Here is a 57,671-nt window from a genome sequence, read left to right on the forward strand (position 1 = left end):
CTTAGTTCTGAAAGAACTTTGTCTATTGTAATGTTTGTGGGCTTTGATAAATATGGTTTTTGCTTCTTTTTAAAAAAGATAAGAAACTATAAATCAGATAAGAGTCATGGTTTATGGCTCGGAATAGCTTAAAGTGTCTGGTTAATAAATATTGTGTAAAATAGTATTGAGGAAATTTCTTTGAATCGGCTATGTCATATTATGCTTGAAATATACAATATGAATAAATTCATAAGATGTAATTTGCTACTGGATTGACTTGAATTAATTTTCTTATTTTTATCGACAATGTTAAAAACGATGTATTATATGATTAAAATTGACGTAAAATAACAATATGAAATAAAAAAGCTATACATTTGTAGCGAGTATTAAGTATTGAGTTCTTTCAGAACTAAGATCAAAGATCGATAAACGTCAAAATCTAAAGAACCTTTACTAACACTAGTATTATCATCAATAACATCATTTATTATGTTGAAACACTTCAAACAAGTCAGCTTACTCCTTGCCGCAGGAGCTATGGCACTACCAGCCAGCGTATACGCTGATTTAGCGCCAGAGAAGCTAGAAACCGCCATTTCCCAACAAAACGGAAAAGTGACGGGTGTTGTAGAAGATGATTTCGGCCCTGTTGCCGGAGCATCAGTTGTTATTAAAGGAACCACCAATGGTAATATTACCGACATGGATGGTAACTTCATCTTGGAAGGAGTCAAAAACGGAGACGTTATCCAGATTTCCTTTATCGGATATGCGACCCAGGAAATCGCTTACACAGGTCAAGCCTCTTTGAATATTAAATTAGTTGAAGACACCCAAAAACTGGACGAAGTAGTTGTAACAGCTATGGGTATCAAGAAAGATGCAAAAAAACTGGGTTACGCTGTAAGTACAATTGAGGCAGGAGAACTCGTAAAAACCGGTACTCCTGATTTCGCCACTTCATTGTATGGTAAAGCGTCCGGTGTACGTATCAATGCAGCTCCCGGTGGAGGTACATCGTCTGTATCTATCTCTGTCCGCGGCTTATCATCTATTTCCGGTTCTACACAGCCGTTAATCGTAATGGATGGTGTTCCCATTCACAACGGGGATGCCAACAATAAAGACTACTGGAGCCAACAGCGTGTCGAATCAAATGGTTTAGTAGACATCAACCCTGCCGATATTGAAAATATCTCTATCCTGAAAGGTGCAGCAGCTTCTGCTTTGTATGGTTCTGAGGCCGCTAATGGAGTTGTTATGATTACAACTAAAAGCGGTAAAGGAGCTTCCGGCTTAGGAGTAGATTTCAGTGCAAACGTTAGTTTTGACAAAGTAGCCTATATGCCCAATATTCAGAAAGAATTCGGACCGGGTTATGACAACTCTCTGCTTGACACAAGAGGTAATGATTTTGAAAAGGCTACCGGTTTCCAAAACACGCGTACTGACAGAAACGGCAACCCGGTTACCAGCTTACGTAATACATATTATTCATGGGGACCCAAGTACGACAATACCTCCCAATTATATAACTGGGATGGAACAATACGAACTTATTCTCCCATCGATCATAACCAATGGAACGATCTTTTCCAGACAGGTATCAATCAAACATATAACCTCGCTGTTACAAACGGTACGGAAAAAGGCAATATGCGTTTTTCTTATACCTATACAGATGTTACACCGACTCAGTTAAACTCTCATAACAACAAACACAATTTCTCATTGACAGGTTCTCAGAATATCCTGAAAGGAATAAAACTTGATTATTCTGCTAATTATATGCGTCAATACGTAAAGAACCGTACCTATCGTATCGACCAGTTGATGAGTAGTTATAACGGTATGTTTACCGGCTATGACGATATCGCATCTTTGAAAAACAGGATCGTAACCAGCCAGGGCTACATGAACAGAGCATACACCTCTGAATATGCTGCTACATTCCTGGATGAAGCATGGGAATATGACCCATCTTTCAGTTACATAGGCGACCGTTATTTATGGAACATCTACGGCAAGGAACAATATGAAAACAACAATCGTTTTATTGCCAGTGTTTCTCCCAGTTGGGAAATCATACCTGGATTGACAGCCCGGGGACGTTTGTCTACCGACTTAACATTTGACGAAGAAGAGAATAAGAACCACACAGAATATCCGAATGCATTGGCAACGGCAGGTAACTATACAGGTAGTTATTCTCTGAAAAACGACAAGTATGAAATTTACTACGGTGATATCATGTTGATGTTTGACCGTACATTCGCAGAGAAGTACAATATTACAGCCAACGTCGGCTGGTCAGGCCGCCAGGAACGTCAGATGATGACCTCTGTCACTACCCGTGGTGGATTAAGCGTGGAAAACTGGTTCCATTTGAATGCTTCCGCTTTATCTCCCGCTACCCCCAGTATGACAAAAATGTCATTGCTGAAAACAGCATATTTCGCTACCGCTTCGTTTGGTTACGATAGTTGGGCTTATCTGGAAGGAACTATACGTCAGGAAAAAACATCCACCTTGGCTCCAGGCAACAACTCTTTCTTCTATCCTTCTGTCAATGGTAGTGTAATCTATACTTCATTATTGAAAGATAAGAACCCAAGTTGGTATGACTATGGTAAAATTCGTGTAAGCTACGGTATCGTAGGTAATGCTCCAATTGTCTATAAAGCAACAACCGGATATAAACAAGATGCTGCAGACAGCTATATTTATAATCAGATTTCATTAAGCGAACTGGGAAACAACGAGTTACAGCCGGAAAAGAAATACGAATTCGAACTGGGATGGGAAAACAAGTTTCTACAAAACCGCTTAGGATTTGAATTGTCTTTCTATCATAACAAAATAAAAGACCAAATTCTGAATACCTCAACAGCTGCTTCTTCGGGAGGTACTTCCATCTGGATGAACGTGGGTGAGTTGAAGAACCAAGGTTTGGAAATGTCTATTTACGGTACGCCGATCCAGACTAAAGACTGGACCTGGGATATCCGCGCCAACTGGGCCTGGAACCGTAATAAGGTCGTGAAGTTAACAGATGGCGTTGACAGACTTGAACACACAACCATCGACAACGGAGCAGCTGTACTGGAATCACATGTCGGAGAAGCAATGGGCGACTGGTATGTATATAAAACTGTAACAGATGAAAACGGCAATAAAATCGTTGATGAAAACGGTTTATACAAAGTCGATTACACACAACGCGTAAAAGCAGGTAATGCCATGCCGAAACTGGTCGGCGGTCTGAGCACATCCGTCAGCTACAAGAACTGGTATCTGGATGCTTCTATCGACTTCCGTATTGGTGGTGACGTAATGAACAAGCCCTATCAATACATGTCTGAAATCGGAACATTGGAACATACACTGCAAGGTCGTGACGCCTCTCATGGCGGCTTGAGCTGGTATGCCGATGGCAACGTATTATCCGATCCTTCCATACGCCACCTGACAGACCAGGCAGCCGGTTCTACCGTAAACGGCTGTACAGTATATGACAATGGTGTAATCCTACCCGGTGTAAAAGAGGACGGAACTCCGAACGATATCATCGCGACAGCAGGTGAAACATTTTACAACCAATACGGCTGGGGATACTCAGGTAATGTCACCTACGAAAACGCTATTCAGGAAAACACCTATTTCAAACTGCGCGAATTAAGCATAGGTTACAGCCTGCCGAAAGAACTGGTTGCCAAATTTGGTTGTAAAAATCTAATGGTTTCTGTTTACGGACGTAACTTATTCTACTTCTACAAGAGTTTGAAAGAAATGGACCCGGAATCAACGGATGGTACAAACTGGGTGAACCAATCTTATATCAGCGGATCTACAGCAACAACCCGCTCCTTTGGTTTCTCACTACGTGCTAGTTTTTAATTGATTGTAAAGAAATATATAAAGAATGCAGAAAATGAAACAAATATATTCACTTGTATTGGGATGTGCGGCACTATTATCCACCTTCTCATGCAGCGACGATAAATTTTCGGATCAATATCAAAATCCGGAACAGGCACAGTCTGTGACATGTCCTGGCGTAATGGTAGGACTTTGGCAGGCTTGTAATACCTGGATGAATCCAGTATATTACAGATATTATGTATCTTCGACTACTTCCGGCCGCTTTTCCGGGGTAATCGGACACACCAACGACAAAGGTCGTTTCACCGGTGCGGGAACAACTTATTTCAACGAAAGATGGAAAAATTTCTATACAACACTTGCCCAATACAGGTTACTGGAACAGACTTACAATAATCTGACGGATAAAGAAAAAGAAGATAACGAAATTTTCCTTCATTTGGGACGCACTGTTCTGGAAGAACAACTATATGAAGTATTGTCTTTATGGGGAAGCCTGCCTTTCTCGGAAGCCGGATACCTATGGAGTACCGGGGATATTGTTTCGTCCAAACCTAAATACGATTCTGAAACGGAACTGTATAGCATGATCTTAAAAGATCTGGATGAAACAAATACATACCTGAACAATCATCCGTCATTAAGCTCTTCCGCAGCCACCTACATGACAGCAGAAGACTATGTAAACAAAGGAGATGTATCCATGTGGCAGAGATATGTCAATTCTCTGCGTCTTCGCGTCGCCACTCATTTGGCTTCAAACGGTGACCTGACATCAGAAGCACGCAGTGCTATCCAAACCATGCTTAGTAATCCTTCTACTTACCCGATGGTAGACACGAATGTAGAAAACACAACGGTAGCACAAAGCGATGATGCTTTCAATTTCGATAAAGATCTGCAAGACGCTATTGAAAACTCGACATATAACCGTATGTCCGGTTTCATGCAACGGGCATTAAATGCAAATACCGATAATCCGGATCCACGTCTGGAAGTATTATATGATGCAAACTGGGATAATCAGTATATCGGTCTGGACCCTACGGAAAGCGCAGCAGATCAGGAAGCAAATATGGCTATCAGTACACATGGTACAGCTAAATATTATGCTGCGTTGGATACCTCAACTTTCACACGTAACCCGGGTTTCCCAGGTATCTGGATGACAGCTGCCGAAGTAGCCTTTATGAAAGCGGAAGCCTATGCCAACAACTGGGCCAGCGGTGATGCCAAAGCGGCCTATATAGACGGTGTTAAATTATCTACTGAGTTTTATTTCAACCTGAATTCAACCGGTACATACCGTACAGCACTGCCGGCACCAGATGACGCTACAGTCGAAGCCTATGCTGAATCACAGTGGGATGCCAGTAATCCGTTAAAATCAATCCTGACACAACGATGGATTCATCACGGAGCTATTCAGGAACTGGAAGCCTGGAATGTTGTACGCCGTACAGGATATCCGGAACTCTATTTCAAGAGAGATCCTCAGACTGCAGATACCCCACTTCCTCTGAACCGCCTGGAATATACTTCTGACGAAAAAGATTACAATCAGGAAAGTTTGAATGCATTCCTGAATGGTAAAGAAGACTCCTGGTACACAACGCTATTCTGGATGAAGAGTGATTGGTATAAAGTCATTGAATAATTTTGACAAACAAAAATATCTCCACATAAATTATAAACATAATTGATGGTAAATGTGGAACCTGAAACCGCCCCGAAGTGATTCGCGGCGGTTTTATTTATTCTTAACGTTGTTCATCATACACCCCGAACTCAGCAATTGAAGCCTGTCCGTTGATGCTGTCGATCTCTATTTTTATTTTGTTTCCCCAGAGACGGTCGAAACGATGTACTTTCACTTTGTCAGACTTATCGCCTGAACAAATTTCTTTCCAGACACCATCCGTTTCATATAATAAACGATAACTCTTTATACTTTCCTGCAGGTCGGTTATCGTTATCATATTGAATGAATGACATTTGTCCAGATCGATTTCCAACCAGGGTTTTGCCACCTGTTTATTGGATCTCCAACTTGTTGTAAAATCATTGTCATTGGCAAAATCCATAATCCACATATCATCACTCCAACTGGAATTGGCAGGTTTATGCTTTGCTATATTTGTTGCAGTTATCGGGGCATCATACGCCGGTAATTCCGGAACCGCAGTATTGTCTTTCCAGATAGCCCCAATCTTCTTCAATCCTTCTACAGCATTCGGATCAATCAACCCATCCCGGTTAGGAGCCACATTCAGTATGAAATTGCAATAAGCCTGGTTAAACGGTTCCAGATTCTCTTTTACAATCACTGTCGGATCTTTCACCGGCGAGGTTGGAAACTCTTCTTTCCAAAACCAGTTTTTATTGATAGGCAGACAGGAGAGAGCCGGCAACTGATTGGATTCTTTTGAAATATGCTGCCCGGCATTCTGTTCGTACGATTTAATATCGGTATAGAACAAAGCTTCTTTCGGATATTTGGCCGCATTCAAATCCATGACCAGACAATCAGGCTGAAGCCGTTTGATCAGCCGGTAAATTTCCTGAAAAGGAACATCTTCATAGGATATCCTTGACCAGGGAGCATCCCAACCATCTATAATGATTGCGGTTATTTCACCATAGTTGGTTAGAAGTTCCGTCAACTGTGCTTTCACCATGTTGATATGTGCTTTCGTGATAAAACCGGGACGTAATTTATGATGCGTGTCCAGGATAGAATAATAAAGCATGGTTTTAAGTCCCTGCTTCCGGAAGGCCTCCACATATTCTTTTACCACATCCCGTTTGAGCGGACCGTTCATGACGTTATAACCGGTTGTTTTCGTATCCCATATACAAAAACCACTATGATGCTTGGTTGTCAGACAGCCATAGCGCATCCTGGCCGCTTTAGCTGCTTCAGCCCACTGATTACAATCCAGCTTCACCGGATTAAAGATAGCCGGACTGGCATCGGGATCAGCCCAATCGTCACTCATAAAAGTCGGAATATTGAAATGAATGAACATCCCGAATTTCAGATCGACAAATTGCTGTTGCAAAGTCCTCAGATCCGGGGTTCCTTCTGCTGGTTGTGCCTTCAATCCCTGTATTGCCAGGCTACATAAAAAGGCGAGACATAAAAGAATAGATACATTTTTTCTCATAACTGTTCCTTATTAAAATATTTGCCGGTTCCTCCGAAAAATCAACCGGCAAATATACCTTTTTTTCTACTTAAATAACCGTTCTTTTAATAACCGTCATTCTGTTTCAGGTTCTTATTGTTCTTGATCTCGTTCGTCGGAATCGGGAACAGTAATTCCCGTTCACTCAATGTCGGGCCATACGTGAACTTATGACCAACATAATTATCGAATTTACTGGTTGTCAGGTTCAAAGCCTTACGGGTACGTGCCATATCGAACCAGATCTTATTCTCGAAAGCCAGTTCATGGTAACGTTCTTTCCAAACCGCATAACGGAAATCTTCCTGCGACAATCCGCTCAGACCTTTCAGGTTCGCACGTTGTCTGATCTGGTTGACACAAGCATAAGCAGTAGCCGAAGGCCCACCTTCAGCTTCATTCTGGGCTTCCGCATACATCAACAGTACATCGGCATAACGAAGCAACGGATAATTGAGACTACTCTTAGCCGTATTCAAATGGGCATCCATATCGAAGAACTTATAAATATAATAGCCGCCGAATTTCACCATTTCTTCACGGTTGGCATTCGATGTGAACTGAGTATAATAAAACTCGCCTTCTTCGGTACGCTTATCTCCCTCTTCATAAGTACTGATAAATTCATCCAGTGCATATACAGAGCCTGTTTCCGTCGAATAATAAGAAACGTCCATATTGTAAGGTAAAAGTAAGCTTTGGAACGGATTCTCTACAATACCGGACTGATATTGTATCATGAACAGATGTTCCCCTTTATTTTCCATTTCAATATTATGCAGGTCGCTGTAAGAAGAAAAGAGTTTATAACTGCCATTGTCGATCACCTCCTTTGCTTTTGACGCAGCCAGCGCATAATATTCCCTCCCTTTTTCCATCGGATATCCCGCCATTGTCAGATAAACACTCGCCAGCAAAGATTTCACTGTAGCCTTCGTCACACGTCCGGTTTCATCCGTCCAGCCCAGATCAGATTCTTCCGCCTGTTTCAGGTCCGAAAGAATCGAGTTATACACTTCTTCCGTAGAAGCCTGTTGCGGATACAGTTCGGGAGAGGAAGCATCCACGGGCACCAATACCAACGGAATAGATCCGAACAAGCGTACCAGGTTGAAATAATTATAGGCACGAAGGAAATAGGCTTCGCCCAAACATTTACTTTTGGTCGATTTATCCATCTCGATTCCCGGTATATAAGTGATTGCCAGGTTGGCGTTAGCAATGGCACGGTATGCATAGTTCCACCAACTCTTACTGTACTCGTTGTCCGAGTTATTCACTACCAGACGGATATTATTGATGTTGACATTCTGGCTTACTTTCGTTCCAGCCAGTCCTGTCAGGAAATCGGTCATAAAATAGGGGTTTCCACCATAGTCACCGTTTGCCGAATACCGCAGATCTGCATAGATAGAATTAACCACACTGCGCGCATGCTCCGCCGTCTTAAAATAGTTTTGCTGAGTAAAGTTAGACGGATTCGATTCGTCCAGAAAGTCAGTACAACTACAACCGAGCACCAGTGATAATATCAATAAAGCATATTTTGTCTTCATATTTAATAATCGTATTAAAAGTTAAAAACTAACATTCAGACCAATTGTGAACGTACGCGGTTTCGGATAACCGAATACGGTGATACCTTGAGCAAACGTCTGTGTCGCATCCGACACTTCCGGGTCATAACCATTATATTTGGTGATCAGGAAGAAGTTCTGAACACTACCGTATACTCTCAGATACTTGATCGAGATCTTCTTTGTCAATTCAGACGGAAAAGTATATCCCAACACCAGGTTCTTACCACGCAGGAAGGAGCCGTCTTCCACGAAATGAGAATCGATGTTCGTCGTATATCCCGCTCCGGTCGGTCTGATCTGTGCGATCATTGTATTCTGGTTTTCAGGAGTCCATGCATCCAGAACGGTCTTATAACTATTTGCTATACCGGTACGGTCTTCTGCCGAGTGTTTGGAAATATCCAGTACATCATTACCGAACATATACTGTAGGTCGACAACCAGGTCGAAGTTTTTATAACGGAATGAGTTGGAAAATGTTCCGTAACCGTCAGGAATACCTTTTCCGATAATCAGACGGTCCATATCATTGATCTGTCCGTCGTTGTTACGGTCCCAAAGTTTCAGGTCACCCGGACGCAGGTTATATTTGGCAGCTTCCTCCGCTTCGTCTGTACCCCAGGTTCCCAAACGTTTGTAGCCGTAGAAAGAGCCGACAGGTTCACCTACACGGATGATGTTATTGCTTGAAGACAAAATATCCGGTCCCGGATAAATATCATCATCCCCTTCGCTCAATGCCAGCACCTTGTTCTTATTGAACGAGATATTGAATGTCGTTTCCCATGAAAAATTCTCATTGGTAATATTTACCGTATTGATAGAAAACTCAAAACCTTTATTGCTCATACTTCCGACATTCTTCGTAATTGAAGTGAAACCGCTGGAAGCAGGTACCGGAGCACTCAGCAACATGTCTGTCGTTTTCTTATAATATACATCCATTTCTAGGTTTACGCGATTGTTGAACAGACCGATATCCAATCCTGCATTTATCTGGGAAGTCTTTTCCCATTTCAGATCGGGATTTGCTAAAGAAGAAACACCGATACCGGATGCTTTCGAACTGCCGAAAACAGTTGTATAATTACCCAAACTGCCCTGCGAAGCATAAGCACCGGTTTCCGAGTTACCTGTCAAGCCGTAGCTGGCTCTCAGCTTCAAGTTGGAGATGGCAGTAGCCGGTTTCATAAAGTTCTCTTCCGAGATACGCCATGCAGCACCAACAGACGGGAAGAATGCATATCTGTTTGACTGTCCGAATTTAGACGATCCGTCCAAACGCGCTGTTGCCGTCAATAAATATTTGCTTTTATAACCATAATTGACACGGGCAAAATAAGAATTCAGACCATACGCATTGGCACTCGATGCTGCTGTAGGAGAAGTTCCGATCCCCAGGTTGTTATACTGGAAGAAATCATCTTCGAAACCTGTAGCCGATGCTGTGGACGAAGAGTTATCCACATGCTGCCAAGATAAACCAACCATACCGGTAAACGAATGTGCCCGGGCAAAATCTTTATGATAAGTCACATAATTTTCAAACTGCCAGGAGTTATTTCGGTTATTATCGATGGATGCACTACCGTTCGGTGAAGAGATCCAGATCAGCTGACGGCCTCCGTAATAATTCGATTTCTGATTGATGATATTGGCACCTAATACGGAACGGAATTCCAGACCCGGAAGTATAGTGATATTTGCATATACGTTTCCTAACATAGTCTGTGTTTCCAATGTATAGTTACGGTCTTTAGCAACCTGAACAGGACTGTTACCGCCTTCCATTCCCGGATAATCGTTGTTTCCGGCAAAAGTTCCATCCTCGTAACGGACAGGCAGAAAAGGTAATGCCTCCACGATCTGACGACCAACAGTGATACCACCGTCGCCCATTGAATCGGTCTGGCGTTCTTTCTGGTAAGCATAACTCAGGCTACCTCCCACTTTCAACCATTTAGTCAGTTCGCTGTCCATAAAGAAACGTGCGGAATAACGTTTCAGGTAAGATTCGATGATCAAACCATCCTCGCCTCTGAATCCGACAGACAAGCCATAGCTATCGCCGCCTTTCGTATTGGAGACGGATATCTGGTGTGTCTGAGAGAAAGCATTACGGATAGTTTCATCCTGCCAGTCTGTATCATACAATGGTTGGCCATTAGAATCGAACAACCGTGAGTCTGTTCTTTTCAGTTTCGGATCTTTATAGTTTCCGTTCTGCCATCCTTCAGGATCGAACTTTTGGGCATTCGCATAGGCCAGATCTTCCAGTTTCAGAAACTCGGCAGCATTCAGTACATCCAGTTTCTTCGGAAGAACACCTATACCGAAGTCGGTATCATAACGAATGGTCGTTCCCATCCCTTCACCTTTTTTCGTAGTGACCAGGATAACGCCATTCGCACCACGGGCACCGTAGATAGCTGTTGCCGACGCGTCTTTCAGGACTTCCACCGACTTGATATCGTTCGGGTTCAGATAGTCGATCGGAGATGTCCCGTTGGTCAATGTACTTACATTCAGGATCACACCATCCACCACATAAAGAGGGTCGTTCGTTACACTGATAGAAGAGTTACCACGAATACGGATGGAAGCACGTCCGCCCGGACGTCCAGAGTTTGTGGAGATATTCACACCGGAAACACGTCCCGACAAAGCTTGTCCGAAAGAAGTCACTGTCCGCTGTGCCAATGCTTCTTCCTTCACAGAACCGGAAGCACCGGTCAAGTCACTTTTCTTCATTGTACCGTAACCCACAATCACGACTTCATCCAGATTCTGAGTATCTTCATGTAAAATAATCTTCAGGATCGATTTATTCTTTGTGCTGACTTCCTGCGATAAATAGCCGATATAAGAAACCTCCAGTACTGCATTATCCGGCACTTCAAAAGAGAATTTTCCATCTACATCTGTTATATTTCCGGTCGTCGTTCCTTTCACCAGCACATTGGCACCAATAACCGGCTCGCCATTATCATCTACGACAACCCCGGAGATCTGGCGCCTCAACTGCTGCAATATTTCCTGTTTATTTTCTTTGGAGGACAAAACAATATGATTCCCCTGGATCATATACTCAATATTCGTATCACGGAACAGTTCATCTAATACCTGGGCAACTTGTTTCTCCTTTACATTAACAGAAACTTTTCGATTCACATCTATCTGATTGTTATACACAAACAGATACTCTGTCTGTTTCTCTATTTCAGAGAAAATTTTGTTTAACTGCGTGCTTGATTTACTTATGCTTACCCGCATATTTTGTGAATGGGAAGTAGAGGCAAACGAACAAAAGATACAGACCAATAACAAGAATGTAGTTATTCGCATAATTCTAAAGAGTTGTTTAAGGTCGGGACTTTTTAGGCAATAATGTCCCTGTAAAGTATTTTTTTTCATACATTTGTGTGTTTCAAAATAATACAATTTAATTAATTGTGATTGAGATTCCTGCCGGTTGATGCGTCACCATCAACCGGCATTTTCGTTAACAAAAATATTTCTTACTATACCATAGGCTATCAGATTTAAAAGGTTATTATTTCATTCAATTAATATACACCACATGATTTTCGCGGTCGCGTTGATAGGTAAAGTGGATATTTTTCTGCAGCAGACTGAGCGCATAATCAATACCATCTGTTTGCTTAAATTTTCCTGTGTACAAATATTTTGTAACCTTCTGGTTATTCACAACGATCTTCAATCCATAGAATTTTTCAAAGTCTTCCATAACCAGTCTAAACGGTTCATCCTGGAAACAGATCAATCCTTCTTTCCAGCGGTATCTTTCGTAATTATCTATTTTCTGTGTCAACAATTTCCCATTCGAACGATACACTTTATTATTGGGTTTTAGCGAAACTGTTTCCGAAGGATGAGTATGCATGGAAACCTTGACGCTTCCTTCCATCAGTACCGTTTCAAATTTATCCCGGCTGGAATAGGCATCCACATTGAATTTCGTGCCTAATACTTCCACACTGCAATCTTTTGTGTTGACGATAAAAGGCCGTTTCTTATCTTTCGCCACTTCAAAATAAGCTTCTCCATCCAGTTTGATCTTACGTTCATGCTTGTTGAAGGAGACCGGATATTGTATAGTTGTCTGTGCATTCAGCCAGATACTACTGCCATCAGGTAAAGTGAGATTGACACATTGACCGGCAGGAACAGCGATGGTCTGCATAGGAACCGGTCCATCATCGTCTCTATCCTGCGCAAAATACCCCAATCCGAAAGCGATGGCGATCATTGCCGCTATCCGCAGAAACTTCATGACCCCGGAACGCATCCAATGTTGTTTTTTATTTGCTGCAGCCAAAACATTACCCGGTTCACTGTTCAACAGCACCGCATTATACCACTTCCTTTCTTTCAGAAAAACAGCTTTATTATTCGGAGAGACTTCCATCCACCTCATAATACATTCTTTTTCTTCCAGCGTAGCAGTTCCTGCAAAAAACTTATATAACAATTCTTTCTCCATATTTCTATCTTCTGTATATATAGAAATCGGAAGAAGCAAGTGCCTAGTTTAAAAAAGTTAAAAATTTCAGATTATAAAATAAAAAAGGAAGGATCGTATAATAGTCTTTCAAATTAACACGAAGGACAGACAAGGCTTTAGCAATGTGGTACTCTACTCCTTTCGGAGTCATATCCAATTCGTCGGCTATCTCTTTACGGGTTTTATTCTCGAAGCGGCTCATCAGGAAAACGCGCCGCGTCTGCTCTGGTAATTGTTGTAAAGTACGATTCACTATTGCTTTTATTTCCGCTGTGAAAAGTTCTGTTGGTTCGCAGACTTCCAAAGACGAGATTTGCAGGTTCAATTCCCATTCGGCAACCGCACGGAGTCTTTGAGATATATCTTCATGCAGTTGTTTTCGTTTCAGGTGATTCAGACATTTATGCTTGATCAAAGTCAGTATATAGGCAGGAACATTGGAATCAGGCAACAGCATTTCCCGCATTTCCCAATAGTCCATAAAAGCCTCCATCGTGAAATCTTCCGCCACGGAAAACTCCTGCACATAGGAATTTGCAAAGCTAATAAAACGGCTTTTATAACTTTCCAACAACCGGCTCAATTCTTTTATGTCTTCTGATCCACTCATCTTTTGCTGTATGAAGAGAGCGTAAATATAAGACATTTTTACACGAAACCATGACCGGTGTCATTACTTTTTACTTTAACACGTTTGTTTATGATTCCAAATATTAATTCTTTTTGTTAATAACTTACTTAGCTTTTGTATGTTATTCTTTATATTTGCAACTTAGAATTAACAGAGACTGTTTAATATCTGTACATAAAAGCGAAGGAGTGATGAAAAGAATACTTATTCCACTGTGCCTGGTGGTAGGAAGTCATGTGGCTAGCGGGCAACGGTCGTACCAGTTTGAGGCACCGGACCGTTTGTTCGTAGAAGGTAAAGAATTGTTTAGTTTAAAGAACTATCCGGGTTGTATCGATAAGCTAGAAGCTTATAAACAGCATGCTAAAGATGCAGACCTGGTCCAGGAAGCTGACTATATGATCGTATATGCAGCTTATGAACAAGGACGTCCCAATGCCGACGAACTATTGAAAGATTATCTGGAAGATTATCCGGCTTCACGCCATAGCGATGAAGTGAACTTCCTGATCGGTTCCGTTCATTTCGGACGCGGAGAATACCAGAAAGCTATTTTCTGGTTCAACGAATCGAATATAGATGTGCTCAGTCCGGAGCAACAGGAAGTCTATAGCTTCCGGCTGGCTTATTCACTTCTGCAAACGGGTGAGATGGATAAGGCGCGGAACTATTTTGCCCGGATACAACAAATAGGAACCCAGTACCGGGAAGCCGCCACCTATTATGTGGCTTATATAGATTATGCAACCGGCAAATACAACAATGCACTGGTCGAGTTCACCCGCCTGAAAGACATGCCGGATTACCGCGAACAATCATTGTACTATATTACACAGATCTATTTTATACAGAACAAGTATGAAAAGGTGATAAGCGAAGGGGAAGAACTTCTCTCCTCTTATCCGAACAGCAAGAATAACAGCGAAGTCTATCGTATCCTGGGTAATTCGTATTACCACCAGGGAAATCAGGACAAGGCGATCAGCATGTTAAGCAAATATGTATCGTCTACCGACAGTCCGTTAAGAGGCGATCTGTATATTCTCGGTGTCTGCTATTATAATAAAGGAAATTACAGCAGTGCAGTCAGCGCTTTGTCACAGACCGTACGAGAAAACGATGCACTGACACAGAATGCTTATCTGTATCTGGGACAGTCTTACCTGAAACTGAAAGACAAGAACAATGCCCGCATGGCTTTCGAAGCTGCGGCAACCTCTTCTTTCGACAAACAGATCCAGGAAGTAGCGATGTTCAATTATGCGTTGCTGATCCATGAAACTGCCTTTACAGGATTCGGCGAGTCGGTGACCATCTTCGAAGACTTCCTCAACGATTTCCCGAATTCACAATATGCCGATAAAGTAAACGACTACCTGGTGGAAGTCTATCTGACTACTAAAAACTATCAGGCAGCCCTCAACTCCATCAATAAGATCAACCATCCGAGTACAAAGATACTGGAAGCCAAACAAGACATCTTGTTCCAGTTGGGAACGCAGGCGTTCACCAATATGAAACTGGATGAAGCGGTTAATCTGTTCACACAAGCGATCAATCTGGGTTCCTATAATATGGAATCGCGCAACGATGCTTATTTCTGGCGTGGAGAATCATACTACCGCAAAGGAGAATATCAGCAAGCGATCTCCGATTACCGTACCTATCTGAACAATACCCGCCAGCGAAATACCGACATGTACGCGCTGGCTCATTACAATCTGGGATATTGCTACTTCAAACTGAAAGAATATGGGGAAGCAGAAAACCGTTTCCGCCAGTATATCAATCTGGAAAGCAACCAGCAGGCTCCGGCTTTGGCTGATGCTTATAACCGTGTCGGTGACTGTCTGTATCAGAAACGTCAGTTCGCACAGGCAGAAGAAAACTATAGCCGTGCCGCTCAACTACAACCTTCCGCCGGAGATTATTCGGTTTACCAGAAAGGCTTTCTGCTCGGTTTGCAGAAAGACTATCGGGGTAAGATCAGTGCAATGGACCGCCTGATCCGCGATTATCCGGAATCACAATATGTAGACGACGCTCTTTTCGAAAAAGGACGTTCTTATGTATTGCTTGAAAACAGTTCACAGGCAGCACAGGCTTTCGAAACACTGATCCAGCGTTTCCCGCAAAGTAGTCTCGCCCGTAAAGCCGGCATCCAGTTAGGTCTGTTGTATTTCAATGACAACCAACCGCAGAAAGCTGCCGATGCCTATAAGAAGGTTATCAGCAACTATCCGGGCAGCGAAGAAGCCAGAGTAGCTCTTCAGGACCTGAAGTCGGTTTATATCGACCTGAACGATATCAATGCGTATGCCAACTATGTCAACTCTCTGGGAGGTAATGTCCGCCTGGAAGTCAGCGAACAGGATTCACTGACATACATTGCAGCAGAAAAACTCTTCCTGCGCGGTAATAACGATGAAGCCCGCCGCAGCCTGGTCAACTATCTGCAGACATTCCCGGAAGGAGCTTTCAGTTCGAATGCGAACTATTACCTGGGAAGCATCGCCTTTGCCAAGAAGGAATATGACGAAGCCCTGCAGCGTTTCAAATCGGTTATCGATAGCGGCGACACTAAATTCCTGGAAGAATCGGTGGCACGTACGGCAGAAATGCAATATCTCACTCAGGACTTCCCTGCAGCATTGGAAACTTTCAAACGTTTACAGGTTATCGCAGAGAATCCGGAGAACAAACAGGCTGCCCGCTTGGGTATCATGCGTTGTGCCCTGCAGACCGGACAACAGGAAGAAGCACAACTCGCAGCCAATGAATTGCTGAAAGATCCGAAGCTGTCTCCAGAAGTAGAAGCCGAAGCCCGTTATATCCGTGCCAAAGCTTATATCGACCACAAGCAACCGGCGAAAGCACTCGAAGACCTGAAGGTTCTCAGCAAGGATACCCGTACGGCTCACGGAGCAGAAGCCAAATATCTGTTGGCTCAATACTTCTATGACACCAAAGACGATAAGAATGCTGAAAAGATACTGGAAGATTTCGCTAAGAACGGAACACCCCACCAGTACTGGCTGGCACGCGGATTCATCCTGTGGGCAGATATTTATATCCGCCAGGGAGACGACGTTCAGGCACGCGCTTATCTGAACAACCTGCAGAACAACTACAAGGGTGACGATGAGATTGCCGGTATGATAGAGGACAGATTAGGTAAACTAAAGCAATAATTGAATACAATGAAGACTATATATAATGTAAAAGCGCTGTGTGTTGTAGCCTTGCTTGGGACTACAGCCACAATGAGTGCACAGGAAGATACTTCGAAGAAACAGAATCTGGACCGGGAGATGACGCTCGAACGTGAATATGATCCGACGGTACAGGATGCAAGCAAAGTGAACACCCTTCCGGTCATCAAAGAACCGGAAGTAAAGAAGATGCCGATCGACTATGCCGGTTTTACAATTGCAGCCGATCCTCAGAAAGAGATCAGCCTGCTCCCTTCCGGTAATATCATGACGGATATCCAATACAACAAACGCCGCGGTTATTTCAACTTCGGAGGCGGTACCTATCTGAACCTGAACGGAGACCTGGGCTACCATATCCTCAGCACAGACAAGGATCAACTGAATATCTGGTTCTCACACCGTTCTACCAACGGCAAGGTAAAATATTTACAGATAGATGAAAAGGTAAAGGCGAAACTGAACGATAATATGGGCGGCCTTAACTTCAAGCATAACTTCGATAAGTTGGCACTGAAGATGGGCGTTAAGTATGGTTATTCAGGATTCAATTACTACGGCTTACCGGTGTATTTAGATCCGGCTTCCAGTGTGGTACCGGATTTTGTCAGCGATGTTGAAACCAACCAGGTCGCCCAAACAATCAAAGCGAATGTTGGCGTTGAGTCAAAAGAAGATGCGCCTGTAGGATATCTGTTGGATTTAGGTTATACCAATTTCTCTTATAAATACGGAGCGGGCAAACAATTCGACGGACCGACAGAAGGAACATTCAATCTTAATTTTGGACTAAATGCAGGTTTTGGCGGTAATCAAAGAATTGGATTAGATGGTAACTTCCAGTACTTCAACTATAGTTTACCTAAGGAAATAGAGATACCGGAAGGAGAGAAAGCCGGATACACATATTATTTCAACAATTTTGCCGCAGCCACATTAAGTCCTTATTATAAAGTCGAGGGTGACAACTGGCATATCAAACTGGGAATAAACGCGATGTTCTTCAGTGGAGAGCATAAAAAGTTTATGGCATCTCCTAATATTTCTGCAGATGTAGAAGTGGCAGACAAGACAGTATTATACCTGAAAGCCAATGGAGAATTAAAAGCGAACAGCCAGTATGACATGTTTCAGGAAAATCGTTACACAGCTCCATTCTCCAGAATAATGCCTTCACGCAACTGGTTAGATGGGATAGTAGGAATTAAAAGCGGAGTAGCACCAGGCTTTTGGTTTGATATTTTCGGAGGATACAAGATTACAAATGATAATTACTTCTTTGCACCGTTACTCAATAATGTAAAAGATAATTTCGGAAACTTTAGCACACCGCTAAACATGCTGGACTCCAAACAATTGTTTATCGGAGCCAATCTGAAGTATAGTTACCAACAATTATTTGAAGTATCCTTAAAAGGGGTCTACAACAATTGGAAGGTCGAAGAAACAGACGAATTTAAGTCTATTGGTTTTACTAAAAACGAACCGGAAGCTTACGGTATGCCAGAAATGGAAATCACAGCCGGCGTAACAGTCCGTCCTATCAAAAACTTATCAGCATCGCTGGATTATTATCTGGCAACAGGCCGCAAAAGTTTCCTGATTACAGACGGAGAAAAAAATATGAAAAATATCAACGAACTGAATTTGACCGGAGCATACAACTTCAACGATACTTTCGGGATGTATCTGAAACTGAATAATGTATTATTCCAGAAATATGAACTTTACTACGGATATCCGTTGCAGAAGTTCAGTGCAATGATCGGAGTGAATATCAACTTCTAAATTGATATAAGATATACAAGAGAAGGAGAATCCGTTTTTCGGGTTCTCCTTTTTTATTTCTACTTTTACACCCAAATAAGACGAACATGCAAGGAACAAAAAACCTGACACAAGGCCCGATCAAACGGCAGCTATTCAATCTGGCTTTGCCGATTATGGGTACTTCTTTCATTCAGATGGCTTACAGCATTACCGATATGGCCTGGGTGGGACGTTTGGGTAGCGAGGCTGTTGCCGCTATCGGTGCCGTGGGTATCCTTACCTGGATGACCAACTCGATATCGCTGTTGAATAAAGTAGGCTCGGAAGTGAGTGTCGGACAAAGCATCGGAGCACGGAATGAAGAGGACGCCAGGAACTATTCTTCACATAACCTTACCATTGCCCTGATTATCTCTGTATGCTGGGGATTACTCCTTTTTGTCTTTGCCCACCCGATCATCGGCATTTATAAACTGGAAGCCCCTATTGCGGAAAATGCCGTAGAATATTTACGGATCGTATCGACAGCCTTCCCCTTTATATTCCTCTCGGCTGCCTTCACCGGCATCCACAATGCAGCAGGGCTAAGTAAAATACCGTTTTATATCAGCGGAACGGGACTTATCATTAATATGATACTCGACCCGGTATTTATTTTTGTATTCGACATGGGTACAGCCGGAGCAGCCTGGGCGACGTGGCTGTCGCAAGCAACGGTATGCGCTATATTCGTATATCAACTAAAATGGAGAAGCAAGTTATTGGGAAGATTCTCCTTCTTCGTCAAACTAAAGAAAAACTATTCACAAAGGATCCTGCAACTGGGATTACCGGTTGCCATGCTGAATACGCTGTTTGCCATTATCAACATTTTCATGGCACGGACAGCCTCCACTTACGGAGGTCATATCGGCCTGATGACGCTTACCGCCGGAGGGCAGATTGAAGCAATTGCCTGGAACACCTCCCAGGGATTCAGTACGGCATTAAGCGCCTTCGTTGCCCAGAACTATGCAGCCTCCGAAAAGAACAGGGTATTGGAGGCCTATCACACAACATTGAAAATGACCGCCATATTCGGAATCCTGTGTACTTTATTGTTCGTCTTTTATGGTAGCGAAGTATTCTCACTGATCGTACCCCAAAAGGAAGCATTTGAAGCCGGAGGTATTTTCCTGCGGATAGACGGGTATTCGATGCTGTTCATGATGCTTGAGATTACGATGCAAGGACTGTTCTACGGAACAGGACGTACGGTTCCGCCTGCGATCATCAGCATTACTTTCAACTCGCTACGTATTCCGATGGCGATCGTTTTATCCGCAATGGGATTAGGGATTATCGGTGTATGGTGGGCGATCAGTATCTCCAGCATGCTGAAAGGGATTGTTGCATTTATCTGGTTCCGGGCATTGCAGAAGAAAATATTGAAGTGAGAAGTTTATTTTGATAAATGAAGTAATATTGATTTATATCATTACATTTGCGATTAGTAATAATCATTAAATAAACCTACTATGAATGAAATACGAATTATTCAAAGTAAGATCTATGAAATAAGAGGTCAAAGAGTCATGATGGATTTTGATTTAGCTGAACTTTATCAAGTAGAGACACGAAGACTTAATGAAGCTGTGAAAAGGAATATAAAGCGATTCCCTAAAGATTTTATGTTCCAACTCAATGTCGATGAGTGGATAATCTTGAAATCGCAATTTGCGACATCAAGATGGGGAGGTACCCGCAAACTGCCGTATGCCTTTACAGAACAGGGATTGGCTATGCTTTCTGGTGTGTTAAATTCAGATATAGCCATACAGGTCAATATTAACATTATGCGTGCTTTTGTGGCTGTCCGGCAAATGATAGCTAATCCGACAGTCGATAAAACAACAAAACTTCAACAGGAAGTCAATGAACTCAAAGAATATATCGAAGAGGTATTTACCGACTACAATGATATCAATGAAGATACCCGGATGCAATTGGATCTGATCAATAAAACACTGGCGGAATTGCAGGTACAAAAGAAGCTATCGGATATGCCACGCAATCCAGTAGGATTCGTGAAGCCTAAGTGATTGTGATGTTGCTTTTCGATTGTTTTCTCTCTACACTATGACAAACACGGTGTGCTATCTGCAAGAACTCTACTGTCCTACATTTGAACCTGTAGTATGCCGGTTCACCCCCGAAAAAAACATAGGACTTTTGATTACGAAACATATATGTTTTGCAATCAAAAGTCCTATGTTTACATTTCAAAACACCTATACTTAAAAAACGGACAACTATCCGTTCCTCAACGGATAACTATCGGCCGAAGCACGGCTGCTTGTCGGTCAGAAATCAACCGACAATACACCGTTCAACCAAATGCAAGGTTCTTATTCAGCATCTTCGTTATCAAGTACGCGGATCTGCTCGAAGTAGTAGCCTTCTTTAATATCAGCACCCTTCTCAACATTACCTGTCTTTATATCATAAATGTAGACACAAGGATTTGAACTTTCCGGATTAACACCGATATAAGCCTTACCATCAACCACAGCAGTACGCTGAGAGAAGCGGCCACCGCTATACGGAAGATCCTGTCCGTTGTATTTTACACGGCTGCTGGTTTTACTATTGAGATCGATGATCGTATAATAATGGCTGTAACTATCAATTTCCATTCCAAGTTCATCCTGACGTGCATAAGCAAGAACTTTACCATCACCCAGATATTCGAGAGAAACAAGCTTTCCTACATTGGTGAAAGCATCGTAACTAGGATCAAAATCTTTCTCACCGGCTTTGATACGAATCAAATGGCTCTTCTCCGTTCCATCTTCATTTTCAGAGAAACCTGCAAGATAAAGATTTCCACTCTCGTCAACCAGCGTACATTTCTGCAACAATTCGCCATAAGCACTACCAACCATCTGATGAGCCATTGTATTACGTATATTACTTTCAACGGCCATTGTTTCAGCATTGATCACAGTTGTAAAGAAGAAAGGTGTTGTATCTCCACGTTTACTTTTCTTACCCAAATAGAAATAAATAAGTTTATTATCGCTTTTACGATAGTTCAGAATACCTGAAGTTGAGAATAATTTATCTCCTTCAGGAAGAGGGATATCAAGAACACCTTCCTTGATAATAGTCATATCGGTCGTATTCAGCTTCGTCCAGATGATTTTATCTCCATCTCCGTTAGAAGCCATGATCACAAGCGTATTATCATCGATCCAGGCATGTGTATATTTACGGGTATCGTACGTATTTGTACCGAATTTCTGCTCCTGGATAACATTGATCTTATTATTCGACAGTGTATATTTGGAAAAACGATCACCCGATACAGGAACCTGATAATAGTATTTCCCTTTGACAATAGTTTCCAAAGACATAACACTATGAACTTCTGTTCCATCTCCTTCAAAGCTGATCATCTGAGAGCCAGCCTTCAAAGAATCGATGCTCTTGACAAGAGTCTGTACGTCACGTCCCATACCACCGTGTTTATCCAGAGCAATCCAGATATCGAAGTGATAGGTTTGCGCTTCAGGAGTAGGCTCCGGTTCCGGAGTTGGATCATCGTCGTCAGAACAAGCACTAAAAGACAAGGTAAACAATGTCGTTAATAATGCCCAAAATAGTAATTGAAACTTTTTCATTTGATAATTTTTAAATTATTAATTAATGAATAATCTGAATTTAGCGAAGAATGCACGACCGGGTTTCTGGAGTTTGTAATTGTCATAGACCGTAGCATCAAACAGATTACTACATTCCAATGACACATTATAGCGTCTTTTCATCCATGAATAGGTCACATTAAGATTCGATACATTCTGAGTCGGGATACGCGACTTGCTTTCAAGAGCTCCGTATGCTTCCCATGATAAGTAAAACCAATGTATCCATTGCCAGGAATATCCGATGCGAAGGTTATCTTCCTTCTGCGCCAGATTGTGAAATGTATAGCTCACATCAGCATTGCTATACACCCAGGGACGATTAGGCACACGGTTATTATAAGTAGCCGAAGGCTTACCGTCGGTTTTATATTTCTTCTGGTCGCGTGCTTCGTTATAACTACAGTTGACCATTATCTGAAAGCTGTTTTTCCAGTTGTAGCGCATTTCCCCTTCAATACCTTTCACATGTACAGCCGGAATATTCTCGTATTGCATCATACCTTCTTTTTCCGATACGGTTGCCTGAATATAATCGTCGACAAAGCGGAGAAATCCGTTGACCTCATAATAGAAAGAATGACCGTAAGCAGGATACCAGTTACCAAAAAGGCCCAGGTTTATATTATCGCTGCTTTCGGGATGAAGGGCGAGATTGGGATAGATAGTCGTTCCGTTTCCGAGCAGCTCACGCGACAAAGGAAGACGCACACTATGTTCATAAGAAACCTTTCCTGCCAGTGCATCCCAAAATGTATAACGCAGCCCCAAACCGCCTCCCCAATAACTGTTGGAAGAATGTCCTTTGGCATCCTCCGAACCGGTTATCCAGGCAAGATCGTTTTGTTCGATAGAGGTTGCATTTATATAGTCTTTAATAAAAACAGTACTCTCCCATCTTCCGTCGAAAAAAGACTGATTGTAAGTCAATCCGAGAATATGCTTGGTCAGTACATCGTTGGTCGGTTCAAAAGTTTCGTCGACATCATCACGGCGTTTATTTCCGGTACGGTTAAGCAGATAGTTCAGACTGACAGAATGATGCCGGTTGATCGCATAATCGACACCTCCGCGGAAAATAGTCATTGGACGGTTGTAATGACGCATGGAACGTCCACGGCCATTAAGCTCATTTCGGGATGAGGGAGTAAAATCACCGTTCCAGTCATAGATACGATAAGCAGTATCGACGGTAAGCGACGCGTCCCAGGTATGGGAAAACGATGCGCTCGTATTGATTTTCTCAAACCGTTTTTGATAACGGGCTGATACATTCCAGGCATCGGAATGACGCTCTGCATTACCGATCACCTTTGTCTGGATAGACCCTGTCTGTATTTCTTTATCTATTTTGGAATAAGATCCGGAAACAAAGAAAGCATCTGCCCACGCTTTATCGACAAAGCCTGCTTCCAATTGTCCTAACAAGGAAAAATAATCGTCATGGAACCGTTTACGGTTGACTTCAATATATTTACGGCTATCTTCATCCCATACCTCGACACCTTTCATCTTATAATCATTCTTAGAATAATTGACACCGACGGTCGGCTTGATGATCAATCCGGTCTTCGGTTCTACGAATTGGGCATTCAGGTCAGCTCTATGAGTATGGAAAGAACCTATACCATAAGAAGCATCCAGATAATTCTTTTTTTCCTGACTGGTAATAATATTAATGGCGCCCCCCAGAGCATCCGAACCCAGGCTGGCAGGAACTACCCCTTTATATATTTCCACCCTGTCAATGATATTGACAGGAAGATTTGCCAGCGAGACACCGCTTCCTTTTGTATCCAGAGGCATCCCATCGATAAAGTAACGGACGGAATTGCCTGATAACCCATTAATAGAAAGATCGAAGTCGGAACCGACTCCACCTTCCTCCCTGATCTTTATACCGGTTGTCCGGTTCACGATCTCATTGAGGTTCTTCAAGGAGTTGATCTGCGGCTTTATATCGAGGGCATTTACTGAAAAAGCACTTTCTTTGATCTTCTGGGTTTTCGATTTGCCATATACCTCCACCGAATTCAGAGTAACGGAGTTTTCCTCCATTGTGAAATTCACTGTTTTATTCTTACGGATATCTATCTGGGTCTTTATCGTATTATACCCTAATGAAGTGACAATAACAGTATGTCTTCCCGGAGTTACAGTCAAGGAATAATATCCCCGATCGTTTGTATAAGTACCGACCGTCGTATTCTCCAGGGCAACTGTCACCGAAGAAAGCGGAATACCCTCCTGGTCTTTGACTTCACCGGAAAGAGTCACTTTATTCTGCGCCGACAGATTGGCAGAAAACAAGTAAATAAATAGAAAAAGGACATGTATGAAACCTCTCATTTCATCAAGTTTGTTAACCGTTATTATACTGTATGCTCCCGATGAAATAAAATAGAACACATGAACAGACAAAGCCCCAATAATATAGTGAAAAGCTCTAACTCATATGTTTTCAGCCCTATTTCCCGAAAGCCTTCAACTATTATTCTGGCAGGTCTTCTGACTTACTCCATCTTTGAACGTCCTTCCCATTCATTGCGAACAGTGGATTGAGTCGTGTTCAAAGACTTTGGCGGAGCTTACAGCAGCGGGTCTGTTCAGGATTTTCACCTGATTCCCTTTTCATCACTCTTCCGTAGAAATGGAATCGTGACACCAAAATTCGGGTACAAAGGTAAAGATTATTTTTAAACGGAAAGCTATTTTTTATAAATGATCGCTGATTTGTACGAATGGAACAAACTATTCTTTACTTTTGTCTGCAGAAACAATTACATAGCAAACATTTAATAACATGAGCAATTCATTTAAGCCGGCAACTTTGTGTGTACAAGGTGGTTGGCAACCGAAAAAGGGAGAACCGCGTGTACTCCCAATCTATCAAAGTACTACCTTCAAGTATGAAACCAGCGAACAGATGGCGAAATTATTCGACCTGGAAGAGAGCGGCTATTTCTATACCCGCCTACAAAACCCGACCAACGATGCTGTTGCCAGTAAGATAGCAGCTTTGGAAGGTGGTGTTGCAGCCATGTTGACTTCATCCGGACAGGCAGCTAACTTCTTTGCCTGTTTCAATATCTGCGAAGCCGGCGATCATATCGTAAGTGCTACCGGTATTTATGGAGGTACATACAATTTATTGTCCGTCACATTAAAGAAACTGGGTATCGAATGTACTTTCATCGACCAGGATGCCAGTGAAGAAGAGATCAGCAAGGCATTCCGTCCGAATACAAAGTTATTGTTCGGCGAAACGATTTCCAATCCGGGAGTAATGGTACTGAATATCGAAAAGTTCGCTCATATCGCCCATAAACATGGGGTACCATTGATCGTCGATAATACGTTTGCCACACCGATCAACTGCCGTCCGTTCGAATGGGGAGCAGATATCGTAACCCATTCTACAACTAAATATATGGATGGACATGCAACTGCTGTTGGAGGCTGTATCGTCGATAGCGGTAACTTCGATTGGGAAGCACATGCCGACAAATATCCGGGCCTTTGCCAGCCGGACGAGTCTTATCACGGATTGACTTATACAAAGACATTCGGCAAGATGGCGTATATCACCAAAGCGACCAGCCAGTTGATGCGTGACCTGGGATCTATCCAGTCTCCACAGAATGCATTCTTACTGAACTTAGGTTTGGAGACTTTACATCTGCGCATGCCACAGCATTGTAAAAATGCGTTGGCTGTTGCTAAATGGCTTCAGAATTGCGACAAAGTAGCCTGGGTGAACTATCCGGATCTGGAAGGTAATAAGTATTATGAGTTGACAAAGAAATATCTGCCGAACGGTTCATGCGGTGTGCTGTCATTCGGATTGAAAGGCGGACGCGATGTTTCCATTAAGTTTATGGATAGCCTGAAACTGGCTGCTATCGTTACCCACGTAGCAGATGCCCGTACTTGTGTACTTCACCCGGCAAGCCATACGCACCGTCAATTGACAGACGAACAGTTGAAGGAAGCTGGTATTGCTCCTGACCTGATCCGTTTCTCTGTCGGCATCGAAAGTGCAGACGATATCATTGCAGATATCGAGCAGGCATTGAATCAGTAAAAGCGCCCAAGTAAAACAAAGAATCGTTTTGTATAGAAGACGATTCTTTGTTAAAATCGTCTTCTATACAAAACGATTTCTTATCTTTGTAACATCTCACCCCTATTATGGTCGCTATACATCTATATAAACAATATGGCGACAAAGTTTATTTCTACAACCAGAATATAGAGGTTGATTTCATTATTCCGGAAATAGAGACAGCCTATCAGGTAAGTTACTCCCTGCAAGATGAAGCCACTTATCAACAGGAAGTAGAAGGTCTGATCAAATTAAACAATGTTTATCCTTTAAAGAGGATGTATATTATAACCAAAGACGAAGAGAGAACTATTACACATGAAAATGGCACTACCATACATGTGATTCCTATCTGGAAATGGCTATTGCTGCCATAAACAGACTTGGTTCAGGTCGAAATCCTATTAAACATAATGAACTCCGTTTCCGGGAGCTATTCAAAAACAAAACCCCGATGGTAACAAATACCGCCGGGGTTGTTTTTTATCCATTTTCTCTCTTCGCAGGGATATTCACGGATGAACTTTATTTTATTTTTATTACTAAAATTACGCTTCCAATCTGTTCACCTTCACAGGCTACTCACCCTTCCCCAAAAGGGGAAGAGCAGAGAAGCTTTTTCTATTTAATTATTCTTTATTCTTATTTTACGATTGCTTTAACAGCAGCTTCACCTTCAACAGCTACAACTACGATACCTGCAGGAGCAGAGATTGTTGCTTCGTTAGAAGAAAGAACTGCGTTAGCAACTGTCTGACCAAGAACGTTGCTGATAGTAACAGTCTTACCTGCAGCACCCTTGATAGTGATGTCACCCTTACCTGCGATAACAGTTACGTCGCTAGTTGTGATATCTTTAGTATCTGTAGCCATTTCGTCGTTTTCGATGTTTTCAACATTGAAAATCAGAGCACCGTCACCACCAGTCTTAGCATTGTTGAATTCAGATTTTTCATCTGTCAATACGATGCAACCATTCTGCATTTTGATCCATGCTGCTTTTTCAGGAGCGATAGATATACCATCATGGCTGTTAGATTCGATCAAGAATGAGTTTCCAGCACCTTCTTCTGTAACATTAGCAGCACCATCAGGATTTGTATAACGGAATGACCAAGTATAATTCTTATGATTATCACCCTTCAGATTATTGATGTATTTGCCATCAATCTTAGCAGCCTTGTATGCTTTGATAATGTCATCAACATTCAAGTCTTCAGGTTTCATATTTTCGTAACCATTTACCAAAACAATCAAACTATCACCAGTCTTAATAGCTTTTACGAAACCAACGCGAGTGTAACCTGCTTTAACATCAGTATAAGGTTTATCCTGACCAACTGTTGCTACAGAATCAGCAAAGCTTACCAAATATTTACCATATACGAATCCAGCTTTTCCCGGTTTAGCGTGAACGCAACCCCATTCATCTGTTGGTTTACCCTGAGCGTCTTTATGACCACCCGGTTCGTTACAAGGAGTACCCTTGTCAGCAGCCTGATCATTACGAGATACAGAAATCAAATACTGCGGTTTGATATAACCCAGACCACGTGTTACCCAAGCAGTGTCAATACGGAATGACAAACCAGCTTTAGCTTTGTCTGCAGTCCAGATACCTAGGTAGTTAACACCTTCATTCTGCAATTCTTTGTTAGTTTCATCCATCAAATATTCGTGACGAATATTTTCGTAGAATCTCAAGCTATCAGCAGCATCAACAGCGCTTTCGTCTAATGCTACATTGTTGAAACGACGATACAGAGGAGCGTCATCGATTTCTACAGAGAATGCAGAAGTACGAGTTTCTGTCATATTCTGAGCTTTCAGATATACGTTGTTATCATCAACACCTACTTTGCGTAATGAATCCGGAGCAACGTTGTCATAAGAAGCTGTATCGATCAAAGCGAAGTAGTGAACACCTGATTTGTCGTTATTTTCTTTCATATAGAATACAGCAACTTTATCTTTTCCATTAGAAACTGCATATCTGTTTTCAACATCTGATACGATATATTTATCAGAAGATTTCAGCTTCAATGTGTAAGCTTTTCTTACCAATTGTTTCAAACCAGAAACATTAGCAGTTGTATAACCATAATTTACACCATTTTCGCTCATGCCTTTCAGAATGAAAGAAGACTTAGCACCTACATATAAAACTGAATCTTTTTCATTATCAGAAATACCCATGTATTTATCACTTGCAAATTCATGCAAATATCTCAGCTTATAAGTAGTAACGATCATAGAATCCTTGTCTAAGAATCTGTAACCTACATACGGATTAGCTTTTACATTTGCAGGGTCTTTTACGAAATCAGAAGGAACGACTGTAATGTCACCTGCCAATGTAGATGCACCTTCTACATATAACTGGATAGTAGGATAAGAAATCTTTGCAAATTCACGGTTTGTAATCGTGATAGGAGAAGTTTCTTTCAATTCGTTAGTTGTATATCTCTTTTCTACAACCCACTGGTAAGCAGGCATATGCCAAGGATCCATATTTTTATCAAGAGTTACCCATTGAGCAACGCTATCACCATACAAAGGAACTGCTAAATATTTACCTTCTGCATTTTTAATTACATACAAATCATTGTCTAATGAAGTGTTGTTAGCAGAAGGAACACAACCTTTGTAACCAAAGTTAATATCAGATTCTTTCTTATTTGCAATAGTGATAATACGAACTTTACCTTTTATCAAGTCCTGAACCGTTACAAAGTTATTCTTCAAATCATTCAAATTTGTTAAATCTGCTGTAGTTGGACTACCAGCTGCAACAGCTTCGCTCCAATATGTCTGATCATCAGTCTTACTATAAACAGATTTAACCTGAATAATCATACTATCAATTGAAGGGAAATAAGTAAAGGCAAATTTATATTGATCTTTCAAATCAGAAGCAGCAATTGCTGTAGTTGTAGTTGTAGCCCAATTAAATGCTAAGAATTTGCTACCATTATTATTCGTATATGCAGTGTCGACATGCAAATATTTAGCATTAGTTGCAGCATTCTTTACATATACATAGTTTGCTTCTGCATCTTCTGCAAAGAATTTAGCATTTGTGAATGGATTAGGAACAGGAAGTTTTTCTCCCATTTCATCCGGAGTGAAAGTCAACTTAACACCTGTTGTTTCATTATCCAATGTACCCAGGATTGTATTGATTTCTTTTGCACCAAGAACTACAGCATCAGCAGTTTGCAGTTCAAACTTAGCTAAATTAGTACCAGTTTGAGCATCAGCAGCTGCATCTTTTGCAGCATACTTTTTAACAACAACATCATTACCATCCAAAGCAAGACCAATAACAGAGTCAGCTTTAAAATAAGAATAAAGAGTTGCTGCATTCATTCCTTCTTTGTACTGAGAAGAGAAAGCCCAACCATGGATTTCACCACCAACTGTGATAGGATCAGAGTTTGTTTCTTTAGGCAAAGAAACTAAATCTGTTTGAGCATAAGCTACGTCCAAACGCAGACCTGTCAATTTGTTCACAAATTCAAAAATGGGAGCTTTACCAAGACCCTGCTCAACAACCTCTACACACCAAAGAGTACTTGCCAAATTAGCTGAAGTAATAGGTGTTGTTGAAGTAACAGTTAACTTACCATCTTTATCCATGGCAAGTACACCGGAAGCATCAGATTTTAATTGATAAAGATGCCCTTTAGTGGTATCAATACCATCAACTGGAGTTCCTGCGTTAGCTGATATTGCACCTAGCAGCGCAGCACCAGCCAAAAAAGTAGAAAACTTTTTGTTCATAATCAAAAATTTAATATTAATACTAAGTAATTTTAAAGTTCTATCTAAATATAATATGCCGAAATCTTATTCTATCGGCCTTTTCATACGATCGTCAAATACTTCAGCAAAAGTAAACAATAGTTTTTTATCCGCAATTATTTTCATTGATTTTTTTACGTAGGCATCTCCTTTCTTATCAGTTGAATACGATAGTCTGTACAAAATCGGCGATAAAAATGACAAACCTTGCTTTTGGTTATATTACTGACTATAATCAGGAAAACAAGAAAGAAAGAGAGATGGGTTATCTACCATAAGTAAATATTATATTAATGTACACGTACATTAATAATTAAACCTTTTACTCAATCTCGATTCATAGCCCCCATCTATTGGTTCAAACAAGAGCTTCATACATTAAATCGAGAACGTCTTTGCCACCCGGTACACCCAATGCATAGACAAACGATGCCAGAGAGACGACGGCATCTCCTCCATCAACAAATCTTCGCGGAACTCACGCAAGATCAACCAATCCGCCTGTTGTACCCAATGACGGAACACAGGATTCGGCTGATGGTTTTCTGACAAATGCAGTAAGGCATCCAGGTCAAAACGATCAGCTACCGCACCAGCTCCTGATAAGGATGCATCATAGGCATTACAAGCCTGTTCAAGATGAGTAGGAACCATCAATACAGGCTTATCCAGGTACATCGCTTCGCAAACAGATTCAAAGCCGGCAGTCGTTGCGTACGCTTTGGCATTTGCCATATATTTAACAAAACGAATATCGTTCAACTGATGAAAAGAAAGCGTATTGTCTATCCGAGTAACCTCCCCTGCCCCTTTCTTATCCCAGAAAAAGTGCATCGAAACTTCCGGATGAGCAGCATGCCACTCCTTTACTTCCTCACTGAATCCGCTATTCAATAAATAGCCATGCAGATAGCGTCCTTTGCGGGGAGTCTTATTTATCACTTCCTTACGTAACAAAGGAGGAACTACAACCATCTTATCGGCAGGCACTTCGCGCATCTTCCGAAAAGACAAAGCCAGCTTCTTCGTCGCACCGATAGCCGTCATACGGGTAAAGAACTTCAATAAGGACAAAGAAACAACATTCAGCTTCGGGAAAGAGAAATCCGGATGCAGGAACAGATATTGATGAGCAATACAAACCATCATCGCCTTCGGACGGCAGAACAGATAAGTCAGTCCTGTCAGTAACTCGTAAAAGTTAACAACCACGTCTGCATCTGTTTCCTTCACCATCCGGTTAATATAATGTATGCTAGCCACATAAGTATGGAGACGCAATACATTATACCCCACACTTTTCAGCAAATTAACCTGTTTGTTCTTTGCCGTAGGGAGGAAATTCGGACTTTCGAAAGGGTAAACCGGTGCATCGATTTTCTCTGTAAAGAAGTCAGGAATACGGCGGGCAGGACTCTTCCCGACAAGTACGCCGACTACCTGATGGCCTTCATCAGCCAGCTTCTGACGGAGAGACAAAGCCTGTGTCAGATGCCCTCTACCTTCTCCTTGTATAATAAACAGCATTTTCATATTACTTCAGCATATAATAAAGGTTTCCCGGCAGCCTCTTCGTCCGTACCATACTCTGCCTTATTGTAAGTAACAATATTCCACTCGCCTTGTTCATTCTCTACCAGGGCGGTCATACTTTCCACCCAATCGCCGGAGTTCAGGTAATGGACATTATCATACCAGACATTAGCAGCCTGATGGATATGACCGCAGATAATCCCGTCCAAATGCTTGATCTGAGCAAGTTTGACCAGTTCTTTCTCAAAATCTGAGATATAGGAAACGGCACTCTTCACCCGGTGCTTCACATGTTGCGAAAGGGAGAAGTAAGGTTTTCCGTGCTTCTCACGGTTCTTGTTATAAATTTTGTTCAGCCACAGCAGGAAAGTGTAGCCGATATCGCCCAGCATGGCCAGCCAGCGCATATTCGTGGTTATCGTGTCAAAAATGTCGCCATGAGTCACCAGGTAACGCTTCCCGTGGCTATTCAGCAAATAGTCTTTCACAATAGATATGTTAGAAAAGCGGAAAGGAACCAGGTTATCCAGGAAGTCATCGTGGTTGCCACGCACATAAACGATCTGTGTCCCTTTCTTCTCCATCATCTTCATCAGGACTTTGAAGAAATCGGTCTGTGCCTGCTTCCATCGCTTGCCGGACTTTTGTAGTTGCCAGCCATCGATAATGTCGCCATTCAGAATCAGGCGGTCGCAGTCGATATGTTTCAGGAAATTGGTTACTTCTTTCGTCCTGGAGTGTTCAGAACCCAGGTGAATGTCGGAAAGCACAACGGTCGGATAATATTTTCTTAGTTTCATACGTAAGATATTTACACTACACAAAGAAACATAGTCACTGTTACAGTGTTGCAACAACTGTATGAAGATGCTTTTTCGTTTTCCGCTGTAAATGATTACATTTGCCCCTTCAAATTAAAACAGGATCATTTTATGGATATTAACTCCCTCCCAGAGAGAGCTAAAAAAGTAGAGAAGGAAACAAAAGCTTTTTTCAAATCGATCAAGAAAAACCGCATGCGGGAACTGGACGATACGATACACGCCATCCATGAAGAGGTATTCGATTCGATCGATTGCCTGGATTGCGGGAATTGTTGCCGCACATTGGGACCACGTATCACAGACCGTGATATCGAACGGATCGCACAGGCATTACGCATTAAACCACATGAAGTTGTACAACGGCATTTGCATATCGATGAAGATAAGGATTACGTATTCCGGTCGATGCCCTGTCCCTTCCTGGGAGATGACAATTATTGCAGTATTTATGAGGACAGACCGAAAGCCTGCCGGGAATATCCACATACGGACAGGAAGAAGTTTTATCAGATACATGCACTGACGGTGAAGAATGCGGAGACTTGTCCGGCGGTGTTTCATGCACTGGAACAGTTAAAGAGGGAATTTTAGAAATCACCCCTTCTCGAAAGGGGAAAAGTTACTCCTGTTTCTATAAAAGAAAAAAGGCAGCCACTTAAAACAAGGGCTGCCTTATGGTTAGATACTCTTTTTCTATTATTCGTCTGTTTGCGTAGCAGCGTATGCTTTCAGCAATTTGTCCTGAACATCGGTCGGAACAAGTTCGTAAGCGGCAAACTTCATGGTGAACGAAGCACGGCCACCGGTAATTGAACTCAAGGAGGTTGAATAGCTCGACATTTCTTTCAGAGGAACTTTTGCCAGCAACTTTTCAAATCCCTTTTCACTGTTCATACCCATAATGATGGCACGACGACCTTGCAGGTCACTCATTACATCACCCAGGTAATCGCCGGGAACGGAAACTTCTACATCATAAACAGGTTCAAGGATCTTCGGACCCGCTTCTTTAAAGGCAGTACTGAAGGCATTACGACCGGCCAGCATGAAAGAAATTTCATTACTGTCAACCGGGTGCATCTTGCCATCATAAACAATGATGCGCACGTCACGGGCGTACGAACCGGTCAACGGTCCCTGTTCCATACGTGCCATAATACCTTTCAGAATAGCCGGTAAGAAACGTGCATCGATGGCTCCACCAACGATACTGTTAATAAATACCAGCTTACCACCCCAGTCCAAATCAATAGTTTGCGTATCACGTACGCTAATTTTAAATTCTTGTCCGCCAAAACGATACATATCCGGAGCCGGCATACCTTCGTAATAAGGTTCCACGATCAGGTGAACTTCACCGAACTGACCAGCACCACCGGATTGTTTTTTATGACGATAGTCTGCACGGGCAGCTTTGGTAATCGTCTCACGATACGGAATCTTCGGTTCGATATATTCGATCGGCAGCTTATCATTATTTTCAATTCTCCATTTCAACGTACGCAAATGGAATTCTCCTTGTCCGGAAATAATCGTTTGTTTCAGTTCCTTAGACTGCTCGATCACCCATGTCGGATCTTCCTCACGCATACGGTTCAATATTTCCATCATTTTTTCCGAATCTGCTTCATTGACCGGCTTAACGGCTCGGCGGTATTTCGGATCCGGATATTTGATAAAGTCGAATTTGTAATCGCATCCCTTACCATTCAGGGTATTACCACGACGTACATCTTTCAGTTTTACGGTTGCACCAATATCACCTGCTACCATTTCAGTCACCTCGTTACGGGTCTGGCCGGCAACAGAAAATAGCTGTGCGATACGTTCTTTTGAGCCACGGTCGGCATTCAGCAAATCGTCTCCTTCTTTTATCTTTCCTGATATCACTTTAAAATAGGAAACCTGGCCGATATGCGGTTCTACCGTAGTCTTGAAGAAGAACAGGCTGGTCGGACCGTCTGACACCGGAGTAACCTCCACTCCTTCGGTAGTTACCGGACGAGGCATCTTATCGGTACAAGGCACCACATTACCCAGGAATTCCAGAGTACGGCGAACGCACATATCACGTCCTGCGCAAACACAGAATACAGGGAACATACTGCGGGTCACCAGACCTGCACGGATTCCTGCACGCATATCGTCTTCACTTAAAGTGCCTTCTTCAAAGAATTTCTCCATCAGCATATCGTCATTCTCGGCAGCAGCCTCAACGAGTGCTTTATGAAGCTCCATTGCTTTATCCATTTCTTCTGCGGGAACTTCCAATACTTCAGGCACACCGCCTTCTGGTTTCCAGCGATACATCTTCATCTTCAACACATCGACAACGGCATTGAAAGCTGTTCCTGTATTCACCGGATACTGGATAGGAACGATTTTGCTGCCGAACTGATCTCTCAGCTGGGCTATAGTTCCATCGTAGTCCGCTTTATCGTTATCCAACTGGTTGACAACGAAAATAACGGGTTTATGAAATTGTTCTGTATACCGGAACTGGTTCAGTGTTCCTACTTCCACTCCATACTGGGCATTCAACACCATCAGTGCTGTATCAGTCACGTTCAGAGCGGAAACAGCTCCACCGATAAAGTCGTCCGAACCCGGGCAATCGATGAAATTCAGCTTCCTGTCCTGCCATTCAACACTGAAAACGGTTGAGAACACTGAGTAGCCATACTCTTTCTCAACCGGGAAATAGTCGCTCACCGTATTTCCTGCGTCTACAGAGCCGCGACGTTTTATAACTCCACCCTCGTAAAGCATTGCTTCAGCGAGAGTGGTTTTCCCAGAGCCCGAACTTCCCAAGATAGAGATGTTCTTAATTTCGTTTGTTTGGTATACTTTCATGATATCAGGTAATTTGAGTTTAACAATAAATATCATTACGTGAAATACTCACGAGGCCGCAAATTAGAGAATGTACAGGAAAAAAGCAATTATCTGCCTCCTGTTTGAGAACTATGTTATGTAACAGGCCTATGATTTAAACAATAGAATCATTACTTTTGTCATGAAATAAACAGAAAGTATGGCAGGCCTTTACATCCATATTCCCTTTTGTGCAAAACGTTGTTTGTACTGTGATTTTTTCTCCAATACGGAGATGAAATATAAAGAACCGTATGTCGACGCATTGATCCGTGAGTTGGAAATGCGGAAGGATTATATAGATGGCGAGCCGCTTGAAACGATCTATTTCGGAGGAGGAACACCTTCGCAACTACAGTCGAAAGACTTCGAACGCATATTCAATGCCATTCATCGCTTGTTCGATGTAAGTCATTGTTCTGAAATCACGCTGGAAGCCAATCCGGATGATATGACGCCTGAATATGTGACTTCTCTATGTTCATTCCCTTTTAACCGCATCAGTATGGGGGTACAGAGTTTCAAAGAAGAGGACCTCCGTTTCCTGAATCGCCGCCATAACCGGAAACAAGCTTTACGGGCTGTAGAGTTATGTAAGGAAAACGGCCTGTCGAATATAAGTATCGACCTGATCTACGGTTTACCCGGACAAACATTGGAAGAATGGGAGTCTAACCTCGACAGGACTATCCGCCTGGATATTCCCCATATTTCCGCTTACCATTTAATATATGAAGAAGGGACCGCCTTATATAAATTAAAGGAAGCGGGAAAGATATCTCCTGTTGAAGAAGAGGTCAGCGTAACTCTTTTCACCTCCCTGATCGACCGGCTGACGGCAAACGGCTATCTTCACTATGAAATATCCAACTTTGCACGTCCCGGAATGATCTCACGCCATAACAGTTCTTACTGGACCGGCGAAAAATATCTGGGTATAGGACCGTCTGCCCATTCCTACAACGGAAAAAGCCGCCAATGGAATATATCCTCCCTTCCGGCCTACATCCGGGGGATTGAGAAGGGATTGCCGAACATAGAAGTGGAAGAACTGGATATAAACACCCGTTACAATGATTTCATTATTACCGGACTTCGTACCATGTGGGGAGTCAGTTTAACCGAAATTCAAAGACAGTACGGAAATGACAAATTAATCTATTGTAAGAAGCAGGCCTCCCCTTATCTCAAACAGGGATTACTCGTCCAAAAAGAGGATATTCTCACGCTTTCCCGCAACGGAATTTTCATATCCGATAGTATAATGAGTGATCTTTTATGGGTCTAAAATTAACAAAACAGGCCTCCGAAACAACGAAATGGCGGGTTATTCGTACAAATTCTGCACATTTTTACTATTTTTGAGAAATAAATTGTACAACATATAAAACTATTATCTATATTTGCCCTGTCAAAAAGCAGCAAATAGTGCCATATTTATATATAATATCAGGTTGCAACGGAGCAGGGAAGACCACAGCTTCATTTACAATTCTTCCGGAAATGTTGAAGTGTAAAGAGTTTGTGAACTCCGACGAGATAGCCAAGGGGCTTTCCCCTTTTAACGCAGATAGCATCGCCGTAGCTGTAGAAGCAAGCCGTATTATGTATAAACGCATTAAGGAACTCATCGCAGCCGGTGAGACTTTTGCAATGGAAACTACGCTCGCCACCCGGTCAGTCGCAAACCTGATCAGGGAAGCACAAAGGGAAGGTTATTATGTTACATTGTTGTATTTCTGGTTGAATACGCCGGATCTAGCAGTGGAACGGGTAAAAATGAGAGTGGCCGCCGGTGGTCATAACATACCGGAGAGTACAATCCGTCGCAGATATGAGGCGGGTATCCACAACTTGTTTGAACTATATCTCCCTATTAGTGATTATTGGATGATAACAGACAATTCTATGTCTCCGATGGAAGTAATAGCCAAAGGATTCAGGAAGGATAAAAAAGAGATATATAATTCGGATATTTACACTAAACTTGAACATCATGAGTGAACAAGAAGTAAGAGAATTTGAAGAGAATATAGTAAAAGGTGCCAATATAGCTTTTCAACGCTTAGTTAACCAGAAAAAGAAAGAAGACGGAGAATTAGTATTCTCACGTAACGGATATATTTTCCGCGTTAAAGCGGCTGATCTGGAAAAAGGCATATTTTAATTATTTCAGAATATAAAAAAAGCGAGTGATCATCGATCATTCGCTTTTTTTATTATACTCAGAAAGGTTTACTTTCCTTCTATTCAACCAGTTCCATTTCCTCCAACAGGTAACTTGCTCCGGCATATTTGTCTATCAGGAACAAGACATAACGGATATCCACAATGATACTGCGCTGATAATCGGGCAAATATTGGATATCGCCTCCTACACCTTCCCAGTTACGGTCGAAATTAATACCGATCAGTTCTCCGTTCGCATTCAATACCGGGCTTCCCGAATTACCTCCGGTCGTATGTGTCGTCGCACTGAAGGCTACCGGCATTCTTCCGTCAGCCAGTTGATAACGACCGAAATCTTTAGCTTCATACAAAGCCTTCAAACGGCCCGGAACAACAAATTCCCAATTTGTCGAATCCTCTTTTTCCATGACACCGTCAAGAGTGGTCTGGCAGTTATAATAGACTGCATCCTTCGGACGATAGCCTTTTACTTGCCCGTAAGTCAGACGTAAGGAGAAATTGGCATCGGGAAAGTTCGCTTTATCCTGATACATGGCTAACAGGCCTTTCACATATTCCCGGTGTGCCAGGGCATAGCCGGTGTCAAAGTCTGCCAATGCTGCATTCAGGTTCGCCTTTTCTTCCTGTACCGATTTGGCAAAGAGAATCATGGGATCTTCCTCGAGTACCTTAACAGACGGACGTATTTTGAACTTTTCAAAGTTCTCTTCACTTCCGTAGATAGACTTTTCGAAGAGATAATCGACAAAGCGGTCGACATCACCTTTGAATTTTTTATCGATCAAAGCAAAGTAAGCTGGTTGCGACTTGGCTGGTATCAGGCGGCGATATTCTTTCAACATCACCTTAGCTATCTTCCGGTCTACTTCCGGCGAATAGTCTTTATCGGCAAAGCGGTGATAAGACATATCCAGCAAACGTATCTGCTTCTGCTGTTCGTTACGGTCTTTCCCTTTCAGGACATTACATACGGATTGTACTTCCGCCGGTACCTTTGTAAACTCGATACCACGAAGGATCGCTTCATCCAACATCCAGCTACGAAAACGCAGGTCTTTACGGTCGGAAACGATCTGTTCCAACGTGGACAAAGCTTCGGGATAGGTTGCTTCGTTATTCTTCTGTGCCCAGGCAATCAAAAGGTCTTGCTCCTCTTTCTTTACCTGCTCGAAATTACGCTTTTTAATCGCCCAGTTACTGCCGATCGCATTTTTATAGGCATTAGTCGATCCGGCATATTTACTAGCATACTGAATACGGACAGAAGGGTCTTTCAACATTTCATCCAACATGACTTCCTGGCGGAGATTACGAATATTGATACGGACCGTATTGTCGATATCACGGCGTTCTGCGACTTCCCAGGAGGTATAATATTTATTGGTACGGCCGGGGAAACCCATCATCATCGCATAATCGTCTTCCTCAACGCCCTTGATAGAGATTTTAAACCAGCGCTTCGGACGCAACGGGACGTTCGACTCAGAATACTCTGCCGGATTACCGTTAACATCGGCATATACACGGAATACAGAGAAGTCTCCGGTATGACGCGGCCACATCCAGTTGTCGGTATCGGCACCGAACTTACCTACAGATGAAGGAGGAGCACCTACCAATCGGATATCCGAATAGATTTTCTTCGTGAACATATAATATACGTTACCTCCGTAGAATGCTTTGATCTCGACATCCGTCCCGGGGTTATCCTGCAGGAACTTCTCGCCGACCTTGGTTTTAGCCAGTCCATTCAGATATTTGGGAGAGAGGAAATTCATGCTGTTCGGATCGGTGTCTTTTGTCAGTTCCGCCTTTACATAATCGGTGACATCTTCTATCTTATCAATGAATGTGACAGTCAAGCCCGGATTCGGTAATTCCTGGTCGCGGGAAGCTGCCCAGAAACCGTCCGTCAGGTAATCATGTTCCAGCGTACTGTGCTGCTGGATCTGACCATATCCGCAATGGTGGTTAGTCAGCAGCAGACCGTCCGGCGAGACGATTTCACCCGTACAACCTCCGCCAAAAATGACGACAGCATCTTTCAAGGATGCAGAATCGGGACTATATATATCATAGTCTTGCAATTTAAGTCCTAGTGCCTGCATTTCGGGAAACTTCTGTTGCTTGAGCAACGGAAGCAACCACATACCCTCGTCCGCTATTGCAGGCAACGATAAGGCGGCAGCCAGGACAGATAATAAGATTTTCTTCATGGTGTTTTATTGTTTAAATTAATATTGTTTCTTCGCCCACCCGGTATAGGGTTCTTTAGTCAACATCGAATTGTAATACCTGCGGTCGCCACTAACTTCCTCTCCTATCCATTCCGGTTTTTCGAAAGGTTCGTCTTCGGAGGCCAGTTCTATTTCGGCCATGATCAGTCCTTCGTTGGCTCCGTGAAAAACATCGACCTCCCAGGTATGTTGTCCGGCACGGATCAGATGACGTACTTTATCTATGGCACCCGGCTCACAGAGTTTCAACAATTGCTCTGCATCCGTCAATGGTATTTCCTGTTCGAACTCATAACGGCTCAACCCTTTATCGTCCGACGGACCTTTAATAGTCAGATACCCTTTATCGCCACGGATACGAACACGTACCGTACGACCGGGTTGGGAACAGATATATCCCTGCACAATCCGCTGAGAACTATAGACATCTTTCGAGAAGTCCCCTTTAACAATGAATTTTCTTTCTATTTCGGTTGCCATAGTTTATTTATTATCAGAATTGAATGTTACTTTTCTCTTGAAAGAAAAGTAACCAAAAGTTCAAGGCTGCACCTACCTCGCTACTCCGCATCCTGCGTTCGCTGTCGCCTCCGAAACTCGCTTCGCTCAAACAGCGGATGCTCCGGACGCTCTCTCCGAATGCTACGTTTAACGCTCACCAGCTGATGCCTTTCAGAGAACGCTTTGCGTTCTTTTATGATTGCTTCGGGAAGAAGGAGCCTCCTTAAAAATACTCCGTACTTTCTCTTGACTCTCTCCTTTTAAAACAGTTTTTCTTCAGCAGGGAAACTGTTGCCGACAGTGTCGGCAATATTGTCGACAGCGTCAGCAAAATTGTCGACGACGTCGGCAAAGCTGTCGAGGGCGTCGGCAACAACTTTCCTGCAAGGGTAACATGACTTACCCGGCACTTATCCGTTATATATCAGGAGCTAATCTTACTTGATAGTAACCATAGTAGCACCAAAGCCATACTCACGGAAAGAAGCATCCTGATAATAATACTGTTTGTATCTTGTTTTCAGTTCTTTTTCTATCGCCTTACGAAGCACGCCGTCACCTTTTCCGTGGATGAAGACAATCTTCTGTCCTTTATGATTGGCATACTTACCCAATACTTCGTGGAACTTATCCAACTGATAAGTCAGCATATCCGCATTGCTCAGGCCATTTGTATTATCCAGCAGTTCAGTTATATGCAGATCGACTTCCAGCACAGCAGTGTCAGACTTCTTCTTTACGATAGGCTGCGGCGCATGACGTTCTTCCTGGACTTTCTGATACATTGCTTCCTTTAAATCTGCAGCGGAAACAAGCAGTTCCCTCTCCGGAACATCGTTACGGACAATTGGATAAACCATTGCATCTTCTTCGAAGAAGTCATTTTCCATAAAACAATGCTGCTTGTAGAACTTCACCGTATCAAGATGCAGCTCCACAGAGATGGAATTCTTCAGGGAATAAGGCTTATCTTTCTTGAAAGCGATCAACTGCACGCAGATACGTTCAAGGTCATTCAGATCTTCTTTGCCAAACTCTTCCAGGAAGATTTTCGTATTCGGTTCTATCAGGCCATTATAGCGGCTGATCCAGCTATTGTTATGGCGGTTCATATAATTAAAGAGCAGATAGTAGTTACTGTCATTGATGAAGTAAGTTTCATAACCGCTCTGCTGCATCACCTTGGTCGGTTCGAGGGGAAGATAAGCCAGATAGATATTCATCCGTTCTCCTTCGGCAGTTTCCTCGATCTTCACTTCTTCAGGCTTCGGTTGCGGTTTGGGGGCAGATTGTTGAACCTGAACCTGCGGTTGTGCTTTCGGACGGTTCGAGCTATGTACCTGCATTTCATTTTCTCCACCTACCACTACGCATTCGCGGATCAGTGCGGGGACTTCAAAACCGTCTTCATCCTCTACCAGTACCTGATCCTTCCCTTTAAAACTACGTACGATTCCGCCTCCTGTGGTATTCAGGAAACGGACTTTATCTCCGACTTTTACAGTATTCATCGTTTTATTATTAGTGTTATGAACACAAAAGTAATACATTTCCCACACATTTGTAGTACTTTTGCAGCCGGTTCGATAAGAACGTATCCGAAAACAGAGATAGCAATGGTTACAAAAACTCAACAGATAAGTATCGAAGATTATAACTATTCGTTACCTGATGAACGAATAGCAAAGTTTCCCCTGCCCAAACGGGATGAATCCAAATTATTACTTTACCGGGACGGAAAAGTAGGCGAAAGCGTTTTCAAGCATATTACCGATTATCTGCCGGAAGGTTCACTGATGGTATTCAACAATACCCGCGTCATCCAGGCACGGTTATTATTTCAGCGTGCGACAGGAGCACAGATCGAAGTATTCTGTCTTGATCCTGCTGTGCCACATGATTATGAACTTATCTTTCAGGAAACAGAAGCATGTAACTGGATTTGCCTGATCGGGAATGCGAAGAAATGGAAAGAGCCTGTTCTTTCACGCGAGATAACCGTTGCAGGTCAGACTGTCAGACTGTCTGCCGAGAAAGTACAAAGCTACGGAGAGACACACCAGATCAGGTTCAGCTGGAGCGGAGGTTTCAGCTTTGCTGAAGTACTGGATGCTGCGGGCGAGCTTCCCATACCTCCTTATCTGCACCGGAAAACAGAAGAGAGCGACCTGAAGACGTATCAGACTGTTTATTCAAAAATCAAGGGTTCGGTTGCCGCACCGACGGCTGGGCTTCATTTTACCCCGGAAGTGCTGGCAGATCTGGAAGCCAAAGGTTTCGGCCGTGAAGAGTTGACACTGCATGTCGGAGCCGGAACATTCAAACCGGTCAAAAGCGAAACGATCGAAGGGCACGAAATGCATACCGAATATATATCCGTACGCCGCAGCACGATCGAACGGGTCATGCAGAACCTGGGACATATTATCGCCGTAGGGACAACTTCCGTCCGCACGCTCGAAAGCCTTTATTATATCGGTACGACACTTGCCGCCAATCCGGAAGCGACTTCCGAAGAGTTGGTCGTCAAACAATGGATGCCGTACGAGGAAGGCAATAACCGGCTGACAACCGCAGAAGCCCTGCAGAACATACTCGACTATCTGGATAAACATCAATTGAACACCCTGATTACGGCTACCCAGATCATCATTGCCCCCGGCTATGAGTTCAAGATTGTAAAAGGCATCGTGACCAACTTCCACCAACCCAAAAGCACCTTGCTCCTGCTTATCTCAGCTTTCGTGAAAGGGGATTGGATGAATATATATAACTATGCGTTGGGACATGATTTCCGATTCTTGAGTTACGGGGATAGTTCGCTATTATTATAATAATGAATATACGGTTCAGGCAATATCCTTTCAATCCATTCGTTATTACATAGTATAAAGATTATCCGGTGATGAATAAGAAGATTACTCCCTATATATTACTGTTTTTAACCGCTTTACTGTTGTTTTCCTGCAAATCAGCCAAGCTGAGCGATGCGGAAGAGAAGCAGCGGATCGGCGAATACTTTGAGGCAGCAGCTATCTATCGGAAGGTTTATACGAAAACATCTCCTCAGAAAAGAGACTTACGCGGGTATATCGCTTACCGGATGGCGGAATGTAACCGTCTCATTAATAATACACCAAGAGCGACCAGCGCTTATATGAACGCATTGCGTTACGAATATCCCGACAGCATCGTAAGCCTGCGCCTGGGACAGATGTACCAGAAAACCGGCAGATATACAGAAGCTATACGTTACTACAATGATTTCCTGCAACGAAATCCGGAAAGCGAACTGGCCCTCAATGGTATCAAAGGGAGCGAACTGGCTCCGCAATGGAAACAGAATCCGAGCCGTTATATCGTTAAGCGGATGGAGAAATTCAATTCCCGCCGCGGCGACTTCAGCCCGATGTTATACGGCGACAAATACGACCAGCTTTATTTCACCTCTTCCCGTACACCTAAAGGGGCAAACAAAGACAAGGATGAGACGGTCAGTGCTATCACCGGCATCAGGAACAACGACTTTTTCCTGGTCAAGCAAGATGAACAAGGCAACTGGCTTGCTCCTGTCGAACTGGAAGATGAAGTGAATACCGAATTTGACGAAGGAACTCCTTCTTTCTCAAAAGACGGAAACACGATGTATTACACCTATTGCGCACAAGACCCGGAGGGACCGCGTACTTCTGAAATTTACGTATCTACCCGCAGCAGCGCCAAATGGGGTAAAGGGACACGTGCCAGTATTGTGAAAGACTCAGTGACAGCTTTAGGTCATCCGGCCATTTCTCCTGACGGGAAATACCTTTATTATGTATCCGATGCTGTGGGAGGTTTCGGAGGAAAAGATATTTTCCGTTCCCGTCTTGTAGGCAATGATTTCGGTCCGATGGAAAACCTGGGACCGGAGATCAATACTCCCGGCGACGAGATGTTCCCATACGTACGCGACTCCGTCACGCTCTACTTTGCTTCTAACGGACATCCGGGGATGGGCGGCCTCGACCTTTTCAAAGCGACCCAGGACAGCACCGGCAAATGGCATGTCGAGAACCTGAAAGCACCGATCAACTCGATGGGAGACGATTTCGGTATTACCTTCGAGGGGAACAAGGAAAAAGGATTTTTCAGTTCCAACCGTAACGATGCACGCGGTTATGATCACCTATATTCGTTCGAACTTCCTATTATAACCATATTTATCGAAGGTATTGTCTTCGACGTGGATGAAAATCCGATCGAGGATGCAACGGTCCGTATTGTCGGTAAAGACGGTCTGAACGAAAAGGTTCTGGCAAAGAAAGACGGTACTTACCGGGTGGAACTGGAACGCGATATCCGTTACGTCATGATGGCTAGTGCCCGCGGTTACCTCAACCAGAATTTCGAACTGAGAACCGGACCGGAAGAGAAGAACGAGACTTATATCGTAGACTTCTATCTTTCCCCGATCAGCAAACCGGTCGTTATCGAAAATATCTTCTACGATTTCGATAAAGCAACCCTGCGCCCCGAATCGCAAAAGGCACTGGACGAAATGATCAAGATGCTGAACGATAACCCGAACGTGACGATCGAGCTGGGAGCACATACCGACCGTAAAGGTAGCGACCAGTATAACGAACGCCTGGCACAACGCCGTGCCCAGTCGGTAGTGGATTACCTGATTGCCGGAGGCATCGACAAAGAACGTCTGGAAGCCAAAGGATACGGTGAAAGCGTTCCGAAGGTGATCAATAAGAAAATGGCTAAAAGCTTCGACTTCCTGAAGGAGGGGGATATACTGACGGAAGAGTTTATCCTGACGCTGACTCCCGAACAACAGGAAATGGCTGACCAGATAAACCGCCGTACAGAATTTAAAGTTCTCAGAACAAACTATAACTTGTTCTAAAGGTATCGTTATTCCGTTTTGCTTTTCGCCAACACTTCGGAAAAGGAGATGGGCCAGTCTATAGCACTCATCAATGTTTCGAAAGCCAGACGACAGTTAAGCGGAGTAACCATATATTCGGAATACAGATCGCACACGGTCAATGCCAGCATCATCTTGACGTTGTAATGTGCCCCTTTCAGAATAACCAGGCTTTCCAGGACAGCTGTTTCCCGTGCCTTCTCAAAATCCTGCTCCGTCAAAAGGATCTTATTCTGTAACTGTTGAAAATGCGGACAATCAGATACGGGTGTATAGCCATCCATTCCCTCTGCAATATCCAGTAAAACCCGGCAAACAGCAATCCGTTCTCTTTCTTTAGGATTCATATAGTAGATCAAGCCGCCCTGTTTCCCTTGTTTGGCATTTTATATAATAAAGAAGCGTGGGAACTGTTAATCCATTATTCGGAACTGAGGTATCGCCAAACACCCATCGAACAAATAATAAGACAACAGCCCACGCCCTATTGTATATACAGGAGTATATATAACAAGCGTGAGCGTTCAGTTGTCTATCATCTTCGTTCGACTAGAAACTTGGCGATTTTCAGTTCCAAAGATAATATCTTAAACGCTTATATGTCACTCAGCAAATGAGCAGCCGAAACTCAAAGGGCCATTCATCTGTTGAACGGGACAAAGATAGCTAAAAGCAATAATATATATTCTTTGCAAAGAATTATTAACAAGAAAAAAAGGCCACCTGTAATAGGTAGCCTTTCTTTTATAGCAAAATAGCGATCTCGGTTGTTAATCAACCGGAATCATTCCACAGTAAATTTATAAATACATTCGCTGGTATACTTTTCTCCCGGGTTAAGAACGACACTCGGGAAGTCCGGATGATTAGGCGTATCCGGGTAATGCTGTGTCTCCAGACAGAAAGCTCCGCGATGCGGATAAGTCACGCCGTGCTTGCCGGTATCTTTTCCATCCATAAAGTTTCCGGTATAAAACTGGATACCCGGTTCGTTGGTGTATACTTCCAGAGCGATACCGCTAGTCGGAGAGTAAGCCTTAGCTGCCAATACATTCTTGTCACCGTTTGTATTCAGTACCCAGTTCAGGTCATAACCATGACCGAACTGTAGCTGCTGGAACGGATCGTTGATCTGCTTGCCGATAGCGACCGGAGTACGCAGATCCAGCGGAGTTTCAGCAACAGGGCTGATACCTACAGGGATCAGGGTGCTGTCAACCGGCGTATAATTATCCGCATTGATCATAACCAACTGATCCAACACATTGGAACCGGGAACGCCGGAAAGATTGAAATAACTATGGTTTGTCAGGTTCACAACCGTTTTCTTGTCCGTCGTTGCTTCATATTTGATATCGACAGCATTATCATCCGTCAATGTATAAGTTACTTTGATATTCAGATTTCCCGGGAAACCGGCTTCGCCGTCTTTCGAAAGATAAGTCAGCTCCAAAGACTGGTCGTTCAACTGTTTAGCATCCCACATACGGGCATGATATCCCTGAGGACCACCATGCAGGCAATGCATGCCGTCATTCTTTGGCAACGTATATTCCGTGTCGTCCAACGTGAATTTAGCCTGGTTGATACGGTTTCCATAACGTCCGATCAAAGCTCCGTAATTACCGTCCGACTGCACATACTGGTTGATATTGTCATATCCCAGCACGACATCCGTCATTTTGCCATTCTTATCAGGGACCATTACGGATACCAGTCGTCCACCGTAGTTAGTAACGCAAGCTTCTGCCCCATTTTTATTCTTCAACACATACAAGGCGGTAGGCTTTCCCTCCACTTCCGATACGAAATCAGACTTCATTAAACCGGAAATTGTAGCCTCTTCTTTTTTTTCGCCGCATGACAACAATAAACACATTGCCATAACAGCCATACACAGTCTTTTCATTTCAAATTGATAAATTAAAGTGTTTGTTGGATATGGGGCAAATATACACCATTCTGACCAGAATATCCTCCCTACACCGAATAATAATATCTTTTAACGAATCCGGAACTTCATCGTTTGCATTCCCTCTCTTCCTTCGATTCTCAAGGTATAGACACCCATAGAAAGAGATGACAAGGAGACTGTTTCTCCCGGATGACGAGAGTGAAAGACCAGTTTTCCATCCATTGCGTAGACTGCCAGGTTATTGTAATTGCCGTCCAAATACAAGATATTATCCACAATAGACAGACTACCGGCAGGCAAACTAATTTTTTCCGTCGATACCGGATCTTTATATACCAGATCAACACGCTGTACCGACAGAGTGTTATTCTCTTTTATCTTACTACGGTTACGGTAATCTGCTCCCGAAAGTGTTATATTCATCTTTTCGGGTATCTCATCAGAATAATAATCGATCGGCACAGAAATACGTGTCCAGTCGGACAGTTCGCCCTTTATTTCATATTCGGCTTTACCGATCAGGGTAACGGAACCGTTCTCCGCCAGCACATCTTTCTCGTTGTCGATCAATTCTTTATCATCAGGACTGGAAGATACGACTGTTCCTTTCCACAGATAAAGAACAATCCAGGCAGTCTCTTCCGACACTGCTTTACGTTTGAACACGCCGACTATCGAATCCGGACGATGGGTAAATTCTATTCCTCCCGTCGTACCTCCGTCACTTTTGGAGATATCCGAGATATTGGCATATACCCACGGAGTACCTAAAGAGATATAAGCCGGCGCATTCGAGCCCATCCCGAACAAACCGACGAACTGATTGGTTAACAGAACAGAACCATCAGAACTACGGGTTACCAATTCTTTCTTTACCCCCATCTGACTGACATTCGAAGCTTTCCATCCGGCCGGCTGCTTACCGACTCCATTATAACCAGTCTCCCACTCTGCGGAGAAATCACCATTCGGAATGGATTGTGCACTGAGATAGCAACAAAACGCAGAGCTGTTAATAATCAAAATACAACATAAAAGCCTTAGTAGATTTTTCCTCATAATACTTTGTTTTATAGTGATTTATACTACAAATATATAAAAGCCCTCCGAATATTCATCCGGAAGGCTTCTCTTTTTATCTATATTATCTCTTTACCGGTGAATCTGCATTCGCCAGTGAAAAGACATATGTCATCAATACAAAACTACTTCTTTATGATCCGAACCGTCTTCGCTTCGCCATTTGTTAAAACGATACGTACCAGGTAATAACCGCTACGCAACTGGCTCAGGTCGATCATCTGTTCCGGATTCTTAATAAGCTTCTGGAGCTTACCGGCTGCATCGACTACATAGATCGCTTCCACCGGAGTTTCAGATACAACTGTCGCATTATACTCTACGATCGTAGGATACAGGCCGACACCCTGCAAAGTGATAGATTCATTACCTACTGAACCTAGTTTCACATTGAAGATTACAGAATCGCGATGTGCCAGATGGTTGGTCGACTCCGGTATAGTGATGTAAACCTTACTTATGCCTTCACTCTTACCGATCACATGTACACCTTCCGCATGTTCACGCAAACCTGCAATCTGGATCGATTCGGCAGCATAAGAAATCTTAGCCGGAGATTCGCAGCTTGCATACAACAGAACAGAATCACCTACCATGACAGTTGTCGATTCTACAGAATACTGAAGACCGGCAGCCGCTTTGGCTATTGTCAGTTTTCCAGGCACCAAAGTAACGGCATAATTATCTTCATCTGAACTCAGACAGTCGATAGTCAGGTCGTAAGTACCGGCATTGACAGGTTTCACATTCGTCTTCACAGTATACAGGAAGTTCAATACATCCGGATTATCACTACCGACAAAACCTTCGTATGCAGGTGTCAGTTCAGGAATTTCATCACCGTAAACGATATTGACCGTGCCCGCCTTGATTGTCAGAATGGCTTTCGAAACGGTAAGTGTTCCCGTACCTCCTACTACTGTATAGTTTGTACCCGGATCACCGCCTTCTACATATAATGTATAGTTACCGGCTCCGGTAATCGTACCGGCGACTTTTACAACAGGAGCAGTTGCTGCCCTGAAATCGTCGCTGCCGATAAATCCGGAATAAGTATATTCGAATGTTGCCGGTAACTCTTCACCATAAGAGATCAACGCATCTTTCGGCTTCACATATACTTCGCGCGGTTTGATCTGCATCTTTTCCTTGCGGACAAGCAGGTCGGAACCATTATGTTTCACAAAGATAGAGATGTTATAGATACCCGCTTCAACCGGCAGATCAGGATCGCCGTCGTAAGTAATGATCGGATTATATGTCGTGATACCTTTCAGGTCTGTCAATTGTACATCGGCTGCTTTCGGCGTACCGTCGTAATCGAATACCATATTGCCCAGAACGACATTGTAATCAGCTTCGTTCTTCAGACGTACTACTTTAAATACTTCCGATTTCAGTGCTTCCTCCTGTCCGGATTCTGCATTGTAACGGGCAGTGATTGTAACACCTTCGTCACCGGTCAGGTCTTTTGCACGCAGATACCAGATACTTTCTACCTTTTCAACCTGGATCAAAGCCGGATTGGAAGATTCGTAAGTGATCTGAGAACCTTCGGCAATTACAGTCGCCCCCTGTTTTACTACAGCATTCAACCGTACAAGGTCGCCTACGATCAATTCGTTCTGTATCGGAGTCCAAACCATGACATAGCTGTTATCCGGATAAATCTGATAACGGGCTTTTCCTACAATTGTAATTTCATAATTCGGATTTTCCTCATTAATAGCGGTAATACCCGTCAGTTCGTATGTGCCTACCGGCAGGATACCTTCCGGACGGTTATTGATAACCAGGTTCTTGATACGGTTACCGACAGTTACCGTCGCCGTTGAATCCAGATTGTTCGCCGATTCGTCCAGTTTGAAACCTTCATAAGAAATGAATTCTTTCTGAACCTCTGCTTTGTTAAATTCAGGATCGGCCGAAGCATAAGCTCTCTTGATCGTATCCAGACGGATGATCAGTGGTGCTTTCGCCACTTCCAGACGAACGCTGTCGTTCGTTTTAGTACCCGGAACCAATGTATTCATAAGCAACTTATAATTACGATCTTTCGCCACAAACGGAGGTTGAACAGACTTGTCTTCCGTAACTACCTTAATCTGCAAAGTATCGTTATAAGATCCTGCATGCAGGGTGTTATCGGCAGCAACTGGCTTAACGACTACTTTCGGCATAAAGTCGATAATATCGTCAGGAGTACTTGTTGTCTGATATTTGGCATCAAAGATAGCCAGACCACGTTTCTTGTCGGCATCGTTCGGTTCGAATGTCCAGGTCGTGTCCTTATCGGCTTCACCGTATACGCGGTCTACGATCACTTTCCAGATAGCCAGTTGACGCTGGTTGATCAGGAATGAACCGTCGACAGTCTTGAACGCATAGTTCAGAGAAGAAACCTTGTCGATATTATCCACTTTGGCAACATACAGGCTGTCCTCTTTCTGATTCGGTTTTTCACGTTTCAGATTCACCTCTGTCTTTTCAGTCGCTTTCTTACCTTCGTAATCGTAATATCCGGCAAGTGGAGCAACCTTGAAACCTTTATCGCCTTCAGCCGTTGCAGAAATATAATTCACCGCCTCAGCAGCTTTAGAGAAAGCATAGGAAGGAGCTGTCACAGCAGGTTTCTCCGCTCTCTTTTTCAGCCAGAAGTATCCGTCCGGATTCGCTTCACCATAGATTTTCTGCATGACATTGACAGATTTAGCATCTATAGTTACTGCCTGATACGCATCAAAGACCGTAATGGTGATCGTATCTTTCTTCACTTCATACTTTCCGGCAACAATTGCCTGGATATCATAATTGGACAATCTCCATGTAACCCGAGTGGTCGCAGCTTCCGTCAGCTCATAGCTGTATGTACCAACATCGCTTTTAGGTTTATTTACCGCAGCTGAAACAGCCGTATGAACGACAGCCAGATTATCCCCTTCAAACAAGCCTTCCAGAGTCTGCTCATTCTTCAACTCGCCAGCCGTTATAACAAGTTCGCCAGCCGGAATAGTTCCGATATTAGCGTCATCGTATAAACGGACACTGTCGGGTACAGCCAGTGTAAGAGGAGCTTTTTTAACAGTCTGCAAACCTCTGCCTTCCTGCCAGGTATCAGACCAAACCAGCAAATTCAGTGAATAGTTGGCCGCCTGACCACCGGTCAGTTCGATCACATAAGTTCCGGGAGCCGAACTTTTATCCGCAGCAGAATAAGAGACAGTCGGCAACACATTCACCTGTGAATTGGTGAAAATGGCTTCCGTATCTCCATTTACAAATCCGTCGAACACAAAGTCTTTGATAGACCAGGGCGTTACCGGATTCTCATCTCCATAGAAACGGCTGGTATCCTTAGCCGCAATATTCAACTCAGCGGGATCCACCGTAAGAGGCATACTTGTAAATGCACCTTCCCGATTACTGACGAAGAACACGACATTGCTTGAATTTGCATATTGAAAATAATCGGTCAGATTATTCGCAACAAAGCCCAGCGTTTCCCCACCGCTAACTGTCGGCGTTGCTGAAAACTTCAGGACATCAAGAGCCTGCGTCGGAGCTTTAAACGTTACTCCTTCTCCGATATTACCATGTACACTTCCATCTCCATTCACATAGAAGTAGTTGAAACTGGCTCCGCTAATACCTCCTGCCACCGTTCCCAGTTCCTGACCATAGGTCATCGCTAACGGTGTATTGGCATTGAAACTCACATATATAGTATCAGGAACAGCTGTCTGTGCCTGCATGATACCGCCTGAAACGAGCATCAGGGGAAGCAGCATAAGCTGCTTCCTCGATGTTAATATTGATTTAATATATTTCTTCATACTAAATTAGTTTTACAGGTTACTTCTTAATGATCTTCACAGATTTGAATGTTCCGTCTTCCAATGTCACATTGAGCAGATAAATACCTGATCCAAATGATGACAGATCAATAACAGATCCCGGTTTGCGAATAACTTTCTGCACCGTTCCGTTCATCAATAGTAATTCTACTTGTTTGATCTCAGACGGAGCAGCAACTGTCACAGAGTGAGTAAACAGTCTCGGATAAACTTCGATATGATCAGTTACTGTGATCTTTTCATTATCGACAGACAGATATTCATCGTCTACCAGGAAGGTTACTACCACAGGTTCAGCAGCATTATAGTTCTTGTTACCATGCTGCATAGCTGTAACCGTTACCGTACCGGAAGTAACCGGAGTCAGGATCCATGCGTCTCCAATCTGGTTCACATAAGCAACAACGTCGTTAGACGAATTGAATGTAACCGGAAGTTTACTTGAAGCAGTCGCTGTAAGGATCACGTCGCCACCTTCTACGTCTATTACGCTTTCAGGGTTCCAACTGATTTTCTGCGAAGCAGCCTGCAAATTGTACTTGCCGTCTATATAAGAAACTTCGTAGTTATCGGATGTATAATTATCAGAGAATGTGATCGGATAAGTTCCCGCATCAGATGTTCTTGTTATAGTAGAACTGATACGCGGAGCAAAACCGAGGTCTTTCAACGTTTCACCATTCACGAAACCTGTAGCAGTATAAGTCAGTTCTTCCAGTTCTTTACCGTAAACAGACCCTTTATTATCGGCCTGGATAGTCACGGCAGCTTTGCTTACATTCAACAGACCGGATACATACGTGATCACATAGTTGCCACCGAAGTCCTGTGCAGAATACGGAGTCAGCTTATACGAACCAGCCTTGCCGCTGTATGCTACGAGGCGAACCACCGGAGCCTGGCCGACCTTGAAGTCTTCACCATTCAGGAAGTCATTCTTGTTATAATCGTAAGCATTTGCATAAGCAGGCATTGCATCACCATACTTTATATCGAAGTTACGGGCTGTTACAACAACCGGCTTCGGAGCGATCACCATCTTGTTCTTAGCTGTGTAAGAATAAGTAACCGAACCAAGCGTAGCTTTTACCGTTACGGTATATACACCTGCATCCACCGGAGCATCCTGTGTTGAAGGATAATAGGTCGGAACCGATCCCAACTGGTCACCTTCGTAATAGATACTGAAATCTTTCACAGCTTCGCCGGTTTCCACATCTGTCACCTTCACGCTAACAGCTCTCGGAGAACCGTCGTAAATGCTGGTTACGTTAGAAACGATCACATTCACCTTCGCGGCATCTCCTTCCGGAGCAACCACTTTGATAGTACCCGTTACAGGGATCGACTCTTCATATGTATCGTCGCCGTCGGCAAATACGGTAATGGTTACAAAGTTGTCACCTTCCGTACGTACATTTCCGGTTACGGCATAAACACCTCTCGATACTTCAGACAGGATCACGCGTTCGCGATCGTTGCCTGACAACTCATAACGGATATCGTAGATAGACGGTTTGCCGTCAGCTTCCGATTTCAGATAAGCAGACAACTCTACTGTTTCACCTACCGGGATCACCAGATTGCGCTGATCTTCCGGCCAGATGATCGTACGACGGATCTTATCGATCGACAATACACCGTTTTCGTGAGTCACTGCATAGTTACGGGCTTCTCCTTCTACCGTGAAGTAGATATCATAAGAACCACGTGAATCAGATTTAGCATCTGTTGCCACTTTCGGCATTACCGAGAATACATCAGCCAGGTTTTCATATTCGTTATTCTTCAAACCGATATATTCGATTTCAAGTTCAGGATTACCTGCACCGTATGCACGGTTGTAACTGCATGCGCGAACGATCAACGGCGCTTTTGTCACTGTCAGTCCAGCATTCACAAGAGTAGCACCCGATATATTGAAGTTCGGAAGCAACGCTGCGATCTGAGCAACAGCCGAAGAAGTAAAGCGCAATTCGTATGTTCCTACGTCTGTCTTCTTATTAACACCGGACAAATCCAGCCAGCTCGTACGGTTTACCTTTTCACCGTTCAACAACTCAAGTATCTCAGTACGGAATGTATCGGACAGGTCGCCTGCCACATCAGCATATACGTCTGCATCGGTTGCATCTTCACCATATTCACGGGTTACCGAGATGGTTAAGATCAAATCTTCAGCTGCCAACGGAGCCGGAGTCACCGTTACTTTGGCTTCTGTTTCGCTTGCAGCAAACTTAACACCGATAACCGGAGTCAACATATCTTTCACCATCGCATCTACTGCACGGATCTGATAATCACCTACCGCCGCTTCTGCTTTATAAACATTTTCGTCGACCGGCAGGATTGTTTCGAACAAATCGATCACATTCTTTTCGGCTAACAATTTCGCTTTATTCAACTTCGGTTCTGCCACGAATGTTAACTTAGTACTCAGGTCGGTATCTTTTGTTACTTCCGTACCATATACTTTCGTATAAACCTCTTTACCTGCTTTTATCTCTACGGTAGCCGGAGTCACTTTCAAAGTCGCCAGATCTGTATCCAACTGGATCTCGAAGTTTCCGATAGCCGCCTTCAAGGTAGAAGCATCTATGATACGAAGCTTGTAAGTACCCTGTGTAACATTATTCCTGATAGAATCGACCAATACACTGTTTAAGGTATTACCATGGAACTGAAGTTTATTGTTACGATACAACGCCCAATGCAGTTTGTTGTTTTTGAACAAAGCATTCCAGCGATCCTTAGTCATCGCAGCCGTCGGATTTTCCGGATCTTCTTTCAAAGAGACAAAGCCGAATCCATAATCATCAGCCACCAATGCCAAATCTGCCAGCTCATATACAGGAGCCGCATTGACAATACTCCAAACACCTTTCAATTGTTCTTCGTTGAATGTTATTACAATACCCGGAGCAATCACCTTCACAGCGTTAACTGCAGTTACCTCATCCGTTTCATCTACTTCTGCACCTTCTATTTCATAAACAAATGTATAGTCGGCGGATGTAAGGTCAATCGTATAACTATAATCACCGATCACAGGATTCTGTTTATCCAGCTGTGCCTTTGTTGTAATCAAATCAACAACCAATGTATAATCGCTCTTAATCTTGCTACCGTTTAAAGCAACGATATCATCGTAAATCTGCTGAACAATCTGTGCTTTTGTCGCTTTACCGAAAATAAATGCAGCTTTCGCAGCACTTCCTTCTTCGGCTGTTGCAGCCAGATAAGTAGGCAAAGTGATCGTCAGTTTACGCTGGCCGATCTGTACAGAGTTCTGTACATTGTGGAAATCACTACCAAACTGATCAACAAGCAGGAAGTTCGGCAACAAGGCCGGATCAAGAACCTTCACCATATAGCCGTAGTCACCGTTTTTAGGCATTGTTTCGGTTGCTTCAGCCGTACAATCAGCGGTAGTCAGCATAACCTGGAACAAATCTGCCGGATTTTCGAAACAACCATAGCTGCTCAACAGACCTTCGTTTGCAGCCAGGAACTGGCTAAGGATATCGGCTTCGATGGCCACCTTACGCTTTCCGTAACGGTAGAAAATATCGGTCGGGAATACGAACTCTACCGGAGCTTTGTTCACGACCAGAGTCTTAGCTCCTGTTTCACTTATTTCAATATTATCCGTCACTTTCTGAACGAATATAACCGAATAAGTATATGTATTGACCGTAACCGTACCTTCTTCTACCATATTATTGATTGCTACAGTGAAGCTCTTCAACGGTTTAACGCCGGTCTTAGCCACCAGTTCGAAGAATTCCTGATTGGCGGGATCTTCCAGAACTGCTTTCTTCACAGAATCCAGTAGAGCGACTTTCGTGTTGATATCCTTGTAAGTCACGTCGACCTGCGGTAAAGTGAGTGTACGTTTGGCCTTCACGATACGGAGAGCCAGTTTCGCGATCGCGTCATTACCGTTCACTGTCAGATGGATACTGGACGGAGCCGTATAATTTAATGTATAATACTCTGAGAATTGCGTATTGGCACCAGCAACCACTTCATAACCATACAGGTCGGAAACCTGCGGATAGCTTTCACCGGCAATGCGTACCGGAAGATTTCCTGTAGAAGTTTCGTTGTTGATCAGGTAAGCCTTCACACCCCAGTTATTCAGGTTAGGAACAGTAACACGTTCCGCACCCGGAGTCAGTCTGAAATCATTCAATAAAGCCTCCGCATATTCATCGGCAGTCTCTCCGAACGGACGTTCCCACAATGGCAGTTGCACATTGACCGGCAACGGATATTCCGCCAGCGACTGACCGTTGTCCGTTAACCGTACCGAACGGGCATAAGTAGCTGTTGTATAACCAAAGAGTTCTATCGGGATAACAATACCGCCATCTTCATTCGTAAACTCTATCTTCTGTATATTATCATTCGGACTGAATACAACCGTATAAGAATAAACGTCTCTACTCATTGTCGGAACTAACGTCAGACTGGAGATATAAGCTCCCTTCATATCCGGATTCTTCAAAAGCAGGTCAGCCAGGATCGCTTTCTCGATCATATCATTGGAAGCACCTTCTTTCTTGAACTCATACTTGTAAAGTTTCACTTTTGCGATCGGACGCGGAGTAATATTTACAATACCTTCGAATGTCGTTGAATTATACTGCTGTCCGTTCACAAATACCTCTGAGAAGAGAACATCCAGATCGGAGCTTAACGTCACGCGATATGTTGCTGTTCCCATATTTTCCCTGATACGGGTATTAGTGATCTGTACATTCGCTATATACTCGGCCACAAACGGATTAGCCAGATAGATATATTCGCGTACCTTTTCTGCAATCTGCTCACGAGTCATATCCTTCACATATTGAACGGTATATTCACCGAATGTGAAATCGATAGTCGGACGAGGAACGATAGCGATGCTTCTCGAATAAGTTATTTCAATAGTCGTTTCTTTATTCACTACATTGATACGTGGATTTGCAGGAGTTTCAATTTCCTGCAGCGTCGCACTCTTATTGATAATAATCTTATAACCGAACGAATCGTCTGTTTCTGCGATCGCATTCTTATTGCTCAGATCATTATTGATCAGACGCACACTGAATGTTTCGTTCCCCAGGACACCTGCATTGCGTACCAGCAAGTCGCTCTTGATACGACGGATGACCGCTTTCGGAAGCATATCTTTTTCGTAATTGATCTGATAGTTGCCCGGATAAGCCAAAGAGTGAGTAGTAGGCAATGTCGTTACAAACAACAGAGAATTATTAAATGTACAAACATTTCCATTCACCACCAGATTGGCACTCGACACATTTCCATCCGTAACAAAATTCAGATTAGTCTGGGACAAATCACCCTGAACCGTTACTTTATATCCGAGTTG

The 57,671-nt window shown here is 43.2% G+C and carries 34 protein-coding genes and 1 riboswitch (1 of these 35 running past the window's edge); of the genes, 14 read left to right on the top strand and 20 right to left on the bottom strand.

The window, feature by feature from the left end; translation table 11 throughout:
• The first annotated feature begins 474 nt into the window (after positions 1-474).
• Both DWX23_RS03825 and DWX23_RS03830 read left to right on the top strand, forming a co-directional pair.
• Positions 475-3,882 (top strand): SusC/RagA family TonB-linked outer membrane protein, encoded by a 3,408-nt coding sequence (locus DWX23_RS03825; protein ID WP_122373507.1) that lies wholly within the window; start codon positions 475-477, stop codon positions 3,880-3,882.
• Between the two features lie 34 nt (positions 3,883-3,916).
• Entirely contained in the window at positions 3,917-5,524 is a 1,608-nt protein-coding gene (locus tag DWX23_RS03830; RefSeq protein WP_122373909.1) for a SusD/RagB family nutrient-binding outer membrane lipoprotein, read from the top strand.
• A gap of 103 nt (positions 5,525-5,627) precedes the next feature.
• Here DWX23_RS03830 and DWX23_RS03835 read toward each other — a convergent pair whose 3' ends face one another.
• From DWX23_RS03835 to DWX23_RS03855, 5 genes are all read right to left on the bottom strand, one after another.
• The gene (locus tag DWX23_RS03835; protein WP_122373508.1) at positions 5,628-7,034 is read right to left on the bottom strand and encodes an alpha-L-fucosidase; all 1,407 of its coding nucleotides are present in this window, start codon (positions 7,032-7,034) and stop codon (positions 5,628-5,630) included.
• 86 nt (positions 7,035-7,120) lie between these two features.
• Complete coding sequence (locus DWX23_RS03840; protein ID WP_122373509.1) at positions 7,121-8,611, bottom strand: RagB/SusD family nutrient uptake outer membrane protein; 1,491 nt, start codon at positions 8,609-8,611, stop codon at positions 7,121-7,123.
• Positions 8,612-8,632: 21 nt separating this feature from the next.
• Positions 8,633-12,049 (bottom strand): TonB-dependent receptor, encoded by a 3,417-nt coding sequence (locus tag DWX23_RS03845; protein WP_122373510.1) that lies wholly within the window; start codon positions 12,047-12,049, stop codon positions 8,633-8,635.
• A 148-nt stretch (positions 12,050-12,197) separates the two neighbouring features.
• The gene (locus DWX23_RS03850) at positions 12,198-13,139 is read right to left on the bottom strand and encodes a FecR family protein (RefSeq protein ID WP_122373511.1); all 942 of its coding nucleotides are present in this window, start codon (positions 13,137-13,139) and stop codon (positions 12,198-12,200) included.
• A 43-nt stretch (positions 13,140-13,182) separates the two neighbouring features.
• Positions 13,183-13,770, bottom strand: coding sequence for an RNA polymerase sigma-70 factor (locus tag DWX23_RS03855; RefSeq protein WP_122373910.1), 588 nt, complete (start codon positions 13,768-13,770; stop codon positions 13,183-13,185).
• 212 nt (positions 13,771-13,982) lie between these two features.
• Here DWX23_RS03855 and DWX23_RS03860 point away from each other — a divergent pair, with 212 nt between their 5' ends.
• The 4 genes from DWX23_RS03860 to DWX23_RS03875 all read left to right on the top strand — a co-directional run bounded on the left by DWX23_RS03860 (position 13,983) and on the right by DWX23_RS03875 (position 20,854).
• Entirely contained in the window at positions 13,983-16,982 is a 3,000-nt protein-coding gene (locus DWX23_RS03860; protein WP_122373512.1) for a tetratricopeptide repeat protein, read from the top strand.
• 9 nt (positions 16,983-16,991) lie between these two features.
• Entirely contained in the window at positions 16,992-18,791 is a 1,800-nt protein-coding gene (locus DWX23_RS03865) for a TonB-dependent receptor (protein ID WP_122373513.1), read from the top strand.
• An 86-nt stretch (positions 18,792-18,877) separates the two neighbouring features.
• Positions 18,878-20,209, top strand: a complete 1,332-nt coding sequence (locus DWX23_RS03870) for an MATE family efflux transporter (RefSeq protein WP_122373514.1) — start codon at positions 18,878-18,880, stop codon at positions 20,207-20,209.
• Between the two features lie 81 nt (positions 20,210-20,290).
• Positions 20,291-20,854, top strand: a complete 564-nt coding sequence (locus tag DWX23_RS03875) for an ORF6N domain-containing protein (RefSeq protein WP_122373515.1) — start codon at positions 20,291-20,293, stop codon at positions 20,852-20,854.
• A gap of 306 nt (positions 20,855-21,160) precedes the next feature.
• On the opposite strand, the gene DWX23_RS03880 is transcribed toward DWX23_RS03875, so the two are convergent.
• Positions 21,161-22,435: a hypothetical protein gene (locus DWX23_RS03880; protein WP_122373516.1), complete on the bottom strand. Its 1,275-nt coding sequence runs from the start codon at positions 22,433-22,435 to the stop codon at positions 21,161-21,163.
• Positions 22,436-22,453: 18 nt separating this feature from the next.
• Entirely contained in the window at positions 22,454-24,805 is a 2,352-nt protein-coding gene (locus DWX23_RS03885) for a TonB-dependent receptor (protein ID WP_122373517.1), read from the bottom strand.
• A gap of 131 nt (positions 24,806-24,936) precedes the next feature.
• A riboswitch (cobalamin riboswitch) is annotated at positions 24,937-25,140 on the bottom strand.
• Between the two features lie 119 nt (positions 25,141-25,259).
• Here DWX23_RS03885 and DWX23_RS03890 point away from each other — a divergent pair.
• Together DWX23_RS03890 and DWX23_RS03895 are read left to right on the top strand one after the other, a co-directional pair.
• Positions 25,260-26,540, top strand: coding sequence for an O-acetylhomoserine aminocarboxypropyltransferase/cysteine synthase family protein (locus tag DWX23_RS03890; protein WP_122373518.1), 1,281 nt, complete (start codon positions 25,260-25,262; stop codon positions 26,538-26,540).
• 107 nt (positions 26,541-26,647) lie between these two features.
• Complete coding sequence (locus DWX23_RS03895; protein ID WP_229800980.1) at positions 26,648-26,938, top strand: hypothetical protein; 291 nt, start codon at positions 26,648-26,650, stop codon at positions 26,936-26,938.
• A 265-nt stretch (positions 26,939-27,203) separates the two neighbouring features.
• Here the strand turns inward: DWX23_RS03895 and DWX23_RS03900 are convergent, their stop codons facing one another.
• From DWX23_RS03900 to DWX23_RS03910, 3 genes are all read right to left on the bottom strand, one after another.
• Entirely contained in the window at positions 27,204-30,344 is a 3,141-nt protein-coding gene (locus DWX23_RS03900) for a DUF6383 domain-containing protein (protein WP_122354848.1), read from the bottom strand.
• Positions 30,345-30,743: 399 nt separating this feature from the next.
• Positions 30,744-31,898: a glycosyltransferase family protein gene (locus DWX23_RS03905; protein WP_122373519.1), complete on the bottom strand. Its 1,155-nt coding sequence runs from the start codon at positions 31,896-31,898 to the stop codon at positions 30,744-30,746.
• Positions 31,895-32,698: a UDP-2,3-diacylglucosamine diphosphatase gene (locus DWX23_RS03910; protein ID WP_122373911.1), complete on the bottom strand. Its 804-nt coding sequence runs from the start codon at positions 32,696-32,698 to the stop codon at positions 31,895-31,897. The genes DWX23_RS03905 and DWX23_RS03910 overlap by 4 nt, the downstream gene beginning before the upstream one ends.
• 132 nt (positions 32,699-32,830) lie before the next feature.
• Here DWX23_RS03910 and DWX23_RS03915 point away from each other — a divergent pair, with 132 nt between their 5' ends.
• Positions 32,831-33,313, top strand: coding sequence for a YkgJ family cysteine cluster protein (locus tag DWX23_RS03915; RefSeq protein WP_122354874.1), 483 nt, complete (start codon positions 32,831-32,833; stop codon positions 33,311-33,313).
• Positions 33,314-33,418: 105 nt separating this feature from the next.
• Here the strand turns inward: DWX23_RS03915 and DWX23_RS03920 are convergent, their stop codons facing one another.
• Positions 33,419-35,575, bottom strand: coding sequence for a translation factor GTPase family protein (locus tag DWX23_RS03920; protein WP_122373912.1), 2,157 nt, complete (start codon positions 35,573-35,575; stop codon positions 33,419-33,421).
• A 181-nt stretch (positions 35,576-35,756) separates the two neighbouring features.
• Between DWX23_RS03920 and hemW the strand changes: the two genes are divergently transcribed.
• The 3 genes from hemW to DWX23_RS24950 all read left to right on the top strand — a co-directional run bounded on the left by hemW (position 35,757) and on the right by DWX23_RS24950 (position 37,763).
• Entirely contained in the window at positions 35,757-36,884 is a 1,128-nt protein-coding gene (gene hemW / locus DWX23_RS03925; protein WP_122373520.1) for a radical SAM family heme chaperone HemW, read from the top strand.
• A 140-nt stretch (positions 36,885-37,024) separates the two neighbouring features.
• Entirely contained in the window at positions 37,025-37,600 is a 576-nt protein-coding gene (locus DWX23_RS03935) for a zeta toxin family protein (protein ID WP_122354831.1), read from the top strand.
• Positions 37,593-37,763, top strand: a complete 171-nt coding sequence (locus DWX23_RS24950; RefSeq protein ID WP_165359785.1) for a hypothetical protein — start codon at positions 37,593-37,595, stop codon at positions 37,761-37,763. The genes DWX23_RS03935 and DWX23_RS24950 overlap by 8 nt, the downstream gene beginning before the upstream one ends.
• A gap of 79 nt (positions 37,764-37,842) precedes the next feature.
• Here the strand turns inward: DWX23_RS24950 and DWX23_RS03940 are convergent, their stop codons facing one another.
• The 4 genes from DWX23_RS03940 to DWX23_RS03950 all read right to left on the bottom strand — a co-directional run bounded on the left by DWX23_RS03940 (position 37,843) and on the right by DWX23_RS03950 (position 42,035).
• Positions 37,843-40,002 carry a S46 family peptidase gene (locus DWX23_RS03940; protein ID WP_122373521.1) on the bottom strand — a complete coding sequence of 720 codons (2,160 nt, stop codon included), beginning with the start codon at positions 40,000-40,002 and terminating at the stop codon, positions 37,843-37,845.
• Between the two features lie 18 nt (positions 40,003-40,020).
• Complete coding sequence (locus DWX23_RS03945; RefSeq protein ID WP_122373522.1) at positions 40,021-40,503, bottom strand: CYTH domain-containing protein; 483 nt, start codon at positions 40,501-40,503, stop codon at positions 40,021-40,023.
• Between the two features lie 281 nt (positions 40,504-40,784).
• Positions 40,785-40,934: a hypothetical protein gene (locus DWX23_RS24850; RefSeq protein WP_158607048.1), complete on the bottom strand. Its 150-nt coding sequence runs from the start codon at positions 40,932-40,934 to the stop codon at positions 40,785-40,787.
• A gap of 27 nt (positions 40,935-40,961) precedes the next feature.
• On the bottom strand, positions 40,962-42,035 hold the full coding sequence (locus tag DWX23_RS03950; protein WP_122373523.1) for a DUF2027 domain-containing protein: 1,074 nt from the start codon (positions 42,033-42,035) through the stop codon (positions 40,962-40,964).
• A 105-nt stretch (positions 42,036-42,140) separates the two neighbouring features.
• Between DWX23_RS03950 and DWX23_RS03955 the strand changes: the two genes are divergently transcribed.
• Both DWX23_RS03955 and DWX23_RS03960 read left to right on the top strand, forming a co-directional pair.
• Positions 42,141-43,358: an S-adenosylmethionine:tRNA ribosyltransferase-isomerase gene (locus DWX23_RS03955; protein ID WP_122373524.1), complete on the top strand. Its 1,218-nt coding sequence runs from the start codon at positions 42,141-42,143 to the stop codon at positions 43,356-43,358.
• A 71-nt stretch (positions 43,359-43,429) separates the two neighbouring features.
• Entirely contained in the window at positions 43,430-45,421 is a 1,992-nt protein-coding gene (locus DWX23_RS03960; RefSeq protein WP_122354821.1) for an OmpA family protein, read from the top strand.
• 8 nt (positions 45,422-45,429) lie between these two features.
• Here DWX23_RS03960 and DWX23_RS03965 read toward each other — a convergent pair whose 3' ends face one another.
• From DWX23_RS03965 to DWX23_RS03985, 5 genes are all read right to left on the bottom strand, one after another.
• Entirely contained in the window at positions 45,430-45,801 is a 372-nt protein-coding gene (locus tag DWX23_RS03965; protein ID WP_229800978.1) for a hypothetical protein, read from the bottom strand.
• Positions 45,802-46,226: 425 nt separating this feature from the next.
• A complete protein-coding gene (locus DWX23_RS03970) occupies positions 46,227-47,351 on the bottom strand; it encodes an aldose epimerase family protein (RefSeq protein ID WP_122373526.1) in 1,125 nt (374 codons plus the stop codon).
• A gap of 93 nt (positions 47,352-47,444) precedes the next feature.
• Positions 47,445-48,416, bottom strand: coding sequence for a T9SS type A sorting domain-containing protein (locus DWX23_RS03975; RefSeq protein WP_122354815.1), 972 nt, complete (start codon positions 48,414-48,416; stop codon positions 47,445-47,447).
• 146 nt (positions 48,417-48,562) lie between these two features.
• Positions 48,563-52,270, bottom strand: coding sequence for an MBG domain-containing protein (locus DWX23_RS03980; RefSeq protein ID WP_122373527.1), 3,708 nt, complete (start codon positions 52,268-52,270; stop codon positions 48,563-48,565).
• A 19-nt stretch (positions 52,271-52,289) separates the two neighbouring features.
• Positions 52,290-57,671 carry the 3' portion of an MBG domain-containing protein gene (locus tag DWX23_RS03985; protein ID WP_122373528.1) on the bottom strand. Its footprint extends 1,296 nt past the window's final position, so only the last 5,382 of its 6,678 coding nucleotides appear in the window; the start codon falls outside the window, past its right edge; the stop codon is at positions 52,290-52,292.

The sequence above is a fragment of the Parabacteroides sp. AF18-52 genome (assembly GCF_003479145.1).
Classification (GTDB): Bacteria; Bacteroidota; Bacteroidia; order Bacteroidales; family Tannerellaceae; genus Parabacteroides; species Parabacteroides faecis.

Bases quoted from the DNA above. Each gene is read 5' to 3' on its own strand.
- DWX23_RS03955 (WP_122373524.1), top strand. From the start codon at position 42,141: ATGGTTACAAAAACTCAACAGATAAGTATCGAAGATTATAACTATTCG.
- DWX23_RS03840 (WP_122373509.1), bottom strand. From the start codon at position 8,611: ATGAAGACAAAATATGCTTTATTGATATTATCACTGGTGCTCGGTTGT.
- DWX23_RS03940 (WP_122373521.1), bottom strand. From the start codon at position 40,002: ATGAAGAAAATCTTATTATCTGTCCTGGCTGCCGCCTTATCGTTGCCT.
- DWX23_RS03960 (WP_122354821.1), top strand. From the start codon at position 43,430: ATGAATAAGAAGATTACTCCCTATATATTACTGTTTTTAACCGCTTTA.
- DWX23_RS03875 (WP_122373515.1), top strand. From the start codon at position 20,291: ATGAATGAAATACGAATTATTCAAAGTAAGATCTATGAAATAAGAGGT.
- DWX23_RS03910 (WP_122373911.1), bottom strand. From the start codon at position 32,698: ATGAAACTAAGAAAATATTATCCGACCGTTGTGCTTTCCGACATTCAC.
- DWX23_RS03950 (WP_122373523.1), bottom strand. From the start codon at position 42,035: ATGAATACTGTAAAAGTCGGAGATAAAGTCCGTTTCCTGAATACCACA.
- DWX23_RS03900 (WP_122354848.1), bottom strand. From the start codon at position 30,344: ATGAACAAAAAGTTTTCTACTTTTTTGGCTGGTGCTGCGCTGCTAGGT.
- DWX23_RS03860 (WP_122373512.1), top strand. From the start codon at position 13,983: ATGAAAAGAATACTTATTCCACTGTGCCTGGTGGTAGGAAGTCATGTG.
- DWX23_RS03845 (WP_122373510.1), bottom strand. From the start codon at position 12,049: ATGAAAAAAAATACTTTACAGGGACATTATTGCCTAAAAAGTCCCGAC.
- DWX23_RS03885 (WP_122373517.1), bottom strand. From the start codon at position 24,805: ATGAGAGGTTTCATACATGTCCTTTTTCTATTTATTTACTTGTTTTCT.
- DWX23_RS03890 (WP_122373518.1), top strand. From the start codon at position 25,260: ATGAGCAATTCATTTAAGCCGGCAACTTTGTGTGTACAAGGTGGTTGG.
- DWX23_RS24950 (WP_165359785.1), top strand. From the start codon at position 37,593: ATGAGTGAACAAGAAGTAAGAGAATTTGAAGAGAATATAGTAAAAGGT.
- DWX23_RS03980 (WP_122373527.1), bottom strand. From the start codon at position 52,270: ATGAAGAAATATATTAAATCAATATTAACATCGAGGAAGCAGCTTATG.
- DWX23_RS03865 (WP_122373513.1), top strand. From the start codon at position 16,992: ATGAAGACTATATATAATGTAAAAGCGCTGTGTGTTGTAGCCTTGCTT.
- DWX23_RS03975 (WP_122354815.1), bottom strand. From the start codon at position 48,416: ATGAGGAAAAATCTACTAAGGCTTTTATGTTGTATTTTGATTATTAAC.
- DWX23_RS03850 (WP_122373511.1), bottom strand. From the start codon at position 13,139: ATGGAGAAAGAATTGTTATATAAGTTTTTTGCAGGAACTGCTACGCTG.
- DWX23_RS03870 (WP_122373514.1), top strand. From the start codon at position 18,878: ATGCAAGGAACAAAAAACCTGACACAAGGCCCGATCAAACGGCAGCTA.
- DWX23_RS03970 (WP_122373526.1), bottom strand. From the start codon at position 47,351: ATGAAAAGACTGTGTATGGCTGTTATGGCAATGTGTTTATTGTTGTCA.
- DWX23_RS03920 (WP_122373912.1), bottom strand. From the start codon at position 35,575: ATGAAAGTATACCAAACAAACGAAATTAAGAACATCTCTATCTTGGGA.
- DWX23_RS03855 (WP_122373910.1), bottom strand. From the start codon at position 13,770: ATGAGTGGATCAGAAGACATAAAAGAATTGAGCCGGTTGTTGGAAAGT.
- hemW (WP_122373520.1), top strand. From the start codon at position 35,757: ATGGCAGGCCTTTACATCCATATTCCCTTTTGTGCAAAACGTTGTTTG.
- DWX23_RS03825 (WP_122373507.1), top strand. From the start codon at position 475: ATGTTGAAACACTTCAAACAAGTCAGCTTACTCCTTGCCGCAGGAGCT.
- DWX23_RS03895 (WP_229800980.1), top strand. From the start codon at position 26,648: ATGGTCGCTATACATCTATATAAACAATATGGCGACAAAGTTTATTTC.
- DWX23_RS03945 (WP_122373522.1), bottom strand. From the start codon at position 40,503: ATGGCAACCGAAATAGAAAGAAAATTCATTGTTAAAGGGGACTTCTCG.
- DWX23_RS03905 (WP_122373519.1), bottom strand. From the start codon at position 31,898: ATGAAAATGCTGTTTATTATACAAGGAGAAGGTAGAGGGCATCTGACA.
- DWX23_RS03830 (WP_122373909.1), top strand. From the start codon at position 3,917: ATGAAACAAATATATTCACTTGTATTGGGATGTGCGGCACTATTATCC.
- DWX23_RS03880 (WP_122373516.1), bottom strand. From the start codon at position 22,435: ATGAAAAAGTTTCAATTACTATTTTGGGCATTATTAACGACATTGTTT.
- DWX23_RS03835 (WP_122373508.1), bottom strand. From the start codon at position 7,034: ATGAGAAAAAATGTATCTATTCTTTTATGTCTCGCCTTTTTATGTAGC.
- DWX23_RS03915 (WP_122354874.1), top strand. From the start codon at position 32,831: ATGGATATTAACTCCCTCCCAGAGAGAGCTAAAAAAGTAGAGAAGGAA.